Here is a 57,671-nt window from a genome sequence, read left to right as displayed (position 1 = left end):
CGTGGCCGCGGCCCGCGCGGACGCCGAGCAGAGCGAAGCGCTCTACCGTTCGGTGCAGCTTGCGCTGCAAGCCGATGTCGCGCAGAACTACTTCAGTCTGCGCGAACTCGACGCGGAACAGGCGCTCTACACGCAAACGGTGACGCTGCGCGAAGCAGCGCTCAAGCTGGTACAGCGACGCTTTGCCGAAGGCGATATCGACGAGCTGGACGTGGCGCGCGCCAAGGCCGAGCTGGCCACGGCGCAATCCGACGCGCTGGCGGTCGCGCGTCTGCGGGCAGCCTCGGAACACAGCCTCGCGATTCTGCTCGGCAAGGCGCCCGCGCAGTTCACGTTCGCGCCGTCGCCGCTCACGCCGGTCGCCGTGCACATCCCGGCGGGTCTGCCGTCTGCCTTGCTCGAACGGCGTCCGGATATCGCGGCGGCCGAACGTGCCATGGCAGCCGCCAATGCGCGCATCGGGGTGGCGAAAGCCGCGTTCTTCCCGTCGCTGTCACTGACTGGCGCGGGTGGCTTCGAAGCGGCCACGCTGGGCGACCTGTTCAACTGGTCGAGCCGTACCTTCCTGCTCGGACCGGTGGTGGGCGGACTGCTCTCGATGCCGATCTTCGATGGCGGCGCGCGCAGCGGCAATCTATCGCGGGCGCGGGCGCGCTACGAGGAAGACGTCGCGAACTATCGCCAGCAAGTCCTCGTCGCGTTCCAGGAAGTCGAGGACAACCTGTCCAACCTCCGCTTGCTTGCCGCGCAGACGCGGGCGCAGAACGAGGCGGTGACAGCGTCCAACCGTGCCGCACAACTCTCGCGCATGCAGTATCAGGAAGGCTCGATTGCCTATCTCGATGTCATCGATGCGGAACGTACGGTGCTCCAGGCGCGGCGCAGTGCGGTCCAACTCGCCGGCGCGAACGCGGTCTCGACCGTCAACCTGATCCGCGCCCTCGGCGGCGGCTGGGGTGACGCGCCAGTGGCCGATGCCCCAGCGACGTCGACAACACCGGGGGCGCCCAACGGGCCGGCCAACAGCCCGACGGCGGCGACTTCCGCTGCCAACGCCACGGTAGCCGCCCGATAGATTTCATCTGCGTCAAAGTTTCTTCCCTGCGTCCCTGCTTGCCCGGTGCCTGCCCTGCGTCAATCGACGTTCGGCATGCCCGGGCTTTTTTTACGGGCGCACACCGGATGAACGCACACGTCTCGCGTCTGCCCATCCGCCGGAAAGTGCCCCCGCTTCCCCTGCCGGCAAGGTTCACGCCTTTCGCGTCTCGTTTTCCTGATTTTGGTGCGCCGCTTCAGTGTCAACCGGTTCCTGTCCGAGATTTCGCTGCGGCGCAGCATTAAAATCTCGCGCTCATACTCTCCCAATCCATCGATATACGATATATCATGCACAAAATATCAACACGCCGCCCTAAACGGGTGCAGATGGTGGAGCGGGACGACATGGCAATGACACGACGCGACGTGAGGGATTGGCTGGCAGGTTTCCTGCCTGCCGTGGTGGCCGTTCACTGGCGCGAACGGCTTCGCGCGGGCTTTGGTGCGCTGTGCGGGATTGCACTGACCGGCGGCCTGATGCTGTGGATGCTCGGCCCCGCGACGTATATCCCCTGGCTCGTTGCGCCGATGGGCGCGTCCGCCGTGTTGCTCTTCGGGGTGCCGGCCAGTCCTCTGGCCCAGCCCTGGTCGATACTCGGCGGCAATCTGGTCGCCGCCATCGTCGGGGTGACGTGCGCAATATACATTCCGTCGCCGATCGCCGCGGCGGCCACGGCGGTCGGCGTGTCTATCGCGTTGATGTTTACGCTGCGCTGTGTGCACCCGCCGTCGGGTGCCGTGGCATTGACCGCCGTGCTCGGCGGCCCGGCTGTCCACGCCCTTGGATACGGTTTCGTCCTCGAGCCGATTGCCGTCCAGTCGGTGGTCCTGCTCAGCGCGGCCATCGGCTATCACGCGCTCACCGGCCATCGTTACCCGCACGCCATGCGTGCGCAGGCCACGGTGCGTCCGGTCAACGCGTCCGCCATACCGGTCACGACGGCCGACGCCGAGAAGGCGCTGGCTCGCCGCAGCGAACTGCTCGACATTTCCGCTGACGATCTCGCCAGCCTGCTCCGCGACACCCAGCGCGAGGCCTATGCGCGCCGCGCCCGCGAGTTGACCTGTGCCGATGTCATGACGCCGCCGCTGGCGAAGGTTCAGGCGCACGACGAAGCGCCGGCGGCGTGGCGTCTGTTGCAGCGCCACGGGCTGGAGGCCCTGCCGGTCGTCGACGGCGACGCCCGCGTCATTGGATTGATCACGCGCCACGACCTTCACACGCGCCGTGCGCGCCGTCAGCATTGGCCGCGCTTTGGCATGTCTATCGGCACGGGGCAGCGCCCGGCGGTTCGCGACGTCATGCAAGCGCAGCCACCGTCGGCGACGGCCGGCATGCCGCTCTCGGAGTTGGTGCCGCTGCTGATGACGCAACGTCACGGCACCTTGCCCGTGCTCGACGAAGCCGCCCGGCTCGTGGGCGTTGTCACGCACGCCGAAGTGCTTCGCAAGGTCATGGCCGCGTGAAACGCCAGGCGCCAGGTACTGAGCACTGAGCACTGAGCACTGAGCATCAAACGCCTGCGATGCGCATCAAGCAGCGCAGGCGTAGCTTCCTCCGCCCCACCCCGATCCGACGCCCGTCGTGGTGCTGGCGCCGCCGGCCCCCTCCTCCCTGCGTGCAATTGTCAGTCCTGAGCCGATCTGCAAGAATGGCGGCAGCGTGACGTACCGACGCCGCAGTGCTTCGTTTAACGAAGCGAAATTCGCTCAAGGGAGAGCATGGAACCGATCACGTTCAAACAATGTTTCAAGGGGGCATGGCGCGACGGCTTCAACGCGTTGCGCCAACGGCCATGGCTATGCCTGGCGATTGCCGTCGTGTTCCTCGTGACGTCTGGACTTAGCGTTTCGCTCGATCAGCTCGCACGGACCGCATCGCAAGTCGGCGAACCCGCCGTCTACCGTCTGCGCATTGCGCTCATGTCGTTCGGCGTCTTTTTCGTGAACGTGGTCGCGTTCTCCGTGCTCGTCATCCATGTCTTTCGCTACACGATTCTCGGCCCCGACGCCGCACGGCAAGGCCGGTGGTATGGGCGCGATCTCTGGCGCTATCTCTGGACATCGACCCAGGTCTTCGTCGGCTTCGCTACGGTTTGGCTGATCGTCGGCGTCGGTGCGATGCTGGCGCTGCGGGCGACGGGACACGGCAATTCGTATGCCGGGCTTGCCACGTTTTGCGTGCTGTTGATTTGTACGGTGCTCTACGTGCTGACGCGCGTATCGCTGATCTTTGCGCAGATTGGCGCGGGACGCAGCAAGCGCTGGCGCGCCGCTTGGCAGGATTCGCGCGGGCACTTCTGGACGATGTTCGGCACAACGATAGGGACGGTGTTGCCGTTGATGATTGCGGGCATTGTCGCGACGGCCCTGTTCACCGCATTGCTGCGCGTCGCGCCGGCCGCCAAGTCGGTAGCGCTCGGCACGCTAGTGCTTCAAACGGTGATGTCGGTGGCATGGATTGCGGTCTCCACGGGGAGCGCCGCATGGCTGTACCGTCGCTTCGCCAATCAACTGCTGACGCTCGACGACGCACCGGACGACGTCTGAGGCGCGCACAGCGCGCCCCAGCCGCTGCCATCCGTTGTCAGGCGGCGTTGGCGGTTGCCGCGCTGCCGTCGAGCGTGCCGAAGCGAGCGTACTCGCCAAGGCCGTCGGGCCATTGCGTGAGCACCTCGAAACCAGTCTCCGTCACGGCCACCATGTGCTCCCACTGGGCAGACAACGAACGGTCGCGCGTCACGACTGTCCAGCCATCCGCCAGTTGCTTCGTGTCCGGCTTGCCGGCATTGACCATCGGTTCGATGGTGAAGATCATCCCGGGGCGCAGCGTAAGCCCCGTACCCGGACGCCCGTAGTGCAGCACTTGGGGATCGTCGTGATAGGTCGTGCCGATGCCGTGCCCACAATAGTCGCGCACGATGCTGAAGCCTTCGCGATGCGCCACCGTCTGGATCGCGTAGCCGACGTCACCCAGCGTTGCACCCGGACGCACGGCCCGGATGCCTGCGAGCATCGCCTCGAAGGTCGTATCGACCAGACGCTTGGCAAGAATGCTCGGCTTGCCGGCGTAATACATGCGGCTCGTGTCGCCGAACCAGCCGTCCTTGATGAGGGCGACGTCGATGTTCACGATATCGCCGTCATGCAGCGTCTTTTCACCGGGAATGCCGTGACAGACGACGTGATTCACTGACGCACACACGGTCTTCGGATAGCCGTGATAGCCGATATTGGCGGGAATCGCCTTCAGTTCGTCCACGATGAAATCATGACAGAGGCGGTCGAGCGCATCGGTCGTGACGCCGGGCTTGACGTGCTCGGCAATCATCGCAAGCACCTGCGCGGCCATGTCGCCTGCGCGACGCGACAGCGCAATTTCTTCTTGGGATCGGATGACAACGCGTTCGCGCACCATTACGCCACCTTGTTGAATACGGTGACGGGGGCACCGGATGTTGGGGAAGCGGCGACCTCGACCTCACCGGTCTGGACGCCATCGGATTCGATGAGCTTGCGGCAGATGTCGCCGTAGCTCAGCGTGGGATTGAGTTCGGCGAGCATGCCGACGCGCAGCCAGTGCTCGGCTTGCGCGTTGATCGAGCGGCTGAGCGCGCCGCTGGTGTTTCGCAACGCCGCGTGCATTTGCTCCGATATCTTGACGATACCCATGTTGGGGACCTTTATATACGAAATGGCTATGAAACGTATATTACCAGACCTGTGCCCGGTTGTCGCCCGCGGCCGCAAGTGGCGATACATGAATCGCGCGGTGGCAACGAGAATCTGACACGTAACTGTCCCCTTCCCCTAGGGGATTCAAAGCGACGTTACCTGTTGGCATTGCGCCCGCCAGGCACCAATGGCGCGATGAAGTCCTGCGCCACCTGCAGATTGATTAGCGCAAGCGCTTTGAACTCGCGAGAAATCAACGGGGAATCGCTTTGCGCAACACTTGCCCAAAATGCGTTGGCTGCCTCGATCGCCCTGCCCCACACGAACGGCCTTGCGCCGATAGTGCCGACTTTCGGGGTGATCGGCAAAAGATCGGGATCCACGCCTCCCCCCAATGACGCATAACGCATTGGCAGAATGTCATACGCCGGCGCCACGCGATCGAACCTCCCGCGCTCGTCCAAAAGCACTGAAATATTCTCGAAGTGCCTATCTCCGTTCCCGATAAGTTCGCTGAACGCTGCCATGACGTGAATCGTCGATGCATCGTTCTCGGAGAGGTATCGCGCCTGCTCGCAGCGCGCCGCAAATTCCGACCATGTGTCGCGCTTCCCGAAATACTCGTCGTCGACGGCCCCTGCGGACAGCATCCCGATACGACCATGGCGCCCCACACGATCAAAGCGCCGCACCTCCAGAAAAACATAATCATCCGAAGCGATGATCGTCGACTCCGCGGCCGGCACCGAGGCGACGCGAAGCGATTGCGACGCCAGTTGCTCCAACGAAAGGAGGTCGGCCATGCGACTCCCCCGCCTGGCAAACTTAACGATCACATGCCCTGCGTCTTCGGTGAGTGCGAGAAACTTTGGCTGTTCTCCGCCAGCACTCGACCCAAACGCGGCGTCTTTGAGCTGGTTGGCCATGCCGTCGTACTGCTCTGTTTTTTGCTCGGACGGGATTGGCAGAAGCTGACGAAACTCCATCTCCTTCTGCAAGGACGTGTCCCCGTACACCAGATTCCCGGGCAGGTTCAGTCCTCGCGTAAAAAGGTAGGCGATGCGATGTTCGTCGCGCCAGTCTCTAAGGCTCTCTGGAAAGTGCATTTCCAGCGCCGCCGTCCGAGCGACTTCTCTACCGAGAAATCCCGAGGGGGAAACAAACGCCATGTATGGCGGCAAACCGTCGTACAGCGTGTTTGCGTGACCGGAGACTTCCAGGGTGGTGCCACCACTGAAGAACTCGACGCCAGCAAACGGCTCGATCGCCCCGTCGGTCAACACGCGATATACCGTTTGTCGCGGATTGAGCCCCCCTGGAAGCTGCCTTAACAGGCCATACTTTGGCGTTCTTTCACCGGAAACCCTGAAGCTCGTGAATACTTCGGAGGCTCCCCGAATCGTTCGCGATAGCGTCGGTTGGCTGATGGACAACGCCGACATGATGTCTTGCGCCGTCCGTGGCTCATGCCGCAGCAGACGACGCATCTCGTCCACACGAAGCAGCTCATCAGCCATATGCCCCCCATTTCGCGGCAAATTAAATAATTCATGAATAGTTCAAGAATAGCACAAACGCAGATTTCCGATGCTTGGCAGGGTATCCGGGGCGTCACTTGGCGGTGCTGGCTGGACTTCCCCCAGCAAGACCCGGGCAGCCCTCAAATGCCGCGCGGAAGCAGCGTTGTTGCGACGCGAGGGGCGTCGAACGCGAACCACCTCGGGATTTGACGGGACCTAAACACTTGAGCGAATGGAGCCCTCTTAAATGCCTGGGAGATTCTGATGACGACCTTCCGGGTTTGGCCAAGCGCTGTCATTCCCCACTATTTCGCTCGCTAAGCAAAGCGCAAGCGGATCAGAAAATCGACGCCCTGCACGTCCGGTCGGCTATCATGCCAGTCCTCCCTGAAGTAGCCCCTTATGATTTCCGTCCGTAATCTCACGCTGCGCCGCGGCGCCAATGTCGTACTCGACCGCGCGTCCGTCACCTTCGCCCCCGGCGAAAAAATTGGCCTCGTTGGCCGCAATGGTGCCGGCAAGTCCTCCTTCTTCGGTCTTCTCAACGGCACGCTGCATGAAGACAGCGGGGAGTTCTCGATTCCCACTACGTGGAAGATGGGCCAGGTCGCGCAGGAGATGCCGGAGACCGAGCAGGGCGCGACCGACTTCGTTGTCGAGGGTGACACCGTGCTGCTGGCCGCGCAGGCAGAAGTGGCCGCCGCCGAGGCCAGCGACGACGGCATGCGCATGGCGCACGCCTACATGAGCCTGCACGACGCCGGGGCGCACGATGCCTCCGCACGTGCCCAAGCGCTGATCCTGGGTCTGGGCTTCAGTGCGGCGCAGCTTAGCCAGCCGGTCAGCAGTTTCTCCGGCGGCTGGCGCATGCGACTGCAGTTGGCGCGCGCGCTCATGTGCCCATCCGACCTTCTGCTGCTCGACGAGCCGACCAATCACCTCGACCTCGACGCGCTGGTCTGGCTGGAAGCGTGGCTCAAGCGCTATCAGGGAACCCTTGTCGTGATCAGCCACGACCGCGAATTCCTCGATGCAGTGACGCAGGTGACGGTGCACGTCGACAACGCCAAGCTGGTGCGTTATGGCGGCAACTACAGCAAGTTCGAAGACATGCGCGCTGAGCAGCTCGTGTTGCAGCAGGCCGCGATGGCCAAGCAGGTGGAGAAGATGGCCCACCTACAGAAATTCATCGACCGTTTCAAGGCTCAGGCCTCGAAGGCGAAACAGGCGCAGAGCCGGGTCAAGGCGCTCGAACGGATGGAGAAGATCGCACCGGTGCTTGCCGATGCCGAGTTCAACTTCGAGTTCAAGGAACCTCTCAACGTCCCGAACCCGCTGTTGTCGATGCTGGACGCAAGCTTTGGCTACCCCGCGCCGACCGGCGCGCTGCCGGGCACGCCGCCCACGGTCATCGTGCGGGGCATCAACCGTTCGGTGCTGGCGGGGCAGCGCATCGGGATTCTTGGCGCCAATGGCCAAGGCAAGTCCACATTGGTGAAGACGGTGGCGCACGCGCTGGCGCCGATTGACGGAGAGATCAGCGAAGGCAAGGGCCTGAACATCGGCTACTTCGCACAGCAGGAACTCGACGTGCTGCGTCCGCTCGACACGCCGATGGAACACATGATTCGCCTTGCCAGGGACACACCGACGCACATGCGCGCCCCGGGCCAGAGCGGCACAGAACAATCGCTTCGGACCTTCCTCGGCACCTTCAACTTCAGTGGTGACATGGTCCATCAGGTGGTCAGCACGATGAGCGGCGGTGAAAAAGCGCGGCTTGTGTTGTGCATGATCGTGTGGCAGCGCCCCAACCTGCTGCTGCTGGACGAGCCGACCAACCACCTCGACTTGGCCACACGCGAAGCGCTCGCCGTGGCGCTCAACGAATTCGAGGGTACGGTGATGCTGGTCAGTCACGACCGGGCGCTCCTGCGCGCCGTGTGTGATGAGTTCTGGCTGGTCACCAAGGGCGGCGTCGAGCCCTTCGACGGCGATCTGGACGATTACCAGCAGTTCCTGCGCGACGAAGCTCGTCGCATGCGCGAGCAGGCTGCCGCGGAGCAGCCGGTCATCGCCTGAGCTCCCCGAGGTGGGCGGTGGACGTGGCAGGGGAGGCGAAGCGGGCACCAGACCCGCTACCATTTGCTCGCCAGTAACCTCAGCGGCGTTGGCACTTTCTAAGCTTCTGGTCTTGCATCGGGATTTAAGCGCGCAGAGTTCGGCAACTTTGGCGATTCGAAATCGCTTGGGGCTGGGCTTTGGGAAATGAGAATCGACTTTGGTCCGGGATACCGCGTGTATTACGGGCAAGCGGGTGAGATCACTTACCTGCTTTTGTGCGGAGGGAATAAGTCGACTCAGCCAGGCGATATCGCGCGGGCCAGGGCACTGTGGGAAACCACCACGAAGGAGTGATCGAAATGAGTAAAGCCGACATCACACGCTTTGATGCTTCCGAGTATTTGGACAGCGACGAAATGATCGCCGAATACCTCAACGCCGCGCTCGAAGAAAATGACCCGGAGATCTTTCTGTCCGCGATTGCAGACGTTGCCAAAGCGAAAGGCATGACGCAAGTCGCAACCGCGGCAGGGCTCGGCAGAGAGAGTCTCTACAAGGCACTCGCCCCAAACGCACAGCCGCGTTTCTCCACGATACTGCGCGTCATGCATGCGCTGGGCATCAAGCTGTCGACGATGCCAGATCGAGCTATTCACGCCTGATACGAGCGAGGACTCCCAGCCCCCGCTCCGCCTTATTCAGCGAGCGTTTGCGAGATTTTCCGGGAAGAAGTGAGACCTACGTAACCGATGCCAAAACGGGGAGTTGGTGCGAGGAAGGGGACTCGAACCCCTACACCCTTGCGGGCGTCAGGACCTAAACCTGGTGCGTCTACCAATTTCGCCATCCTCGCAGCCCGTGGGCGTCGGTCGCCCTGGTCAGGCACGACACCCCAGCATCGGGTCGACGGCATGCGTCCTGTCGGACATGAAAAAGGGCGACTCGTCGCCGCCCCGCTCGCATGCGTCAAAGCAGGCGAGAATTCTACACGAAGTGATATTCACCGGCAATCTCATGCCGCATCAACGCCGCCCCGCCCTTTCCGCGCCAACGCCACCGGCACCGCCAACCCCTCAATGCTAGAATTCGCCCCAATTCATGGCATCTGCCCCACGGGCGCGCCCGCGCACCGGCACCCGGGCACCTGACCCAACCGATACCCCATTCGCATGCAACCCCACGAGACCGCCGACGATACTTCCGGCACCCCCGCCAGCCCCGCGCAGGCCAACGCATATTGCCGCCAGAAAGCCGGCCCTCCCGGCTCCGCCCTCTATTACGCACTACTCCAGCTACCGCCGTCCCAACGCGACGCCGCTTACGCCGCCCACGCGTTCTGTCAGGAAATCGCCGATATCCACGCCGCCGTGCATGACCCCGGCGTCGCCCACGCAAAGCTCGACTGGTGGCGCCAGGAACTCGCGCGACTCTTCTCCGGCTCCCCGGCGCACCCCGTCTCCCGAGCGCTTGCTCCCGTCGTCCAACAGCGCGGCCTCGCCCACGCCACGTTCGACGCCGTCCTGCATGGCGCGGAGATGGATCTCGCCCAAATGCGCTATCTCGACTTCGCAGGCCTCTCCCACTATTGCGACGCCGCCGGCGGTGCGCCCGCCGTACTCGCGGCCCATGTCTATGGCTTCGACGACTCGCAAACGCCAGCCAGCGCCCACGCGCTCGGCCACGCGATCACGCTCGGTCGACGTATCACCGACGCCGGCGTCGATGCCCGTGCCGGTTACGTCTACTTCCCCATCAACGAGCTACAGCAATTCGGTGTGACCGCCGCCGATCTCCAGAACGGCAAGTACTCCCCCGCGTTCGTCGAACTCATGAAGTTTCAGCACGCGCGCGCGCGCGTTGCCATCAGCGAGGCGGCAGCGGCCATGCCCGCACGGGATCGTCGCCAACAACGGCCGCTCCTCGCCCTCGCCGCACTGCAATTGGCCCTGATGGACGAAGTCGCCGCCAGCGACTACCAAGTGCTGCATCAACGCATCGATCTCACCCCGCTGCGCAAATTCTGGCGTGCCTGGCGCGCACGCTGACGCACGCCGGCGGATATCCCTCCCCGGCTCACAACGTCGCGTCGCCCCCCGGCAGCGGCACAGCGATACAGCGATATAGCGACAAAACGAATCAGTCACATAGCCACGCAGCCACTCAAGTCCGCCAACCTCTGCGCATCATGCCCGCAACACGTCCAGCGGCTTGAACGGGCCACCCAGCACCGGCTGCGGGTCAAGCCCCCACCAGCGCTGCAGCACCGTCGCATATACCTCGCGGAAATCGACGGCGAAGGGCAGGTTGCCGTTGCCGTCGAGCCGGTCCAAACGCGGCACGTCGCCGTACAGCCCCCCTCGCACGCGACCGCCTGCGATGAAGTGCGGCGCCACCGTGCCGTGATCCGTCCCCTGACTCTGGTTCTGTCGCGCGCGCCGACCAAATTCCGCATACGTGACAATCATCGTCGACTCCCAGCGGTTCAGCTCGATCAACCCGGCCCGCAACGCCATCATCCCCTGCGCCAACTGACGCAACAGATTCGCCTGTTGTCCCGGCTGATTCTGATGAGTATCAAACCCGGTAAGCGTCAAACGCACCACCGCTACCCCACGCCCCGCCTGCGGCACGCCCGCCGACGAATCGGCCGCCGCGACCACCTGCAGCGCCGTTTTCACCCCATTGCCGAACGCCCCCGCCGGCATCGGCGTGCGCAACACATACTGGCCCTGGCGCGGACGCAACCCGTTCGCCGCCCTGACAATATCGTTCTCCACCCGCAATACATGCGCCAGCGCAGGATTGCTCACCTGTGCCGCATTCGCCGACACAAGATTGGACTCCCGCAGGAATTGCGCCGGATTGGTCAGCGTCACCGCACGCGCGCCGCCGCCCAACGGCCCTAGCTCGGCGCTGCCCACGATCACGCCATCGGCATCGAATCCTGCGGGCACTGCCCGTTGCGCGAAGGCACGTGACAACCAGCCGTCGCGCAAATACTCGTCCGAACGCGACGCCGTATTCCATATCTCGATTGACCGGAAATGCGACAGGTTCGGCTGCGGATACCCCACCCCCTGCACGATCGCCAACTCGTTCGCCCGCCACATCGGCAACAACACCCCCATCGCCGGATGCAAACCGCTTCGCTCATCAAGTTGCACGACGTGATCGCGTGCAATCCCGATGCTGGGGCGCAAAGCGGCATAAAGCGGATCGGCATATGGAACGACCGTGTTCAACCCGTCGTTTCCGCCTTTGAGTTCGACAAGGATCAGCAGATTGCCGTAGTTACCGCCGGTGCCCGTCCGTGTCCCGGACAAGTTAGGTGCAGCGCCCAACACGGGCATCGGCGCCAGCCACGCCGCACCAAGCCCCCCTGCAAAAGTCAGAAAATTGCGTCGACGCATCTCACACCTCTCTCGGCCCACTTCTCGTCCCGCCACTCGTCACGGCTCTCCTCACGCCACTCGGCCCACTTCGCAACCCTGCGGAGCGGTCGTTGAGTGACGCGCCTGCCCTACCACGCGCTATCACGTCATCACTTCAACTGATACGCGGGGTCCATCAACAACCCCTGCAAGTAGGCCGTGCTGTTCACGCCGGCGGGTTGCAGCGCCGCAGGCTTGAGGGGCAGCACGGCCCGCTGCAACGCCTCGCGCGACGCCGCGCCTGGAACGTCGACCGGCTCCAGCGCGTAAGGTTGCAACCAGCGCGACAGATCGAAGCGCACCCCCGCTACCGTTCTCGGCATCGATGGCACCGCTCCCAACGCCATGCGCTGTACACCCGTTCGCGCAGAGATCGACACGGTCGGCGACACCATCGACGCCCCTCCCGCATTCGCGTTCTCCGTCGCGCGGAACATGCGCTCGACAAACTGTTTGCGCGCAAGCAACGTGGTGCTGTCAATCCACGCGTCGCCGCCCGGCCATCCCTTCACATTGGGAGGACGGAACAGGTCCTGCCCGAGAACACGCATCTGTCGCGCCAGCAGCAGCGGATCGTCGTAGCCGATGTCGAACTCGCGCACCGTATCGGTCACGAATTCAGCCGGCGATTTGACCAACGTCCCGCGGGTTCGGGCGTCCCAGAAGGCGGGGGTCAGCAACAACGCACGCAATGTCACGCGAATGTCGTAGCCGCTCGCGCGAAAGCGGTTCGCGATACGCGCCACCTGCACCGGATCCGGAGTCGGTGACACGAATTCGCGCCACAACTTGCCAGTGATGAACGTCGCCGTCTCCGGACGCGCCAGCAGGATGTCGAGCATCTGGTCGCCATCGAAGTCGCCGGTCTGGTTCAGCACCGTCTTCGTGCCCGCATCGTGAAGTTTGGGGCGCCAGACATACGTCATCGTCGCCCGATCGATGCCCCAGCCGGTGTAGGCGCGCGCCGCCTCGCGCACATCCTGCTCCGTGTAATGTCCTTCGCCGAGCGTAAACAACTCCATGACTTCACGCGCGAAGTTCTCGTTCGGCCGCCCCTTCCGACTGCCCGCGCCATCGAGATAAACCAGCATGGCCGGATCCTTCGACACGGCATGCAGCAGCGTCCCGAAGTTGCCGAGCGCGTTCGCGCGCAGCAAGACGTTCTGCCGATAAAGCATGACGGGCTCACGCACCTTGTCGTCGCTCGACACGAAGTGGTTGTGCCAGAACATCGTCATGCGCTCCGTGAGCGGTGACGGCGTCGTGGCCATCTCCTGTGCCCACCATGCCGCCAGCGACGCCGCCATACGGTTGCGTCGCTGGTTCAGCTCGCGACGCTGCTCGGCCGTCATGGACTTGACCGGCGCGCCATACAGCGGCGGATCTTCAACCCAGGCGGGCGGCGGCGTCACGGCCATGCGGCGCGCTCGCGACAACAGAAGATCGACGGCTTGCGCACGCGTGCGTCCAACGAACGGGGCGAGTTCGCGCGCGTCAGGCGAGTAGCCGGTGCGCGTGAGCAAGTAGCGCGCGTCGCCGGCGGTGAGCGGGCGCGTCGCGCGATCGGCAAATGCATCGGCAGTACCGGCGGCCCCGGTTGCGCGTGGCGCCGTCGCACTCGCCGCATGCGCCGCGCCGGCAGGCCGCGTCGACAACGCGTGACCTACGAGCGGCCACGCCAGCCACAGGATGGCAAGCACACCAGACGTCAGCCGCCCAGGCATCCACGACATTGACGACGGCAGGCGACGCAGCACGGCGATCATCGCCGTGACACCGTTCGTCGCCTCAATGCCCTTTCGGCAGGCGCAAAAAAAGCCGGCGTCGACGCAGGCTGGCAAGTTTGGGGTGGGCTTCATGGGACGCTCGCGTCATCGTGACATCATTGGCGTTTTTGGGAAGCGTTTGGCGACGCTGCGGTGCCCTCTTGATCCATGAACCATCAGCCATGAGCGCGCGCGTCTTTATCGTTAGTGAGTGTACAACTCGCGCACGGCGTCCTGAATATGTTGCCGTAGCAGGCGCCGGTCTTCCGGCGACATATGACCATTGGGACGGCGGCCCGGCGGCGCGGGGGGAAATTCGTCGTTGCGGCGCGCAGCACCGGAATCGTTCTGCGACGGCTCACGCTTCGTCGGATTGCGGGGCGACGGCGCAGGCCCCGCGTGGTGCAAGCGCGGGGCGCTCACCCGATGCAGCTGCGCACTGAAATGCGCGACAGGACGGGCATACGTCACGCCCAGGTGTCCCCAGAGCATGATTCCCCCGATCAGTAGCGTCCACTCAGCAGCCCATCTCATCTTGTGCGTATGTCCTTCATGCCGTGCGGCAGGTTTTCCCCCTGGCAGGGGTGCAAGTGTACCCACAGCCTATGGTCAGCGCGCAAGCTGTAGGGTAAATTGTGTAACCCTTTGTAACCCGCTTTGGCGGCCCCATCAGTTCGTAACATTTCGGGCTAAGATACGTGGCATGGAAAACAAAAACTCTCCCAAAATTCTGGTTGTCGACGACGATCCGCGACTGCGCGACCTGCTTCGTCGTTACCTCGGGGAACAGGGTTTCAATGTCTTCGTGGCGGAAAATGCAACGGCCATGAACAAGCTTTGGGTGCGCGAGCGTTTCGATCTGCTCGTGCTCGATCTGATGCTCCCCGGTGAAGACGGTCTGTCGATTTGTCGCCGCCTGCGTGGCGCCAACGACCGCACGCCGATCATCATGTTAACGGCCAAAGGCGAGGATGTCGACCGTATCGTCGGCCTCGAGATGGGCGCAGACGATTACCTGCCCAAGCCCTTCAATCCGCGCGAACTCGTCGCGCGCATTCACGCCGTGCTGCGCCGTCAGGCACCGCCCGAACTCCCCGGCGCGCCCAGTGAAACCATGGAAACGTTCGAGTTCGGCGACTTCTCCCTGAACCTCGCCACGCGCACGCTCACGAAGAACGGCCAGGAGATCGCGCTCACGACGGGCGAGTTCTCGGTGCTCAAGGTATTCGCGCGTCATCCGCGCCAGCCGCTGTCGCGCGAAAAGCTGATGGAGTTGGCACGCGGGCGCGAATACGAAGTGTTCGATCGCAGCCTCGACGTGCAGATCTCGCGTCTGCGCAAGCTGATCGAACCGGATCCGGGCAGCCCACGTTTTATCCAGACCGTGTGGGGCCTCGGCTACGTGTTCATTCCGGACGGCGGCGCGTGATCCTCCGCCATTGCGTCTCAAGCAGCAAAACAACGCCGGTCGCGACACGCTCGCCCACCGGCGTTGCGTCGCGTCTCACGCCGCATCCAACGGCGTACCGCGTCTCTCGTCCGGACACTCGCCATCCAGCACGTCGGGTCTGCCGACTCGCGCAAGTCACGCTTTAGACGGAGCAACCCCATGCATCCGATCCGGATGGTACGCGGGCTGTTCGGCGGTCTGTTCTGGCGTACCTTCTTCCTCATTGCCCTGCTCATCGGCGTCAGCCTGGCCGCCTGGTACCAGAGCTTTCGCGTGATCGAGCGTGAGCCGCGCGCGCAACGTGTCGCGCAGCAGCTCGTATCGATCGTCAAGCTGACGCGCACCGCGCTGCTCTACTCGGAGCCCGATCTGCGTCGCGCCCTACTGCAGGATCTCGAGAGCAACGAAGGGATTCGCGTGTACCCACGCGAGCCGGTTGACAAGATCGAGAAACAGCCGGGCGGCGTGGTCCAGGACCTGATCGTGCGCGACGTGCAGCGCCGGCTGGGGACAGACACCGTCATCGCTGCCTCGGTCAACGAGATTCCAGCCATGTGGATCAGCTTCAAGATCGATGAAGACGACTATTGGGTCGCCATCGAACAGGACCGGATCGACACGGCCACCGGCCTTCAACTCTTCAGTTGGGGAACGTTCGCGCTGGCCCTCTCGCTCATCGGCGCCGCGTTCATCACCGCGCTCGTCAACCGACCCTTCGCCCGGCTTGCCCACGCAGCCCGCGCCATCGGCGAAGGACAACGCCCCGACCCGCTCCCCGAGCGCGGTATGGGCGAGGCCGCCGAGGCCAACCGCAGCTTCAATCAGATGGTGGAGGAACTCGAACGCCTCGACGCCGACCGGGCGCTGATGCTCGCGGGCATCTCGCACGATCTGCGCACGCCGCTGGCACGGCTGCGACTGGAAACGGAGATGAGTCCGTCCGACGAATCGGTCAAGCGCGACATGATCAGCGACATCGAACAGATGGACGACATCATCGGCCGATTCCTCGATTACGCCCGGCCGGCATCGCGAACGATGCAGTCGCTCGATCTGTCGGACATCGTCCGCGACACGGCACTCGCCTTCGAGGGCCGCGAAGACCTGCACCTGAGCACCGAACTCGCCGACGCCGCCCCGGTACTTGCCGAACGCACCGACCTCAAGCGTCTGCTCACGAACCTGATCGAGAACGCGCGTAAATATGGCCGCGACGCCGACACCAATGTCGCCAACGTCCACATCACGACGCGCATTCTCGGCGAACGCGTTGAGATGCGCGTGCGCGACACCGGCCCGGGCATTCCCGAGGACCAACTCACTCTGGTCTTCCGCCCCTTCTATCGGGTGGACACCGCCCGCACGAAGGCAGACGGCACCGGCCTCGGCATGGCGATCGTTCAGCGCATCGCCACACGCTACAAAGGTCACGCCTCGCTGCACAATGTACGGCCGGGTCCCGGCCTTGAAATCACCGTGTCATTTCCGCTTGCTAAATAACGGTTTGCGGAATTTTGTCTATGCTCAAGGCTTGCCTGCCCAATGTTGAGCACGATCCTATCGACGGGATTTGTTTTAACTATCCCCAAAATAAAAATAAACTATTGCTGTCGATTATTCGATAGCGTATGATGCATAGGTTGATCGGGATCAGCAGATTTCGGTCAGTTGCTGGTTGCGATGTCCCAGCGACATCTCGACTTAAACCGCACTAATTTAGGAGTCAATCGATGAAGACTGTCGGCGACAAACTCGAAGCATTCTCGGTAGAAGCTGCCAAGCCTGGCTTCAACAACCACGAAGAAAACGGCGTCTCGGCTTTCGAAACGATCACCGAAGCCTCGTTCCCCGGCAAGTGGAAGATCATTTACTTCTACCCGAAGGACTTCACCTTCGTGTGCCCGACCGAAATCGTTGAGTTCGGCAAGCTGGCCAACGACTTCGCAGAGCGTGACGCTGTCCTGCTCGGCGGTTCGGGCGACAACGAATTCGTGAAGCTGGCATGGCGTCGTGAGCACAAGGACCTGAACAAGCTGAATCACTACTCGTTCGGCGACACGACCGGTGCCCTGATCGACCAACTCGGCGTGCGCGACAAGGCCGCCGGCGTGGCCCTGCGTGCCACGTTCATCGTTGACCCGGACAACGTCATCCAGCACGTTTCGGTGAACAACCTGAACGTCGGTCGCAACCCGGAAGAAGTGCTGCGTATTCTGGACGGTCTGCAAACGGACGAACTCTGCCCGTGCAACCGCGCTGTTGGCGGTGCAACGCTGTAAGCGTCGTCTTGTGAAGCCCGCGAAAGCGGGCTTTTTCAGCCCAAAGCAATAGGAGAAATTTATGGAATTCATCACCGCGATTAAGGCGCAAATCCCTGACTATGCCAAGGACATCCGCCTGAACCTCGACGGCACCATCGCCCGCTCCTCGCTGGAAGGCAACGATGCCGTTGGTGTGGCCCTCGCCGCCGCCTTTGCAGCCAAGAGCCAGCCGATCATCAAGGCGATTCGCGAATCGGGCGTACTCGCTCCCGAAGAGCTTGAAGGCGCGTTGACCGCTGCCGCGCTCATGGGCATGAACAACACGTGGTATCCGTATCTCGAGATGGCCGACAACGCCGAACTGAAGAACGAGAAGGCCCAGCTTCGCATGAACGGCTACGCCACGCGCGGGGGCGTCGATCAACGTCGTTTCGAGATGTATGCACTGGCGGCATCCATCATCGGCAAGTGCCACTTCTGTGTGAAGTCGCACGCCCACCTGCTCGCCGCCGAACACGGGATGAGTACCGCGCAACTGCGTGACGTCGGCCGTATCGCCGCCGTCGTCAATGCCGCCGCCCAAGTCATCGCCGCCGAGGCTGCCTGAGTCCGCAAGCGCTGAAGCTCCCATGCGCCGAGGCCGGCGCAAACCGCCAAAGCGACAACGGCGCTACCGGTTCAACCGGTAGCGCCGTTGTGCGTGATGGATTGTGCTGCCCGCGCGTCACCGCGTTGCGTGCAGCGCCGCTATCGCCTCAGCCGGCCACGAGCAGGGCTGCCGCCTGCGCTTCAATCCCTTCCTGACGGCCGAGATAGCCCAGCTTTTCGTTCGTCTTCGCCTTCACGTTCACCTGACCGACGGTGACGCCCAGCGCGTCGGCAATCGACTGCGTCATCGCGCCGATATGGGGCGCGAGCTTCGGCGCCTGCGCAATCACCGTGCAGTCGACGTTGACGACCTCGTAGCCCTGCTCACGCACGCGCCGCATGGCTTCCTGGAGCAAAACCACGCTGTTCGCGCCCTTGAACGTGGGATCGGTGTCGGGAAAGTGGCGTCCGATGTCGCCCAGCGCCGCCGCGCCGAGCACGGCATCGGTGATGGCGTGCAGGAGCACGTCGGCGTCGGAATGGCCGAGCAGGCCGCGATCGAACGGGATGGTCACGCCCCCCATCACGAGCGGGCGCCCCGGCACGAGGGCATGCACGTCGTAGCCCTGGCCGATGCGCAGCTTCGACAACATCGCGAGCGGGGAATGAGAAACAGCTTGTTCAGTCATGGAGAGTCGCCAAATGCGAAAGAATGCGGGGTGTCGTTTCGGAGCTGCGGCGCATGCCGAGCCCTCACACGGACTTGGCAGCGCCGAGGAAGGCCTCGGCGAGCGCGAAATCTTCGGGATAGGTCACCTTGAAGTTGCGCAGGCTGCCGCGAACGAGCTTCGGCGCGTGGCCGATCCGTTCGATGGCGCTGGCTTCGTCGGTCACTTCGGCCCCCGAGGCGAGCGCGTCTTCCAGCGCGTGACGCAGCATGCCGACGCGAAACATCTGCGGGGTCTGCGCCTGCCAAAGGCCGTCGCGCGACTCGGTCGCCAGCACGGCCGCCAACCCACCCTTCGCCGTCGGCGCCTGCTCGCGCTTGAGCGTATCGGCCACGGGCAAGGCCAGGATGCCGCCGACCGGATCGTCGCGCAGCGCCTCGACCAGCGCGCGAATCAGCGCCGGCGTAATGCCGGGACGCGCCGCATCGTGCACCAGCACCCAGTCGCTGTCCTGCGCCCCGAACTCGGTGAGCGCCTGCAGCCCGCCAAGCACCGACGCATGCCGCGACGGCCCGCCGCAACGTCGCACCGCAAAACGCAGCGGACCGAAGCGCCTGCCGTCGAAATGATTGTCGTCGGGCGCCAGCACCAGCACGGTCTGAGCAAACTCGGAGCAGGCGTCGAACGCGGCGAGCGCATAGTGCAGCATGGCGCGTCCGCCCACGCTTCGGTATTGCTTGGGCACATCGGCCCCGGCGCGTACGCCCGCCCCGGCACACGGGATGACGGCAAAAAGTCGGTCGCTCACAATAAAACGCAGGTAAGAGGAAAGCAGGGATTTTATAATAGACGCTGACTGTCACGGGGCCCCATGCGAAAGGAGCCCCGTGCTTTGCCATTTCTGCAACGTTCCTCTATGTCCGCCGCCAACGCTCTATCCCGTAATACCGCGCCTGTGCCGCTCGTGAAAGCGGGACAGCGTTACGCCTTTGCAGGCTCGCACGCGTCGAGCGACGCCCTGCTCATCGCCCGCTATTTCAACGACAACCGCGAGCGCCTGCCGTTGCTCGCCGTCGTGTGCGCCCAGGCCACCGATGCCCTGCGCCTGCAGCAGGAACTCACGTGGTACGCGCCCGACGCCCGAGTACGGCTGCTGCCCGACTGGGAAACGCTGCCGTACGACACGTTCTCGCCACATCAGGATCTCGTCTCCGAACGGCTCGCCACCCTGCACGACCTCGGGGAGAAGCGCTGCGACATCGTTCTGGTGCCCGCCACCACTGCGCTCTACCGCATGGCCCCCGCGAGCTTCATGGCGGCCTACACGTTCTTCTTCACGCAGGGCGAGCGGCTCGACGAAGCACGCCTGAAGTCGCAACTGACGCTGGCAGGCTACGAGCATGTGAGCCAAGTGATGCGGCCCGGTGAGTATTGTGTGCGCGGCGGACTGATCGACCTGTACCCGATGGGCTCCGCCCTGCCGTATCGTCTCGATCTGTTCGATGACACCGTCGACAGCATTCGCGCATTCGACCCCGACACGCAGCGCAGCCTGTATCCGGTCAAGGAAGTCCGCCTGCTGCCCGGGCGCGAATTCCCGTTCGACGACGCTGCCCGCACCGCCTTTCGCGGGCGCTGGCGCGAAGTGTTCGAAGGCGACCCGACCCGCAGCCCGATCTACAAGGACATCGGCAGCGGCGTGCCGTCGGCCGGCATCGAGTATTCCCTGCCGCTGTTCTTCGACGAAACCGCCACCCTGTTCCACTATCTGCCTGCCGACGCCCAACTGGTGTTCGTGGGCGATCTCGACGCGGCCATCCACCGTTTCTGGAACGACACGCGTCAACGCTACAACTTCCTGTCGCACGATCGCGAGCGGCCGGTGCTGCCGCCCGAGCAACTGTTCCTGCTCGATCAGGACTTCTTCACGCTCGCCAAGCCGTTCGCCCGCCTGACGCTGCCTACGCCGAGCGACGGCAGTTGGGCCATCCCGTTGCCGGCACTGGCCATCAACCGTCGTGCCGACGACCCGCTGGCCGCCCTGCGCGCCTACCTCGCCCGCACACCAGCCCGCGTGCTGCTGTGCGCCGACTCGGCCGGCCGGCGCGAGACGCTGCTGCAACTGCTGCATGACCATGACCTGCGCCCATCGTCCGTCGAGTCGTTCGAAGACTTCCTGACATCAGACGCTCGCTTTGCCATCGGCATCGCCCCGCTGGCCGCAGGCTTCCTGCTGCCGACGGAAGATCTCGCCTTCATCACGGAGAACGAGCTTTACGAAGGCCTCGCACGCCGCGCCGGCAAGCGCCGCCAGGAGCAGGCAACGTCGGTCGACTCGATGGTGCGAGATCTGGCCGAACTCAAGGTGGGCGACCCGGTCGTTCACAGCCAGCACGGCATCGGTCGCTATCAGGGCCTGGTCAGCATGGATCTCGGCGAAGGCGAGACCGAATTCCTGCATCTCGAATACTCGGGCGACAGCAAGCTGTACGTGCCCGTTTCGCAGTTGCATCTGATCTCGCGCTACAGCGGCGCCGATCCCGATACCGCACCGCTGCACTCGCTGGGCTCGGGCCAATGGGAAAAGGCGAAGCGCAAGGCGGCGCAGCAGATTCGCGATACCGCGGCCGAACTGCTCAACCTGTACGCCCGTCGTGCCGCGCGTTCCGGTTACGCGTTCGAACTGTCGCCGCGCGACTACGAGAAGTTCGCCGATAGCTTCGGCTTCGAGGAAACGCCGGATCAGGCGGCCGCCATTGCGGCCGTGATGAGCGACATGACGAGCGGCCGTCCGATGGACCGCCTCGTGTGCGGCGACGTCGGCTTCGGCAAGACCGAAGTGGCCTTGCGCGCCGCCTTCATTGCCGTGCTCGACGGCAAGCAGGTCGCCTTGCTGGCCCCGACCACGCTGCTCGCCGAACAGCACGCGCAAACCTTCTCCGATCGTTTTGCCGACTGGCCGGTACGCATCGCCGAACTCTCGCGCTTCAAGACGACCAAGGAAGTGAACGCGAGCGTGAAGGCCATCAACGAGGGACAAGTCGATATCGTGATCGGCACGCACAAGCTGCTGTCGAACGACATCCAGTTCCAACGTCTGGGCCTCGTCATCATCGACGAAGAACATCGTTTCGGCGTGCGGCAGAAGGAAGCCCTCAAGGCGCTGCGTGCCGAGGTGGACGTGCTCACCCTGACCGCCACCCCGATTCCCCGTACGCTCGGCATGTCGCTCGAAGGCCTGCGCGACTTCTCGGTCATCGCGACCGCACCGCAGAAGCGTCTGGCGATCAAGACCTTCGTGCGCCGCGAAGAGGATGGCGTCATCCGCGAAGCCATGCTGCGCGAACTCAAGCGCGGCGGACAGGTGTACTTCCTGCACAACGAAGTCGAAACCATCGAGAACCGCAAGGCACAGTTGGAAGCCCTGGTGCCCGAGGCCCGTATCGTCGTGGCGCACGGACAAATGCACGAACGCGATCTCGAACGCGTGATGCGCGACTTCGTCTCGCAGCGCGCCAACGTGCTGCTGTGTACCACCATCATCGAGACCGGCATCGACGTGCCGACCGCCAACACGATTCTGATGCATCGCGCGGACAAGTTCGGTCTGGCGCAATTGCACCAGTTGCGCGGGCGCGTCGGGCGCTCGCACCACCAGGCCTATGCCTATCTGCTCGTCCACGATCCGAAGGCGCTGACCAAGCAGGCACAGCGGCGTCTCGAAGCGATTCAGCAGATGGAAGAACTCGGCGCGGGCTTCTATCTCGCGATGCACGACCTGGAGATTCGCGGCGCGGGTGAAGTGCTGGGCGACAAGCAATCGGGCGAAATTCACGACATCGGGTTCCAGCTCTACACCGACATGCTGGCCGACGCCGTGAGCGCACTGAAAGCCGGACGCGAACCGGATCTCACCGCGCCGCTCTCGGCGACCACCGAGATCAATCTGCATGTCCCGGCCATCTTGCCGAGCGACTTCTGCGGCGACGTACAGGAGCGCCTCTCGCTGTACAAGCGCCTGGCCAACGGCACCCACGCCGACGCCATCGACACGATCCAGGAAGAACTCGTCGATCGCTTCGGCAAGCTGCCGCAGCAGGCGCAGGCGCTGATCGAGACGCACCGCCTGCGACTGCTCGCCAAGCCACTGGGTATCGTCAAGATCGACGCGAGCGAAGACGCCATCGCCCTGCAATTCGAGCCGACACCGCCCGTCGATCCGATGCGCATCATCGCGCTGGTGCAGACGCATCGCCATATCAAGCTCGCGGGACAGGACAAGCTGCGCATCGAAGCAAAGCACGTGCAACTGACCGATCGCGTCCGCGCGATCAAGGAGACACTGCGCGCGCTCGGCACGCCGAACGCCAAAGCGGCCTGACGCTCGCATGCCCCGGGGCAACCCAAGCCCGGCGCGTCTTTTCCCACAAGGCGGGAATGGTTGTTCACTCAACCTTTTACGTCTAAATTGTTTTTGAGTAATATTTCCCCAGTGCCGGTACGTAGCGACGTATGACTGGAGATTCCCGGAGATTCGAATGACAAGCGCTTCCCCCCAAGCCATCGCCCCGCAGGTTGCCAACGAGGCCCAGCCGGCATCGCTCGACTGGATCACGAAGCTGGTCAGCATCGACACCACCAGCCGCGAATCGAACCTCGGCCTGATCGAGACGGTGCGCGACAGCCTCAAGCACGCTGGCGTCGAGCCGTGGTTGTCTTACGACGCCACCCAGCGCAAGGCCAATCTGTTCGTGACGCTGCCGGCCGCGGATGGCAACACCCAGGGCGGTATCGTGCTCTCGGGCCACACCGACGTGGTGCCGGTCGACGGTCAGCCATGGGACACCGATCCGTTCAAGCCAGTGGTGCGCGACGGCAACCTGTACGGCCGCGGCACGTGCGACATGAAGGGCTTCATCGGCTCGGTCATGACGCTGCTACCGGAAATGCGCGACGCCAAACTCAAGACGCCGTTCCATTTCGCGTTCTCCTACGACGAGGAAATCGGTTGCGTGGGCGCGCCGGTCATGCTCGCCGCATTGCGTGAGCGCGGTATTCGCCCGGACGGCTGTATCGTCGGCGAGCCGACGAGCATGCGCGTGATCGTCGCTCACAAGGGCATCAACGCCTACCAGTGCTGTGTGCGCGGTCATGCGGCGCACTCGTCGCTCACGCCGAAGGGCTCGAACGCGATCGAATACGCCGCGCGCCTGATCTGCTACATCCGCGATCTGGCCGATCACTTCAAGCAGAACGGTCCGTTCGACGAGTTGTTCGACGTGCCGTTCACCACGGCGCAGACGGGCACGATCTCGGGCGGTATCGCCCTCAACACGATTCCGGCGCTGTGCGAGTTCGTCTTCGAATACCGCAACCTGCCGGGCGTGGATGCCGACGGGATCTTCCAGCGCATTCAGCAATACGCCACGGACGAGTTGATCCCGAAGATGCAGAAAGAGCACCCGAACGCGGGTATCGAGTTCAAGCGGATTGCCGCGGCCCCGGCACTGGACGCTTCGGAGCAGGACGCGATCACGCAACTCGTGCGCGCGCTGACCAAGGACACCGACAAGCGCAAGGTCGCTTATGGCACCGAAGCCGGTCAGTTCCAACGCGCAGGCGTGCCGTCGATTGTGTGCGGCCCTGGCAATATCGAACAAGCCCACAAGCCCAACGAGTTCGTGTCGCTCGAACAGATCGCGCAGTGCGAATCGTTCCTGCGCAAGTTGATCCACAGCAACACCGTCGGCGTCTGAACCCACGCCCGACTCGCGCAGGCCGGCGCGTCGACGAACGTTTGACGGGGCCGTATTCCGACTGCCGGATGCGGCCCGTTGCCTTGCAACATGCCTTACGCAGTAGCAGACGCCTATCGCAAGGGCGCACAGGACATTCCTCCGCAAGATAACAATCACGTACGCCAGACAGGTATTGGAGATCTCGCCCATGAGCGCAAGCGCAGCCCCCAACGCGACGGCCCCGGCCGCCCGCACTTCCCCGCACGCGTGGCGTGTGATCGTATCGGCCTCGATCGGTAATGCGCTCGAGTGGTTCGATCTCGTGGTGTACGGCTTTTTCGCCGTGACCATCGCCAAACTGTTCTTCCCGACCGGCAACGACACGGTATCGCTGCTGCTCACCCTCGGTACGTTCGGCGTGTCGTTCTTCATGCGGCCGCTGGGCGCCATTGTGATCGGCGCCTATGCCGACCGCGCCGGTCGCAAGGCGGCCCTCACCCTGTCGATTCTGATGATGATGGTCGGCACGCTGCTCATCGCGCTCATGCCCACGTACGCCACCATCGGCGTGCTGGCACCGGTCGGCATCGTCATCGCCCGCATGGTGCAGGGCTTCTCGGCGGGCGGCGAATTCGGCAGCGCCACTGCGTTTCTCGCCGAGCACGCACCGAAACGCCGCGGCTTCTTCTCGAGCTGGCAGGTCGCCTCGCAAGGGCTGACCACGCTGCTCGCCGCGGGGTTCGGCGCGCTGCTGACCGGTAATCTGTCGCCGGAGGCCATGATGTCGTGGGGCTGGCGCGTGCCGTTCTTCTTCGGCCTGCTGATCGGCCCGGTCGCGTATTACATTCGCCGCCGTCTGGACGAGACGCCCGAGTTCCTCGACATCGAGCCCACGCAAAGCCCGCTGCGCGACACGTTCGCGAGTCAGAAGGAACGGCTGCTGCTCGCCATTGGCGTGGTTGTGATGGCCACCGTGGCGACGTACCTGGTGCTCTACATGCCCACGTATGCCGTGAAGCAACTGGGCCTGCCGTCGTCGGCCGCGTTCTCGGCGGTACTGCTCACCGGCGTGGTGCAACTGATCGTGGCGCCCATCGTCGGCCACTGGTCGGATACGCATGGCCGGATCAAACCGATGCTCACGGCCGCCGTGGCATTGCTGGTACTGGTCTACCCGATGTTCAGCCTGCTCGATGCGCACCCGACGTTCGGCGCGCTGATGGTGTTCCAGATCGTGCTCGGCCTGCTGATGACAACGTACTTCGGCGCCCTGCCCGCCCTGCTCACGGAATTGTTTCCGGTGCAGGTGCGCACCACCGGCCTCTCGCTCGGGTATAACATCGCAGCAACGGTGTTCGGCGGTTTCGCCCCGTTCATCATCACGTGGCTCATCGGCGCTACCGGCAACAAGCTCGCGCCGAGCTTTTATCTGATTTTCGCTGCCCTTATCAGCATTACCGCGCTGCTGCGCACCCGTAAGCTCGGCCTGCGCTGATTTCAGCGACGGCCCAGCGCCCCCCGGGCGCCGAGGCGCACATGCGTTCACCGGTGTGCGCCCGTCCCCGGGGATTCCACGACTACGGAGACCCTGTCCAAGTGACGCAACTGACCCCTGCCCCGCACGCCGAAACCATCGACACGCAACCCGTTCCGACCCGGGACGCCATTGCCGAACTCCACGAAAAGCTGCGCCCCTATGTGCGAACCACGCCAGTGTTCACGCGCAACGACTTTCCGACGCTGGGCGACACGCGGGTGACGTTCAAGTACGAGCTGCTGCAGGCGTCGGGGACGTTCAAGGCGCGCGGCGCGTTCTCGAACCTGCTCTCGCTCGACGAAGCGCAGCGCGAAGCGGGCGTGACGTGCGTATCCGCCGGCAATCATGCCGTGGCGGTCGCCTATGCCGCGCGCGCGATGGGTGTCGGGGCCAAGACGGTCATGCTCAAGACCGCCAGCCCGGCACGCTCGTCCCTGTGCCGCGAATACGGCGCGGATCTGATGTTGGCGGAGAACGTGCATGAAGCGTTCGAGGTGGTCAAGCGCGTGGAGCAGGAGGAAGGCCGTTACTTCGTGCATCCTTTCAACGGTTACCGCACCGTGCTGGGCACGGCCACGCTCGGTTACGAGTGGGCGCAGCAAGCCCCCGACCTCGACGCCGTGATCGTGCCCATCGGTGGCGGCGGGCTGATTGCCGGGGTGGCGACAGCGTTCAAGCTGTTCGCCCCGCACGTGCAGGTGTATGGCGTGGAGCCGGCGGGTGCCGATGCGATGGCTCAGAGCTTCGCCGCAGGCGGTCCGGTCAAGATGGGGCCGATGAGCGGCATTGCCGACAGCCTGATGGCGCCGCACACCGAGCTGTACAGCTACACGCTGTGCCGACGCCATATCGACGAACTGGTCACCGTCACCGACGACGAGATGCGCGCGGGCATGCTCACGCTGTTCCGCCAACTGAAGCTCGCCGTGGAGCCGGCATGTGCCGCTGCCACCGCCGCATTGATGGGGCCCCTGCGCGAAAAGCTCATGGGCAAACGCGTGGGCGTCCTGCTGTGCGGCACCAATACCGACACGGCAACGTTCAACCGGCACATCGAAGCCGCCCTCGCGGCGGAAGCGAACGGCTGAGCGGCGTCGCGCTGCCTTCGCACGGCATCACGCCGCAGCCGCACCCCGACGCGACCCGACGGTCGCGTCGTCGCTTGGCCTGCGGCTGCTTCCGGCATTTTCCAGCAACGTCACCAGGATTTCGCATGTCCGCCACCTCCCCCACGCCGCCTGTCTTGCTGCTCGACGCCACGCAAATCGCCGCGCTCATGCCCGTGGCCGACGCGATTCCCGTCATGTCCGATATGTTCGGCGCGCTGGCCCGCAAGCAGATTCCCCTGCCGTTGCGTCAGATCATTCGCCCACCGGAAGCGCTCGGGGCCAAGGGCATGCTCGGTATGATGCCTGCGTTCCTGGGTGGCACGGCGTCCGGCATACCAGTCTACGGCGCGAAGGTCGGCACCTTCTTTCCCGGCAATAGCGCCCAAGGCAAAGATCCACATCAAGGGTGCGTGCTGTTGATGAGCGGGCTGACGGGGGAACTCCTCGCGGTCATGAACGCGGCGGAGATCACGGGCATTCGCACTGCCGCCGTGACGGGGCTCGCGACACGTCGGCTCGCCCGCCACAACGCCAGCCGTCTCGCGCTGATCGGCGCCGGTCATCAGGCCCACTGGCATCTCGCGGCACTCGCCGCGGCGCGCGAGCTGCAGCACGTGCGCGTGGCGAGCCGCTCGCTCGCCACCGCACAGGCGTTTGTCGACAAGGAGCAGCCGAACTATGATTTTCGCCTCGAAGCCGCGCAGAGCGTCGAAGCAGCCGTGCGAGACGCCGACATCGTGGTCACGGTGACCAACGCCACGGAACCGGTGCTGCAAGCGGACTGGATCGCGCCGGGCACGCACGTCAATCTGGTGGGCAGCAGCACGCCGCGTCACCGCGAGGCCGACACGGCGCTCATGGCGCGCGCGCAACTGTTCGTCGACCGGCGCGAGTCGACGATCAACGAATCCGGCGACTATCTCGCCGCCGCTGCCGCGGGCAGCATCGGACCGGCCGATCTGCTCGCGGAACTCGGCGAGCTGGTCATTGGCCATCATCCCGGGCGCACCGATGCCGAAGCCGTCACAGTCTTCAAGTCGCTTGGCATGGGCGCGCAGGACGTTGCCCTTGCCGCCGCCCTCTATCAACGCGCGCAAGCCGCAGGCATTGGCACCAGCGCCGCGATCTGAAGGTCCGACGCGCCGCTGACAACGTCAGCCCACGAGGGCGACGGGGCCGCCAAACACAATGTCCGGATCGGTCCGGTTCCGGTCTGGAGGCGGCCTGTCGAGGCGTCAGGGGACGCCGTAAGATGGTGCCATCGGTTCCCACCTCACGGAGAGTCCCTCATGTCGCAAAGCCAAGCTGCCCACACCGCCCGTACCGCCCTGCTCGTCATCGACGCCCAGGAGTCGTTTCGCCAACGCCCGTACTGGCGTGAAGACGATCTCGCCACGTATTTCGACCGTCAGCAGGCCCTCGTCGACGGTGCCGTGGCGCGCGGCGTGCCGATCGTGCAGGTCTTCCACATCGGGTCGGGCGCGTTCTCGCGCGATTCCGGCTTCGTTCGCACGCTCGAAGAACTCCATATCGCCCCGGCGTTAACGGTGGACAAGGTCAAGCATAGTGCCCTGGCCGGCTCCACGCTCGGCGCGTGGCTCGTCGAGCATGGCATCACGCGCCTGATCGTCTCCGGCATCCGTACCGAGCAATGCTGCGAGACAACCACGCGCGCGGCGTCCGACGCGGGTTACGCCGTGGACTTCGTCACCGAAGCCACCCTCACGTTCCCGATGCAGCACCCGCGCACCGGGCGTGAGCTGTCGGTGGCCGAGCTGAAGGAGCGCACGGAAACGGTGCTCGTCGATCGCTTCGCACGCATCGTGACGGTTGAGGAAGCGCTCGCCGCGGTGTAATGTCGTGATCAACCCGCCTTGCCCCCGCTGTCCGAATCTGACCTGAACGCCTGCCGCCATGCCGCGACTGCAACCCGTCTACCTGCTGGTCATGCCCGACGCGCTGCTGCTCGACGTGGCGGCCCCCGCCGAAGCCTTGCGCATGGCCAATCACCAGCAGGACGACGTGCGCTTCGTGTTGCACTACGTCGGCACGCAGCGCTCAGTCGCCACCTCGATCGGCTTGTACGTCTCGCCGCTCGACATCTTGCCGGACAACGTGCCCGACGACGCCTGGCTGGTCGTCACGGGAACGGTCGAGAAGCCACTGCCGGTATGGGCGGCGGACGGCGGCACGACACCTGACCATTCCGCGGCGCCCACCGAAGACGCCGAACCCCTTGCCATCGCGTGGCTTCGGCGGGTCGTGCGCCCCACGCATCAATTGGCCTGCATCTGCACGGGCGCCTTGCTGGCCGCGCGCGCAGGACTGCTCGACGCCCGCGCCTGCACCACGCACCACGGCAGTTGCGACGCCCTGCGCGCGCTGGCCCCCAGCGCCCGGGTGGCCGACAATCGACTTTACGTGCATGACGCAAACGTGTGGACGAGTGCCGGTGTCACGACCGGCCTGGATCTGATGTTGACGCTCATCGCCGACGCCACCGGCCCGTTGTGTGCGGCGGCCGTCGCGCGGCAGATGGTCGTCTACGCCCGGCGCGCGGGCGCCGACCCGCAGTTGTCGCCGTGGCTGGAAGGCCGCAACCATTTGCACCCAGCGTTGCATCGCGTGCAGGATGCCATCGCCGCCGATCCCGCGCACGACTGGACACTCGCCTCGATGGCGGACATCGCCTGCGCCAGCGAACGGCACGTGACGCGACTCTTTCGCGAGCACGCCGGCGTCGCGCCCATCGATTACCTGCATCGGCTGCGCATCGCGCTCGCGCGCGAGATGCTCGGCAACAGCCAGCTCGACCTGGAACATATCGCCGAGCGCACCGGCTTTGGTTCGAGCCGACATCTGCGACGCGTCTGGCACAAGTTCGATGCACTCCCGCCGAGCCACGCACGCCGTATCGCGCACGACGGCTGAAGCAAGGCATCCGGGAGATGCGCGAAGCCCGATATGGCGGGACATCGTGGGGAGACGTCGGGAAACCAGCGTCGGCTCGCCGCAACCCGGTAGAATGTCGATCGCACGCAAAACGCAAGACTCTCGACTTCAAGATGGCCAACGATCTCGTCATTCTGGGCGGCACCCCGCCCACTACGTCCACTACGCCCACCGCACCCGCCACGACCTTCCCGCCGCATCTGCAGGCGGCCGTCGGCGCCTTCGTACCCGGCGCCAACGTCACGTTCACGCCAGGCGCGGCGCGTATTGCCGATGTCGTCGACACGCCCGCCCTGCGCGCGGCGATGGGGGCGTTCGCACAGCAGCACGAAGTCGACACCGTGCTCGTCGACAGCCACCGACGCCTCACAGACTTCAAGCTCGTGGCCATGGACATGGACTCGACGCTCATCACCATCGAGTGCATCGACGAAATTGCCGACTACTGTGGGCTGAAGGCGGAAGTCTCGGCCATCACGGAAGCCGCCATGCGCGGCGAGATCAAGGACTTCAACGAGAGCCTCACGCGGCGCGTGGCGCTGCTCAAGGGACTTGACGCGAGCGCCCTGGAAAAGGTCTTCGACGAGCGCCTGCAACTCTCGCCCGGCGCCGAAACCATGTTGCGCGGCGTTCAGGCACTCGGCATCCGCACGCTGCTGGTGTCCGGCGGCTTCACGTTCTTCACGGAGCGACTGAAGGCGCGTCTGAACCTGGATGTCGCCCGCGCCAATACGCTGGAGATCGTCGACGGCAAGCTCACGGGCCGAGTGCTCGGCGAGATCGTCAACGCCGAGGTCAAGGCGCGCACCGTGACCGAAGTGGCGACACAGCTCGGTGTCAGCGCTGCTCAGGCAATCGTCATGGGCGATGGCTCGAACGACCTGCAGATGATGGCCATCGCCGGGCTGTCGGTGGCGTTTCGCGCGAAACCGGTGGTGCGGGAGAAGGCGTCTGTCGCGTTGAATTACGCAGGTCTGGACGCCCTGCTCTCGCTGTTCCGCAAGGACTGACATCGCCGGCGCGATGCGCCGACGATGCAGCGCCCTTCGTGGGCGCGCGTTCCCTTCCTCAGGCGCCGAGGTGCGCCGTCAGACTGGCTTCGATATCGGCCTGTAAATCGCGCACGTCTTCGAGACCGACATAGAAGCGCACCAGCGCGCCCTTATGCGGCCACGGCGTTGCCGAGCGCATGGACGGCACGCGATAGGGCACCACCAGGCTGTGCGCGCCCCCCCAACTGAAACCGATCTTGAACAAGCGAAGCGCTTCGATGAATGCGTCGATTTGCGCCGGCGTGTAGCGCTCGTCGAACACCACGGAGAACAGACCACCCGCGCCCGTGAAGTCGCGATGGAAATGCGCATGGCCGGGGCAATCCTCGAATGCCGGATGCAGCACGGCCGCGATTTCATGACGGGTGCCCAGCCACGTCGCCAGCGTCATCGCGGCACGATCGTGCGCCTCGAAACGTAGCTGCATATTCGGCAGACTGCGCAACACGAGGCTGCAATCGTCGGCTGACACGCCCACGCCCATGCGCATGCGCGCCTGCTTCAGACGGTGGTGCACGTTATCGTCGACGGTCACGACCGAGCCCATCAGCACGTCGCTACCGCCCGATTGGTACTTGGTGAGGGCCTGCACCGAGATGTCCACCCCGTGGTCGAACGGACGGAATGCCAGGCCGGCGGAATATGTATTGTCAATGGCCGTGAGTACGCCCCGCTCGCGCGCCACGCGCGCGATGGCCGGCACGTCGGGGACTTCCATCGTCACCGAGCCCGGGGCCTCGAGCCAGATCACCTTCGTGTTGGACTGAATCAGCGCGCCGATACCGTCACCGATCATCGGATCGTAGTAGCGCACGGTGATGCCGAACGACTCGGCGAGCCAGTCACCGTGCTCTCGGTTCGGACCGTAGGCGTTGTCTGGAATAAGGACATCGTCACCGCTCTTGACGAGGCCAAAGTACACATTGGAGATCGCGGCAAGTCCCGACGGGAACAGCAGGCAGTGTTTGCCGCCTTCGAGCGCCGCCAAGCGCCGCATCAACTCCATCGATGTGGGCGTGGCATGCAGACCGTAGCGCCACTGGCTGTCGTTCTTCCAGTCGAGCGAGCGCATGGCGGCCAGATCGGGGAAGATCACCGTCGATGCGCGGGCCACCGGCACCGGCATCGCGGCGAAACCGGCCGGCACGTGGGTGTCCGTATGCAGAATATTGGTTTGCCAATGCCAGCCATTGGCTTCCGGCGTGTCGAGGGGCTTACGGTTGTCTTGCGTCATTACGGCTCCGGAAAGACTCGGGCCGGCAACGACACCGGCCCCCGGGAGTAACTTACACGCGCTCGAACACGGCGGCAATGCCCTGGCCGCCGCCGATGCACATCGTCACCAGTGCATAGCGCCCGCCGATACGCTGCAACTCGTGCAACGCCTTGACCGTGATCAGGGCACCAGTCGCGCCGATCGGGTGGCCCAGCGAAATGCCGGAACCGTTCGGATTCACCTTGGCCGGATCGAACCCGAGGTCGCGCGTGACCGCGCACGCCTGCGCGGCGAATGCTTCGTTGGCTTCCACCACATCGATGTCGCCAACCTTGAGCCCGGCGCGCTCCAACGCCTTGCGCGACGCTGGCACCGGACCAATGCCCATATAGTTCGGATCGACCCCGGCGTGGGCGTAGCTGACCAGGCGCGCGAGCGGCTTGGCGCCGCGACGCTCGGCTTCGGCGCGTTCCATCAGAATCAGCGCGGCGGCCGCATCGTTAAGCCCCGAGGCGTTCCCGGCCGTGACGGTGCCGTCCTTCTCGAACACGGGGCGCAGCTTCGCCATGTCGGCCAGCGTCACTTCCGCACGCACATGTTCGTCGGCGGTGAACGACACCTCGCCCTTCTTCGACTTGATCGCGATAGGGACGATCTGGTCGTTGAAATAGCCCGCAGCCATGGCGCGCGCGGCGCGTTGATGCGATTCGACCGCGAGACGATCCTGATCGTCGCGCGTGATACCCCATTTCTTCGCGATGTTCTCTGCCGTCACGCCCATATGAATATTGGCGAAGGGATCGTGCAACGCGCCGAGCATCATGTCGACCAGACGCGATTCGCCCATGCGCGTGCCCCAGCGGGCACCCGGCATCACGTACGGCGCGCGGCTCATGCTCTCCGCGCCGCCCGCCATCGCCACGTCAGTGTCGCCCAGCAGAATCGACTGCGCGGCAGAAACGACCGCCTGCAGACCGGAGCCGCACAGGCGATTGACGGTCATCGCGGGCGCATGCTGGCTAACGCCCGCCTCGATGGACGCCACGCGAGCCAGATACATGTCCTTGGGTTCGGTATGAATGACGTTGCCGAACACCACGTGGCCGACGTCGTCACCGCCCACCTGGGCGCGCGCCATGGCCTCGCGGGCGACGATGGCACCGAGCTGCGTCGGCGCGAAATCCTTCAGGCTGCCGCCAAAATCTCCAATCGCGGTGCGCACACCGCTGACGATCACGACTTCTCGTTGCATGTCTCTTCTCCGGGTGAATTTCAGTTGGCAATGAGTATAGCGCCGCAGGGGTTACCGCGATGGCAGACGCAGTGGAGGGAAACTTCGATGAGCGAGCTTGCGGGGGCGGCGGCCGTGTCGGGTGCCACGCATTGCGCTGCGGCGGGACGCGGCGGGAAGTGGCGGGAAGTGGCGCAAGCGACGGAAGTCGGGGGAAAGCGAAGCGAGGGGAAACCGGAGCATCGACGTGCCCCGGTAGGTCAAGCATTGATGCGGATCAGCCCGCCAGTGTCTGGAGCACCTGCTCGGCGCGCGGTACGGGCGCGACTGCGCCGTAACCGGTTGTCGACAACGCTGCGCAGACGTTGGCGTAGCGCGCCGCCGCGAACGGATCGTCGCCCAGCGCCAGACGGGCCACGAAAGCGCCGCCAAAGCAATCGCCGGCCCCGGTGGCGTCAACGGCCTTTACCGGATATGGCGCGACGATACGACGCTCGTCCGGCGTGGCGACATAGCAACCCTCGCGACCCAGCTTGAGCGCCACGACCTTCACGCCATACGAGAGCAGTGCGTCAAGGATCGCATCGCGATCGTCCAGCCCAGTGACCGCCGTCACGTCGTCCCAGCTCGGCAGGCAGACGTCGGTCAGGCTGAAGGCTTCGCGCATGGTGGCGCGGGCGCGGGCCAACGGCCACAGCTTGAGGCGCAGATTCGTATCGAACGACACCTTGCCGCCGGCGGCGCGAATCGTCGACATCGCCTCGAAAGCGGCGTCGCAAGCGCTCGCGCTGATCGCCAGGCTGATCCCCGACAGGTGCAGGAAAGATGCGCTCGCCAACGCTTCGCGCGGCAGATCCTGGGGCCGGTAACGGCTCGCGGCGGAGCCCGCGCGCAGATAGTCGAAATGGTGCCCGCTCGCGTCGTGGGACACGAAATAGACGCCGGTCGGAGCCTGCGCATCGACGCGAACGGCGTCCGTATCGACGGCTTCCTCACGCCACAAATCGAGCAGCATGCGACCGAAGCGGTCGTCGCCGAGCGCGCTCACGAAGCCCGTGTTGACGCCTTGGCGACGCGCAGCGATGGCGAAGTTGGACGTGTCGCCGCCGAAGCCCTGCAAATACTGGCGGGGGTCGTCGGGCGACTGGTTGAACTCGACCATGGCTTCGCCCATGGCCAGCACTTGCGGACCTGTTGACGTATGCGTGAGCGCCATCAGACCACCTCGCCCCACAGATCGTGGCCGTCGGCGCCAGTCACCGTCACGTTCACGAACTCGCCGACCTTCAGGCGCTTGGCCGCCGTGGGCGTGGGCTCGATGTACACGAGGCCGTCGATTTCGGGGGCGTCGGCCGCCGAGCGCGCCACCCCACCGTCCTGATTGATCTCGTCGACGATGACCTGAATCGTCGTGCCGACCTTGCGCTGCTGGCGCTGCGCCGAGATCTCTTCGGCCACTTCCATGAAGCGCGCGCGGCGCTCCTCGCGCACTTCGTCTGGCAAGGCACCCGGCAATTCGTTGGCCTTGGCCCCCTCGACCGGCGAATAGGCGAAACAACCCACGCGGTCCAGTTCGGCCTCGCGAAGGAAGTCCAGCAGATACGCGAACTCGGCCTCGGTTTCACCCGGGAAACCTGCGATGAAGGTGCTGCGGATCGTCAGATCCGGGCACAGCTTGCGCCACGCCTGAATGCGCTCGAGATTCTTCTCCCCCGAGGCCGGGCGCTTCATGCGCTTGAGCACATCCGGATGGGCGTGTTGCAGCGGCACGTCGAGATACGGAAGGATGTGGCCTTCGGCCATCAGCGGAATGATCTCGTCGACGTGCGGGTACGGGTAGACGTAATGCAACCGCACCCAGGCGCCGTACTGCTTGGCCAGTTCGCCCAGCGCCGTGACCAGTTCGGTCATGCGAGTCTTGAGCGGACGCCCCGCCCAAAAACCGGTGCGGTACTTCACGTCGACACCATAGGCGCTGGTGTCCTGCGAGATCACCAACAGCTCCTTCACACCGGCCTTGAAAAGGTTCTCGGCCTCGAGCATCACTTCGGCCACCGGGCGCGAATCGAGATCGCCGCGCATCGACGGGATGATGCAGAACGTGCAGCGATGGTTGCAGCCTTCGGAGATCTTCAGATACGCGTAATGACGCGGCGTAAGCTTGATGCCGGCGGGCGGCACAAGATCGGAGAAGGGGTCGTGCGGCTTCGGCAGATGCGTATGCACCGCGCTCATCACTTCGCCCAGGGCGTGGGGACCGGTGACGGCCAGCACCTTCGGGTGCACGGCCGTTACGATGTCCTGACCGGCGGCGTCCTTTTTGGCGCCCAGGCAACCGGTGACGATCACCTTACCGTTTTCGGCCAGCGCCTCGCCGATGGCGTCGAGGCTTTCCTGAACGGCGTCGTCGATGAAGCCGCAAGTATTGACCACCACGAGATCGGCACCGTCATAGGTACCGGCGATGTCGTAACCTTCGGCACGCAGTTGCGTCAGGATTTGCTCGGAGTCGACCAGCGCCTTGGGGCATCCGAGCGAAACGAAGCCGACCTTGGGGGTGCCGGCGGGCGATGGGCGGGACATGGGGCGAAATCCTGATCTAGAAAATACGGGGAACGATCGACCGGCGAAGCAGCGACCTCAGCCACTCCTGGCGCATCCCCCACAATGCCGAAACACCGCGCGAGACGCAGATCCTGCCTGCCGCCGAAACCGCCGCAAGAAGTCCCTCGCGGCGAACAACCGCGTATTTTACCCTGTTCGCCCGTGGGGCGTTCCAACTATGTTGCCGATCGCGACGTTGCGCGCCCCGTGCCCCATCGCAACGTCGGCCAAACCGTCAGGGCTTCTTGTTCGGGTCGCCCGGAGCGCCCGGCGCTCCCGGGAACGGGAACGTATTGAACATCGACTTCGCCTGGGTCTGCATCTGCTCTTGCATCTGCACGAACAGGTTCTTCGACTGCTCGATGTAGTTGGTCATCATGCCCTGCATCATCGGCGCCTGCATGTTCATGAATTGCGCCCAGACGTCCGGGTTGAAGGACGCGCCTTCGTAGATGCCCTTCGACTGATCGGCCAGCTTGTTCTGAATTTCGATGAACGTCTGGATATTCTTCTCGAGATACGTGCCCATCATGCCCTGCAGCGCATGCCCATAGAAACGAATGATCTGCGACAGCATGGCGCTCGAGAACATCGGCACGCCACCGGTTTCTTCTTCCAGAATGATCTGCAGCAGAATGCTGCGCGTCAGATCCTCACCCGACTTGGCATCGACGACCTTGAACTCCTCGGTCTCGAGTACCAATTGCTTCACATCGGCAAGGGTGATGTACGTGCTGGTCTGGGTATCGTACAGACGCCGGTTCGGATACTTTTTGATCAGGCGTTCGTCAGTCTTCTTGCTCGCGGCCATGCGGTGGGTTTCCTGCTTTTATGAAGGACTTCCCCGACCGGCGGTCGGGGTTAGTCACATATTATCGATTCTAGGACGTTTGCTGCTATGCGGCAAAGCCCTAACCCGCAACGGGGCGCGCGGCGCGGGTGTCGCCCGTCGCGCCCCCTACGCCCCGATCCCGCTTAGCCCATGTGCAGGCCACCGTTGAGCGAGAAATCCGCCCCCGTCGAGAAGCCGGAGTCTTCCGATGCCAACCACGCCACGATGGACCCGATCTCACCCGGTTCGCCCAGGCGCTTGACCGGAATCGTGGCCACGATCTTGTCCAGCACGTCCTGACGAATCGAGCGCACCATGTCCGTCCCGATATACCCCGGGGACACCGTGTTGACCGTGACGCCCTTGGTCGCCACTTCCTGTGCCAGCGACATCGTGAAGCCGTGGATACCGGCCTTGGCCGTCGAGTAGTTGGTCTGACCGAACTGCCCCTTTTGCCCGTTGACCGACGAAATGTTGATGATGCGGCCCCAACCACGCTCGCACATGCCCTCGATGACCTGCTTGGTCACGTTGAACAGGCTCGTGAGGTTGGTGTCGATAACGGCATCCCAGTCCTCGCGGGTCATCTTGCGGAAGACGACATCGCGCGTGATGCCCGCGTTGTTCACCAGCACGTCGACCTCGCCGACCTCGGCCTTGACCTTGTTGAACGCGGCCGTCGTGGATTCCCAGTCGCCAACGTTACCTTCGGACGCGATGAAGTCGAACCCCATCGCCTTCTGGTCTTCCAGCCACTTCACGCGGCGCGGCGAATTCGGCCCGCAACCCGCCACCACCTTGAAGCCATCCTTGTGCAGCCGCTGGCAAATGGACGTACCAATACCGCCCATCCCACCTGTCACATATGCAATGCGTTGAGTCATGGAAAGCTTCCCCCAAAATAGCGGCATCTCTGCCGCCTGTTGCGACTGCCAATTGACTGACGCACAAGCCGCGCGTTCCCGCGCGCGCCTTTCGTCTCCTGCCGACTTCAGCGTGCGCCCGTGCGCACTGCACGCACGGACGATACCGATTCGATTTTTTTCGAACGCTCGCCGATGCGCGTCAGACGCGCTCGAGCGCCAACGCGACGCCCATGCCACCGCCGATGCACAGCGATGCCAGGCCGCGACGCGCATCCCGGCGCGCCATCTCGTGCAGCAACGTCACGAGAATACGGCAGCCCGACGCCCCGATCGGGTGTCCGATGGCGATCGCACCACCGTTCACGTTGATCTTGGAAGTATCCCAACCCATCTGCTGGTTCACGGCCAGTGCCTGCGCCGCGAAGGCTTCGTTGATTTCCATCAGGTCCAGATCGCTGGCCTTCCACCCCGCACGCGCGAGGCAACGCTGCGATGCCGGAACCGGGCCGATGCCCATCACCTTCGGATCCACGCCCGCGTTCGCGTACGCGACAATGCGCGCGAGCGGCGTAAGCCCCAGTTGCTCGGCGCGCTTGGCCGACATCACGACGACAGCGGCCGCGCCGTCGTTGATCCCCGACGCATTCGCCGCGGTCACCGTGCCGTCTTTCGCGAACGCTGGCTTCAGACCCGCGAGCGACTCGGCCGTCACGCCATGGCGAACGAATTCGTCGGTGTTGAACACCAGCGGATCGCCCTTGCGCTGCGGAATCAGGACCGGCACGATCTCGGCGTCGAAACGGCCCGCCTTTTGCGCGGCCTCGGCCTTGTTCTGCGAAGCGGCGGCGAATGCGTCCTGCATTTCGCGGGTGATGCCGTATTCCTTCGCGACGTTCTCCGCCGTGATGCCCATGTGGAACTGGTTGTACACGTCCCACAGGCCGTCGACGATCATCGTGTCGATCAGCTTGGCGTCGCCCATGCGGAAGCCGTCACGCGAGCCCGGCAGCACATGCGGCGCGGCGCTCATGTTCTCCTGCCCCCCCGCCACGACGATATCGGCCTCGCCCGCGGTGATCGCGTTCGCGGCGAGCATCACGGCCTTCAGGCCCGAGCCGCACACCTTGTTGATGGTCATGGCCGGCACCATCGCAGGCAGACCCGCCTTGATGGAAGCCTGTCGCGCCACGTTCTGACCCGAGCCGGCCGTGAGTACCTGACCCATGATGACTTCGCTCACGTCCTCGCCCTTGAGCTTGGCGCGCTTGAGCACCTCGTCGATCACGATGGCGCCCAGATCCGGCGCCGCCACCTTGGCGAGCGAGCCGCCAAATTTACCGACTGCGGTACGCGCAGCCGACACAATCACGATATCCGTCATGTCTCTTTCCTCGTTTCCAAATGAGTCGAACCCGCGGGGGATGCCCGTGGGTGCCGCCCGTTCAGGCCTTGGCCTTCACGTAGCGACCGGGCGCCGGTTCGATAGGGGCATAAACAACATTACCATACGCTTTTGGCGCCTTGACGCGTTTTCCTGCGTAGCCTGCAAGCCACTCGCTCCAGTCGCTCCACCAACTGCCGGGGTGCTCCGTCGCGCCGGCCAGCCAGTCGTTGGCATCGGTACCCACGTCGTCGTTGCGCCAGTAGCTGCGCTTTTTCTTGGCCGGCGGATTGACCACGCCCGCGATGTGACCAGAAGCGCCCAGCACGAAGCGTCGCTCGCCGCCCAACAACGGCAGCGAACGGAACGCCGACGTCCACGGCACGATGTGATCCTCGCGTGAGCCGAACACATAGGCCGGCGCGTCGATGGCGCCCAGATCCAAGGGCACGCCGCACGTTCGCACCGCACCCGGGCGCTTCAGTTCGTTTTGCAAATAGAGATGGCGCAGATACCAGCAGAACATCGGCCCCGGCAGATTGGTGCCGTCACCGTTCCAGTAAAGCAGGTCGAACGGCTGGGGCGCATTGCCCTTCAGGTAGCTGTCGACCACATAATTCCAGACCAGATCGTTCGGGCGCAGGAACGAGAACGTATTCGCCAGCTCCACGCCACGCATGAGGCCCGGCGGATGCCCGGCGCCGCCGCCGATCGTCTGCTCGCGGAATTGCACATGCGGCTCGTCGATGAAGACGTCGAGCACGCCGGTATCGGAAAAGTCCAGCAGCGTGGTCAGCAAGGTCACGCTGGCGACCGGCGACTTGGCACCCTTCTGGCCGTTCGCGGCCAGCACGGCGAGCGCGGCGGAGAGCAGCGTGCCACCCACGCAGAAGCCGAGCGCATTGATCTGCGGTTGCCCGCTGATCTCACGCACCACGTCGATCGCGGCGATCGGCCCTTCGCCTACGTAGTCGTCCCAGGTCTTGTGAGCGAGCGATGCGTCGGGATTGCGCCAAGACACGACAAACACGGTATTGCCCTGCTCGATCGCATAGCGGATCAACGAGTTCTCCGGCTGCAGATCGAGGATGTAGTACTTGTTGATGCAAGGCGGCACGACGAGTAGCGGCCGCTGATGCACCGTTGGCGTGAGCGGCTTGTACTGGATGAGCTGGATCAGGTCGTTCTCGAAGACCACGGCGCCTTCGGTCGTCGCCACGTTGCGACCGACTTCGAACGCGGCCTCATCGGTTTGCGACACCTTGCCCTTGCCCATGTCGGCAAGCAGGTGCTGCATGCCGGTGAGCAGGCTGTCGCCTTTCGTTTGCACGAGGCGCTGCTGCGCGTCCGGATTGGTCGCGATGAAGTTGGCCGGCGAACTGGCCGCCACCCATTGCTCTACCGCAAACCGAATCCGCTCGCGCGTTTTCGCGTCGGCGTCGACCAGTTCGGCCATGCGCAGCAAGAAGCGTCCATTGAGCAAATACAGCGCCGCGGGCATCGCGTAGAACGGATTACGCCAACCGTCGCCCGCGAAGCGCCGGTCTCCCAAGGCCGGCGCCGTGTCCAGTCCGGGCTGCGTGAAGCTGGCAACAAGTTCGGAAAATTCGCGCGCATATTCCGTCTGAAGGGCATTCAGACGCGCCGGATCGACGTGCGGTGACGTCGGCGGCGGCAGGCTGCCGGCCTTGCCGATGAGATCGAAAAGCCCGGCGAACGGGTTTGCGGCGGACGGTGTCCCAGGGGCACCGGAGAATGACGAGCCGGCAGCCCCCGGCAGCGCCCCGAACAGTTGTTGGGCAGCCGTGAACCACTGCGACATGTCCTGAGCGGAGAGCGAAGCGGAGGGAAACTGCTTGGCGAACGAGGCGGCCAACGAGGCCGGATCGAAGTTGGCACTGGCGCGATTCATGATAGCCTGAGTGTCACGTTCGTTGCGTTCACGGGCCAGCGCCCGAAACGCGGCGGCACGCAGCGCTTGCTTAGCGATACGCCCCACCTGCGAAGCATTCTTGCGTGCGCGCGCAAGTGTGTCAATGCTTGCAGCGTCCGTCTTGCGTGCATTTTTCCGTCGCCCCACCTATTTTTGCCTGCGCGTTTGCCCCAATGCTGATCGTCATTCTTGGCTGGCTTTATGTCATTGCGATGGTCGCCATCACCGCGCCGTCCGTCGCACTGGGTATCGTCATCTTTGTCTGCGGTGGCCTCGCGCCGACGATGCTCTGTTTGTACATCGCAGGCGCCCGCCTCCGGCGTGCCCGCCCGCCGCGAACCGATGACGCCGTCGCGCAAGTCCCTTCATCGTCGGATCGCGACGCCTCACCGCGCTCGCCGCCCACGCCGTTGCCGTGACAGAACCCCGGACGGACTCGCTTGCGCGGTAATCGGCGTCAGGCCGTGCGCCACACGAGTGCCGCCATGCGACCCGTCGTCCGGTCGCGCCGGTAGGAATAAAATCGCGCCGAATCGCCGACCGTACACCATTGCCCGCCCGAGACCTGCGTCACGCCCTCACGGGCCAGTCGCAACCGTGCGAGCGCACACAAATCCGCCAACGACTTCCCCGCATCGGGATCGCCGTGCGGGACGAACGCAGACTGCGTCGCTTCACGCTCGTCCGGCGTTGCCGCGGCAAGAAACGCCTCACTCACCTCCCGGCCGACTTCGAACGCTTGGGGCCCAATGCAAGGGCCGAGCCACGCCAAGACCGGCGCATCGGCGTCGCCCTTCGGCAAGCGGGCTCGCAATGCCTGCACTGTCTGCTCGATCACCCCGGCGCAAAGTCCGCGCCAGCCGGCATGCGCAGCGGCCACCGCACGCCCTTGCGCGTCGCACAGAAGCACCGGCAGGCAATCCGCCACCATGACGGTGCTCGCAAGGCCAATCTCGCTCGTCGCGCTGGCATCAGCCTGCAGCGGGTCGCCGGCATCGGCCGCCTCGAGCGCCGCGCGCGCATCGACCACACGCGGGCCGTGGATCTGCGCCACCCATGCCGACGGTACGCCCGTGCGCGACGCGAGCAACGCACGATTGATCCGCACGGCGGCCGGCTCGTCGTCCGCCTTGGTCCCCAGGTTGAACGTGGCTTGCGGCCCTTGACTCACGCCGCCCGCGCGCGTCGTGAAGACGGCGCGAACGTTGGCCGGAGCGGGCCAGTCGGGGACGATCCAGTCCGCGGGCATCAGGTCTGACTCAGGCAGGGAAGAAGTCATCGAGCGAATCGGGGAGCGTTGAAAAATCGAACTCGAGCCCGAGCGCGGCCACGAGCGCACGCAGGTCATCCGGCAAAGGTGCCTGCCAGTGCACGAGACGGCCATCCTCGGGATGAATCAACCCCAATCGCCAGGCGTGCAGCGCCTGACGCGCAAAATCGCCCGGCAACACCGGTCGTTTGTGACGGGGTTTGTAGAGGGGATCGCCCAACAGCGCATGGCCGAGGTGCGAGAGATGAACGCGGATCTGGTGTGTGCGCCCCGTATCGAGCGAGCAAAGCACGAGCGACACCGGGGAACCTTCCCATTCTGCGCTGGCGACCGTCACGACGCGCGTGCGCGCCGGCTTACCGCCCTGCCCGGGCACGACCGCCATGCGAGTGCGCTCACGCGGGTCGCGACCGATGGGAGCGTCCACGACCGTGCGCTGCGGCGGGCGTCCCCACACCAGCGCGGCGTAATGGCGTTTGACGGTGCGGGCCTGCAACTGGCGCACCAGATCGGTTTGCGCCACCAGTGTGCGCGCCACGACCATCAGGCCCGACGTCTCCTTGTCGAGCCGGTGAACGATACCGGCGCGCGGCAGATCGGCGGCCGCTTGGCCATAGCGATACAACAGACCGTTGAGCAAGGTGCCGGACCAGTTACCCGCCGCCGGATGCACGACCAGGCCCGCCGGCTTGTTGAATACGGCCAGTGTTGCGTCTTCGTAGACGGCGTCGAGCGGCACCGGCTCGGGGGCAAACGCGAGTTGATCGGGCAGTGGTGCCGGCGTGATGACGACGGCCTCGCCGCCCGCCACTTTCTGGCGCACCTTGGCGGCCTCGCCGTCGAGCGTGACGCGGCCGTCTTCGACCCACGCCTGCAACCGGCTACGGGAGTATTCGGGAAAACATTGCGCGAGCGCCTTGTCCAGTCGCTCCCCGGCCAGCGACTCGGGTAAGGTGGCGCCAAGCGGCGCGCTGACGCCAGCCCCGCCCGACAAGGCGGAACCGGATAAGGGAGCACCGGGAGGGGCGCCGTCGGCTGCCGTTGGAAAAGCCTCAGAAAGCGAATCGAGGTCGTCGTCAGACGAATCCTCTGCATTTTCCGTGGCAAATGAGGCGGTTACGCTATAATCCGGCAGAATTGAATGGGTCATCGAGAAGTGAAGCTAACGAGCATGCAAGCCCTGAAACTTGTCAAACACCTGACGCTGGCCGCAATCGTGGTCGGCAGCCTTGCCGCCTGCGGCATTCTGCCGGAGAAGGTCGACGAAACGGCCGGCTGGTCGACGAACAAATTATACTCGGAAGCCAAGGACAGCTTCGATAGCGGCGACTACACGAAGGCCGCCAAGTACTACGAGCTGCTCGAAGGGCGCGATCCGTTCGGCCCGCATGCGCAGCAAGCGCAGATCAACACGGCCTACTCCTATTACAAGGACAACGAGCCGGCGCAGGCCCTCACCGCCATCGACCGCTTCATCCGCCTGCATCCGGACAGCCCGTCGATCGATTACGCCTATTACCTCAAGGGTCTGATCAACTTCAATGACGACCTGGGCCTGTTCGGCCGCTTCTCGGGACAGGATCTCAGCGAGCGCGATCCGAAGGCACTGCGCGCGGCTTACGACAGCTTCAAATACCTGGTCGAGCATTATCCGAGCAGCAAGTACGCCAACGACGCCGCGCTGCGCATGCGCTACGCCGTCAACGCCATGGCCGCCCACGAAGTGCATGCCGCCGAGTACTACTATCGTCGCGGTGCGTACCTGGCTGCCGTGAATCGTGCACAAAGCGCGCTGAAGGACTACGATCAGGCACCGGCGCTCGAAGACGCACTGGGCATCATGATCAAGTCGTACGATAAACTCGGCATGACCGAACTGCGTGACGACGCTCGCCGCGTGATGGAAAAAACCTATCCGAAGAGCGGTTATCTGACAGTCGGCCATCGCACCGACACCAGCGGCGACAAGAAGTCCTGGTGGCAGCTCTGGCGGTGAACGTCGCTTCGGTCTGCCCCATCGAAAAGCCCTCGCTCGCGCGAGGGCTTTTTTGTTTTGGTGCGTGATGCGCCAGGTCGAGTCCGGCGAAGGCCGCAGCAATGCATCGGTGTGTCAGTCACCCGCGTCGGCGGCGATCTCATCGAAGAAGCCGCGCACAATGGGTAGCTCGCGCGTGCGCTTGAACGGCGGCAGGCTCTGCCAGATCCGGCGGCCGTACGGCTTGTCGACCAGACGCGGATCGCAAATCATCAACACACCACGATCGAGTTCAGAACGAATCAACCGCCCCGCGCCCTGTTTGAGCGTGATGACCGCCTGCGGCAACTGATGCACGGCGAACGGGCTGAGCCCCTTCTTCGTGAGCGCGTCGAGCCGCGCGGCCAGCACCGGATCATCCGGCGGCGCGAACGGCAATTTGTCGATGATGACAAGCGAGAGCGCCTCGCCGCGCACGTCGACCCCTTCCCAGAAACTCTGACTGCCGATGAGCACGGCGTTGCCGAGCGCGCGAAACCGATCGAGCAGTTCGGTGCGGCTCGCCTCGCCCTGCACGAGCAGCGGATACGGCCAGCCACGGCGGTCGAACTCCTCACGCAGACGTTCCGCGGCGCGGTTGACCGCGCGCAACGTCGTACACAGGACAAACGCCCGGCCACCACTCACTTCGAGCACCGGCAAGGCGGCGTCGAGCACGGCGTCGGTGAAGCCCGGCGCTGACGGCTGTGGCAATCCGCGTGGCACGTACAGCAGACTCTGATTCGGATAATCGAAGGGGCTAGCGAGCGTGAGCGACTTGCCCGCATCGAGCCCCAACTGCGCCGCATAGTGCATGAAATTGCCCTTCACCGACAACGTAGCTGACGTGAAGATCCAGGCCCGCGGCGCTCCGGCACGCTGTTTCGAGAAGATCGGCGCAATCGAAAGCGGCGTCTGATGCAACTGAACCGCCTGAGAGAACACCTCGATCCAGCGTACCGTCTCCGGGGGCGTGTAGTTTTTTTCCGCCGCCCCCTCGTCCGTCGAAGTGCCCGATGCCTTCGCGTCGGCCGCCAGCCGCGCAGCTTCCGCCTCGCGCGCCTTGGCCGCCTTTTCGCGTTTGCCGTCGGTGACACGCGGTGCATCCGGATCCAGCAGCGGCAGCGGCGACTCGCCTGGCACGGGCGGCGTTGCCCCGGTCTGCCAACGTTCCAACTGCTGATGCAACTCCAGCGCGCGACGCAAGCAAGTCCCCAAGGCTTCGGCTCGCTCGGACTGGTGCTGGAGCGTCTCGATCATGTCTTGCAATGCGACGTCCACGCTATCGAGCGCGCCGAACAACTCGTGATCGTCGGCCAATTGTGCGACCGACATCCGCGTATTGTCCTGCCCGAAGGTCAAACGCACATCGCGCGCCGCCCGCTCGAGGTTCGCACCGAGTTTGACCCAGTCTGCCGCATCGCGCGCATGAATCAGCCCCTCAGCCACGCAGTCGCGCGCCAGTTCGAGCATCTGCCCGGTCGAGACCGTCTCACCGAAGAACAGCGTGGCGGTCTCGGGCAACTGATGCGCTTCGTCGAAGATGACCGTGTTCGCGCTCGGCAGCAGCTCGGCCATCCCCGTGTCGCGCAACATCACGTCCGCAAAAAAGAGGTGATGATTGACGACCACGAGATCCGCCTGCTGCGCTTCCTTGCGCGCCTGCATCACGAAGCAATCCTTGTAGCGCGGGCATTCCTGACCCAGACAGTTGTCGCGGGTGGACGTGACTTGCGCCCAGATGGGCGCATTCTCCGGCACCGAGGCCAGTTCCGCCTTGTCGCCACTGTGCGTGATTTGCGCGAACGTCGTGATCTCGCGCAACTGGGCCGCTTCATGACGTGACGCGAAGCGTCCTTCCTGCTGGGCGCGCTCGAGATAGTAATGACAGAGGTAATTCGCGCGCCCTTTGAGCATGGCCACCGTCACCGGCACCGCGAGCGCCTTGCGCACCGTGGGAATGTCGCGCGCGAAAATCTGATCCTGCAAGTGCTTGGTGCCGGTCGAGATGATTGTCTTGCCGCCCCACAGCATGGCGGGCACGAGATACGCGTAGGTCTTGCCGGTGCCGGTACCGGCCTCGGCAATCAGCGTGTCGTGCGTGTCCATTGCGGCGGCCACGGCGCGCGCCATCTCGGTCTGCGGTTCACGCGAGCGATAACCGTCGATCGTGCGCGCCAGCATCCCGCCGTCGCCGAAGATCTCTTGCAACTCGCGCTCGCGCTTGGCGGCAAGCGGCTTGAGTCCATAGAACGTGGGCGTCTCGGCGGGGCTCGGGGAGATGTCAGGGAAATCGCTGGAGGCGGCGGAATCGGTCAAAACGGCAGGAAAACTCAAAGGTGCCGCGCATCGCATCGAGTGGATTCGCGACGCCGGCAATGAAAAAAGCAATCGCGCCGACGGTCGGACGCGTGTCGCAAACGTTGCGTGGGACGCCCGCTCAGGCGGGCTGGTCCGGCATTTGCTGCACTTGCAGCAGGGTGATCGTGTCCTTGATTTTCAAACGGCGCTTCTTGAGCCGTGTGACCCGGAGTTCGTCGTACGCCGGTTCCGTCAGCAACTTGTCGATCAGGAAGTCGAGATCGCGGTGTTCGATCTGCAACTCGATGATGCGGCGCCCGACGGAGTGAAGATCCTGCTGCATCGTGCTCACTCTCCTGCGACTCTCAAAAGATTCCGGGGCTGGCGTTCACTGCCCCGGCAACGGCTTCTGTGCCGGCGAACTGCCCGATTGCGACTCGTTGCGGCGCGCATCCGACTTCTTCTGGCGCTCGATGGCGTCCTGCTGCTTCTGATTGAACTTGCGCACGTTGTCTTCGCGCTCAGCCGCTTTTTGCGCTGCCGTCGCCTTCGCGTCGTCGAGCTTCTGCTGCTGCCCGGACTGCTTGGCATTGTACTGCTCGGCGTTGGCGGCACGCTGCGGCGCCTGTCCTGTGCGCTCGGTCACACGCTGCTGATACTCGGCCTGCTTGGTCTGGTAATTGGATACGTTCTGCGCACGCTCCGCCGCGCGCTGCGGCGCTTCGGCCGCCGTTTGCGCCCGCTTCTCCGCCAGACGCTCGTCACGCTCCTGCGCCCGCGCCTTGCGCTCCTGGTCTTCCAGCACCAGCCGTTGGCTGCGAACGGCCTTGAGGGCCGCGCGTTGATCGTCACGCGCGTTGTCGATGCAGTAATTCACGAAGAACTTCGACGCACACTCGTACTTCGCCTGTTCGAAGCGATAGTCGATCCAGGCGCGCTGCCGATCGAGCACCGCACGGCGGCCGGCGAAGTCGTCATCAGCGGGGTGCAGATCGAGCGCGTCGTCGTACGCGACCGGCTTGTCATCTTCGGCGATGGCGGCACTCGCCGCACTGGCCGGCGACGGTGTGCGATCGGCCGTGGCATCGAACGGCACCTTCGGCACGCGAAGCTGTTCGGTCGTGCGTCCTGCGGCCTCGGTCGCCGAGAGCCCCTGCGCGAACGACGTGCCAGGCACGACGGCGGCCGCCGTCACGATGCCGAACGCGCCCACCGCGGCATGGCGACACAAAGACTGGCGCGAAAACAATTTTGCGAAGGAAATCATGAGGTTGAGCAGAGTGATGCCAAATTTTAACATTGCCTGCCCGGACGCGCCCGCGGTTTATGGCAAAATGCCCCGCTCCTGGCACTTGGGTAACTCGCAACACTCATGACGCAAAACGTAGCCCTTCAGATCGTTCAACGCATCGCCGACGAACTCAACGTGCAGCCGCGTCAGGTGGCCGCCGCCGTGCAACTGCTCGACGAAGGCGCCACCGTGCCCTTCATCGCTCGCTACCGCAAGGAAGTCACCGATAACCTCGATGACACGCAGTTGCGTACGCTCGAAGAACGCCTGCTTTATCTTCGCGAGCTGGAAGAGCGCCGCGCGGCGATCCTCGCGAACATCGACGAGCAAGGCAAGCTGACCGACGAGCTGCGCACCGCCATCGAGGCGGCCGACACGAAGCAGACGCTCGAAGACCTCTATCTCCCGTACAAGCAAAAGCGGCGCACGCGCGCGCAAATCGCCCGCGAAGCCGGCCTCGAACCGCTCGCGCAGGCCTTGCTTGCCGACCCGACACTCGACCCGCAGGCCGAGGCGGCAAAGTTCGTCGATGCCGAAAAAGGCGTGGCGGACGTCAAGGCTGCGCTCGACGGCGCCCGCGACATCCTGTCAGAACAATTCGGCGAAACGGCCGAGTTGCTCGGCAAGCTGCGCGACTATCTGTGGCATCAGGGCGTCGTGTCGTCGAAGGTCGTCGAGGGCAAGGAAAGCGAGGAAGGCGAGAAATTCCGCGACTATTACGACTACGCCGAGCCGATCGCCGCCGTGCCGTCACATCGCGCACTGGCCCTCTTCCGCGGCCGTAACCTCGGCATTCTGATGGTCAAGCTGGGCCTTGGCGAGGAACTCGACACGCAAATCCCGCATCCGTGCGAAGGCGTGATTGCCGGGCACTTCGGCATTCGCCAGCAGAACCGCTCCGCCGACAAGTGGCTAGGCGATGTCTGCCGTTGGTGCTGGCGCGTAAAGGTGCAGCCGCATCTCGAATCGGAACTGCTCACGCAAATTCGCGAGAGTGCCGAGAGCGAAGCCATTCGCGTGTTCGCTCGCAACCTCAAGGCGCTGTTGCTCGCCGCGCCGGCCGGTCAGAAGGGCGTGATCGGTCTGGACCCGGGCCTGCGGACCGGCGTGAAGGTGGCCGTGGTCGATCGCACCGGCAAGGTGCTGGGCACCGACACCATCTACCCGCACGAACCGCGCCGCGATTGGGACGGCTCGCTCTCGCGACTCGCCAAGATCGCCGCTGCCACCGGGGCGGAACTCGTGAGTATCGGCAACGGTACGGCCTCGCGCGAGACGGACAAGCTTGCGCTGGAGTTGATCAAGCGCCATCCCGAGCTCAAGCTTCAGAAAATCGTGGTCTCGGAAGCCGGGGCCTCGGTGTACTCGGCGTCGGAATTCGCTGCGAAGGAATTCCCCGACCTCGACGTGTCGCTGCGCGGCGCGGTGTCGATCGCCCGCCGCTTGCAAGATCCGCTGGCCGAACTCGTCAAGATCGAGCCGAAGGCCATCGGCGTGGGCCAGTATCAGCATGACGTGAACCAGCGCGAGCTGGCGCGCATGCTCGACGCCGTGGTCGAAGACTGTGTGAACGCCGTGGGCGTGGACGTCAATACCGCTTCGGCACCGCTGCTCGCACGCGTCTCGGGCCTGAACGGCACGCTTGCAAAGAACATCGTGGACTTCCGCGACAGCAACGGCCCGTTCCCGAATCGCGAAGCGCTCAAGAAAGTGCCGCGCCTGGGCGACAAGACCTTCGAGCAGGCCGCCGGCTTCCTGCGCGTGACCGGCGGCGACAATCCGCTGGATCGGTCGTCGGTCCACCCGGAAGCGTATCCGGTCGTCGAACGCATTCTGGCGAAGATCAAGAAGAGCATTGGCGACGTGATGGGCAACGGCTCGATCGTGCGCAGTGTCTCGGCGACCGAATTCGTCGACGAGCGTTTCGGTCTGCCAACCGTCAAGGATATCCTGACCGAACTCGAGAAGCCGGGCCGCGATCCGCGACCGGAGTTCAAGACGGCGACGTTCCAGGAGGGGGTCGAAAAGCTCACCGACCTCAAGCCGGGCATGCAGCTCGAAGGCGTGGTGACAAACGTGGCGGCCTTCGGTGCGTTCATCGACATTGGCGTGCATCAGGACGGCCTGGTGCACGTCTCGGCGATGTCGACGAAGTTCATCAAGGATCCGCACGAGGTCGTGAAGGCCGGCGACATCGTGAAGGTGAAAGTGCTCGAAGTCGATCCGCGCCGCCAGCGCATCTCGCTCACGATGCGCCTGAACGACGACCTGCCGGTGGCGGGGGCGACCGATCGTCCGAGCAGTAGCGGCGGTGGCGCACGCAGCGGCAACGGTGGCAATGGCGGCGGCCAACGTGGCGGCGGCGGTCAACGTCAGCGTGAACCGGAGACGGTGAACGCCATGGCAGCCGCGTTCGCCAAGCTCAAGCGCTAAGTCGAGCCCCAGCGCTCACGAGTCCGACGCACGCGCAAGCGTTACCTCGCGCCGCGTCCCGTCTCGTTGCGACCGGCCCGCCCTCTCCGGAAGGCGGGCTTTTTTTCGGTCCGCCAAAACGCCAAACCCCCAAGGGCTGGCGGCCTCGCCAATCCTTGGGGGTTCGTTGCATCGAGTTCACGCACGGCCATGTCAAACGGCGCAGCGTGCCCGGCCCCTCAGGGCACGGGACTCGCCGTCAGATTTCGATCTTGGTCCCCAGTTCGACCACGCGGTTCGCGGGAATGCTGAAGAAGTCGGTCGGCTTGGCGGCGTTCTGGTGCATCCATGCGAACAGACGTTCGCGCCAGATCGACATGCCCGGCAACTTGGTCGGCACCACCGTCTCGCGCGCGAGGAAGAACGACGTGTCCATCAGCTCGAAGTGCATGTCCGTCTTGCCCTCGAGCAAATTCAGGACTTCCTTGACGTCGGGCGTCTCGTTGAAACCGAACGTTGCGACTACGCTGAACAAGCCGCCGGAGTGATCCTGGACCTCGATGCGATTGAGATCTTCGACATACGGCACATCGACCGTGCGGAAGGTAAGGAAGATCGTGCGCTCGTGCAGGATGCGGTTGTGCTTGAGGTTGTGCAGCAAGCTCACCGGCACTTGCGTGTTGCCGCCCGTCAGGTAGATGGCGGTGCCCGCCACGCGATGCGGCGGATGCGCGAGCAACCCCTGCAAGAACGGCGCGAGCGGAATCCCGTCGGCGGCCGTGCGCTCACGCAGCAATTGGCGCCCCTTGTGCCAGGTCATCAGCATGAAGAACAGGAAAGCCCCCAGCGCTAGCGGCAGCCATCCGCCCTCTTCCACCTTGATCAGGTTCGCGCCGAAGAAGGCGAAGTCAACCACGAGGAAGCCGGTGATGATCAACGCCACCAGGAACTTGTTCCAGTTCCAGACCTTGACCATGACGACGCACGCCAGAATGGTCGTGATGACCATCGTCGTGGTCACGGCAATACCGTACGCGGCCGCGAGATTGCTCGACGACTTGAAGGCCAGCACGATCCAGATGATCACCAGCAACAGCGCCCAGTTGATCACCGGCATGTAGATCTGGCCGATTTCGCGATCTGACGTATGCAGGATCTTCATACGCGGGACATAGCCGAGCTGAATGGCCTGACTGGTCAGCGAGAATGCGCCGGAAATCACCGCCTGCGAAGCGATCACGGTCGCCGCCGTTGCCACCATCACCAACGGCACCAGCGCCCAGTCCGGGGCCATCAGGAAGAACGGGTTTTCGATGGCCTTTGGCGTCGTCAGCAGCAATGCCCCCTGGCCGAAGTAATTCAGTGTCAACGCCGGGAACACGAGGAGCGACCACGCAAATCGGATGGGCCGAATGCCGAAATGCCCCATGTCCGCATAGAGCGCCTCGGCCCCGGTCAACACCAGGAACACCGAGCCGAGCACGATATAGGCTTGCAGGGCGTGCGTATGGATGAAGCGGATGCCGTAATACGGGTTGATCGCCTGAACGATCTCGGGCGCGGCGATGATGTTGTACACGCCGAGCACGCCGAGAATCACAAACCAGATGACCATGACCGGGCCGAAAAGGCGTCCGACCTTGGCCGTGCCTGACTTCTGCATCCAGAACAGAACGATCAGGATGACGATGGTGATCGGCAGCACGAAGCGCGCGAGCGACGGGGCGGCAATCTCTAGCCCCTCGACCGCCGACAGCACGGAAATGGCCGGCGTGATGACCGCATCGCCATAGAACATACAGGCGCCGAACATGCCCAGCATCATCAGCACCGCCGCCCATCGGCTGCCGCTCCGCACGCTGCGCAGGCTGAGCGCCATGAGCGCGAGCACGCCGCCCTCGCCGCGGTTGTCCGCGCGCATCACGAACAGCACATACTTCAAGGAAACGACAATCACCAGGGCCCAGAACAGCAGCGAGATGATGCCGAACACAGCTTGCTGGGTAAACGGAATGCCGTGTTGCGGATCGAAACATTCCTTGAGCGCATAGAGCGGACTGGTGCCGATATCGCCGAAGACCACGCCGATGGCCGCCACCATGAGCGCGGGCAAAGCCTGAGGGCGCTGCCCGTGTCGTATGTTTTGCGTCATAAGGTTTGGGTAATCGCTTTATTGCGCTGCACAAAATGGGCGCTATTCTAACTGGGCGCCGGTTCCCTCGCCAGTCCGGACAGGTGCTGAGTGCCGGACGTCTGACATGGCAGGCTACGCTAGGATAATTCGAGCCGTGCGCCGTGACCAGTGCGGCGCGACAAGGGTTTTGCCACCCCGGCGCACCCTGGGATTGGGCGAGCGGCGCCGCGTTTCGAGTTGCAAATGCGCGACATATGCCCGGCATGCGCATTCACGAGTCGACAGCCCCGCCAATTGCGTGTACCGGTGCACCACGCACGACACCGCCGCCGGCGGCGAAGCGCTGGCGCGGCGGCCCATAAAAAAACCGCCCGAAGGCGGTTTTCCCAGCATTTGAGCCGTCGACCGAACGATGTCCGGCAGGTCATCGCCTTAACGATGACGCGTTGCCTTGCCGCGATGGGCGGGGCTCTTGACCGAGCGCACGAGGCTCGAATCGGCACTGTTCTGCTCGGCTTCAAGCGAGCGGATCTGGCCTTGCAGGTCGTTCAGGCGCAGACGCGCTGCGGTACGTTCGGTTTCCAGTGCCGAGGCCTGTTCGCGCACTGCCTGCTGGTTCTCGGCCAGCGCCTGTTCCTGCTGGCGTTGAATCGTCAGGTCGTTCTGCACCGCGTTCAGGCGCGCTTCACTCGCGGCGAGCTGGCGCTCCATCAGCGCCTTTTGCGCTTCGAGCTTGATGCGACGGATTTCGACGTCGGCGAGCACCTGCGTCTGGCGCACGAAGTCGCCATAAAGTGCTTCCGCCTTCTTCTCGTTGCCGAGCTTCACGACGCGCCAGAACTGGCCCTCATGGAACAGTGCGACGTAATAGCCCAGCGTCTGCGGATAGAACAACAGGCTCGCGCCATAGCGGCCGTTGTAAGTTGTGCGAAGTTCGGAGACTTCCTTGTTCTGAATGCGATCGCGCAGTTCCTGGATCGTCCCCGAGGCCGCCGCCGGCGCGTTGGCCGACTGCGCAGGCACTGTCGGCGCCGCAAGTTGGGCAGGCGATGCGCCCGTCACGTCCTTCACTGCGTCCGCCGCCCCCGCTGGCGTTCCCCAGGCTGCCAGGCATGCCACCCCCACGCCCAACCAATACCGCCCCCGGCAATCACTGATTTTCATCTGATCTGTTTTCCTCTTATCGACCGGACCGTTTCACGATCCTTGTTCGCCGCATTCGTTCGCCCCTCCGGACTCCGCCCCGAGGATCTGAGACCTGCGTATTTGTGGAATGATAACCGCACGCCCGCAATAGCCGCCAATTCTATCCATTGACGCGCCCGCTTCCAAGCGCCGAATGCGTTATTGTGCCCGCCTGAATTCATCTGTTGATACCGCGCAACTCCACACACCGTGCGAGTTCTCCTGGACGGAACTTCGATGTCAGACAAATCCCGTCATTTAGGGACGAATCGAGGAATTGCCCACGCAACACGCGGCGATATCGGGGCACGATCCCATGGCGAGGGGCGGATGGCATCTCTCGGACCGCCGCTGGCTTTTCAGTCGTTTCCTTCGGTTTGCCAACCAGGCGCGCCGAATGCCGTCCGGTCACGGCGCACTAGCGATCGCTACCGGTGCCCGCCTCGAACTCGCCGGCCAGTTCCGAATCGTTGCCAACGATCTGATACTTGCGCATTTTTTCCCACAGCACCTTGCGGCTGATGCCCAGGGCATTGGCGGTGTCCTGGCGTCGCCAGCCGTTGGCGTCGAGCGACGCGACGATGCGTGCGCGTTCGGTGGCATCCCAACGGGCGCGATCGGTGAGCACCGCGCCTCGTGCGCCGTCATCACTGCGTGAGGGGGTGCCCATGGAAAGCGCGTCGAAAATCGGGCGGATGCGCCGCTCGTCCCAGCCCCCCAATTGCCGATAGATGATGCCGACACGCTCGGCGATGTTGCGCATTTCACGCACGTTGCCGGGAAACACCCCGCCCTCGACCAGTTCGCGCAGCCACGGCGGCACTTGCGCGCCGACCTCGCTGTCGCCGACGACCTTGCCGAGATAGGCCGTGAAAACGGCGAGCTTGTCGACGGGGCCGCGCTCCTCGAGACTCGGGATATGCAACTCGATCACGGCGAGACGGTAGAACAGGTCGGCACGGAACAGTTCGTCGCGCACCATCGTCTTGAGGTGCTTATTGGTCGCCGCCACGAGCCGAAAGTCGAGCTTCACGGGTTGCGCCGACCCCAGACGCGTCACCGCGCTGTCCTCCAGCACCCGCAACAGCTTGACCTGCTGATACAACGGCAGATCGCCGATTTCGTCGAGGGAGAGCGTGCCGTCGTTGGCCTGCTCGAAATAGCCTTTGTGCGAATAGAGCGCCCCCGTAAACGCACCTTTGGCGTGGCCGAAGAAATGCGACTCGAACAGGCCATCGGGAATCGCACCGCAGTTCACGGCCACGAAGGGGCCTTGCCCGTAATGACTTTGCTTGTCGTGCAGCAGGCGCGCGATGCGCTCTTTGCCCACCCCGGTCTCGCCGTGAATGAGCACGTTCGAATCACAATCGGCGAAGGCGTCGACCTCCGCGAGCAAGCCCAGCATGGCGCTCGACTGCGCAACCAGCGGGTCCACCGGCGCGGGGGCGCGGTCGGCTTCCGCGATGGCGCCCGAGAGTTTGAAGATGAGCGTGCGCAATTCCGCGCCGGAGAAGTCGAGCGTGAGGATATTGCTGTACTCGGGCGGATAGACGCGCGGATCGTTCTCGCGCGGCGTGGTCGCGACCCAGATGACAGGCATGCCGTGGCCCAACTGCCACTCCTGGGCATTGGTCGATGCGCCTTCGATCACCGACACGCTGACCACGGCGATGGATGGACGCGCCTTGGTGCGCTCGCGCGAGAGGTCGACGCCGTCGGCACGAATGACTTCCATGTCGAAGCTCGCGAGGCAATGCGCGACGCGGTCGGCAATGTCCGACTTGCCCTCCCACACGTACACATCGAGATCTTCACGTACTGGCTTGCTTTTCATGCTTGTCCGCTGGTTGCCGGTCGCGCCAGGCGCCCGTCATGGTGAATTTCAGTCCTGATATCCGTCGCCCGCTGTGGGGCCTCGCTGTTCCGCTCCTGTTCCGGTTCGCTTGCGCGATCGTGCCGCTTCGCTAATAGACGAGTTGGACGAGTCCGTTCTGGCAGTTGATGCTGTCGACTGTCACCGTGGTGGTACCGAGCGTGATGCCGAGCGACGTGAGTAACGTGTTGAGTAGCGTGCTCAGTGGCCCTAGCAGCGGATTGAGCAAGGTATAGACCACACTGCCGAGCACGGGCGAGACGTCGGCGCTACCGATCGACCCCGACACGGCATTGACGCGGCACTGATTTGCCCCGCTGCCCGACAGATTGCACACCAGATCCGAAAAGCCGCCCAGCAAACCGTTCACGATTGAGCCAAGCGTATTGACCAGCCCAGTGATGAGGCCGTCCACGCCACCGACCACTTGGGGCAGGTTGAGGGTGGCGACGCCACCCAACGTGGTGCCGAGCGCATTGGTCGTGGTGGTGAGCCCTGCGGCGGCAGTACTGAGAAACAGGTTGACCGTCGAGACGGTGGCGCCCACGGCCGCTGTTGGCACGCTGCCAACGAGACCCGTACCGATCGTATTGGATGACGCCGCCCCAGACGCACTCACGTCGAGCGACAGGCCAGTGACCAACGCGCTGACGATCTGGCTCAGATTCACGCTCGAGCCGACCGGCCCGACGGTTTGTGGAAACGGTCCGGTAAACGTCAGCGGCGCGGGCGAATTGGTCACGAGCGAAAGGTTGACGTTTCCACCCACGTTAATCAATCCCAGCAACGTCGCAATGTTCGTGCGCTGCGTCATGAGGGTGGTGCAGCTCGCTGCATCGTTTGCGATGTTCACGCCGCTGGCCGTGCCACCCACACAGGCATTCACCAGCCCGGAATTGATTTGGAGAGTCGCGGAAGGGGTCGCACCGCATTGCAAGGCCGTCACTGTCGCTGTCGACTGTGCCGCCTCCAGCACGAGCGGCAAATTCAACTGCGTCCCCAGCCCATTGAGCAGCCCACCCAGCGTACCTGCAGACGAGTTCACGGTCACGAACAGCCGCAATTGCGCGGTCGTCGCTGTCGCCCCGACACCGCCCACGCCAACCTGTGGCGGCGAAATGACCCGAGCCACGACCGACACCGTACCGCCCAGAATCGGTAGCGACGGAATCGCCACGGCGTTGCTGCCGTTAGCGCCGACGACGGCTGCGGAAATCAGATCGGCGACACCGATATTGGCCGTGAGCGCGTTCGCTGCGCTCACCCCCGCCGCGTCGATGTTGGCGATGAGGCCGGGCGTCGTCGCCGTGCCCAGCAAGTTGATCGGCAGATTCAGCACCGGGCTGCCCGCGAACACATTGATGAGATTGTTCATCGCCGTGACCGACGCCGACAGCGCACCGTTCTGCGTTGCCAGCGCGATATTCGTCGCACTCAGCAATTGCCCGACGGTCAGGTTCTTCACCGCGGCCACGCCCGAAAGCGACGCCACGCTGACATCGCCGGTCACCGGAACCCCAAGCGCCTGCAACAATCCCTGCGGCGTGATATTGACGCCGACTAGCTGCTGTGCTGCGGCGACGTAGAGCGTTGGCGAGATGCCGACCGACTGAAGCAGCGGCGCGAGCACCGAGTTGCTCGTATTAAGCGCCAGCAGTCCCGAGTCGACCGTGAACGTCACCACCGCTGGCGCCTTGCGTGCAATCGCGGTGGCGGTGATCGTTCGGGTGCCGGCGAGCTGGAAGAAGGACGGCACCCCCAACGACAACTTCACCGACACTGCATTTCCACTCGCCGCATTGCCGGCATTGGTCGCGACGAACGTGCCCGGCCCGGTCGCCGAGGCCGACGGCGATGTCCAGATGCCGCACGACGTCGTCACCTGCAAGCCGGTGACGCTGCTGCCCATGTTCGATGTCACGTTGGCCTGTGCGACGCTCGCATACGACGTGGCGTTGGCGCATCCCGGCAGCGTCTGCGCACCGGCGAGCGCGGCCATGTCGGCCGCGCGCTGCAGATCGCGTCGTTGCATGAACGCATAGCCCACATCGATGGCGAACGCCAGAATCAGCGCCACGATCACGAAGACGAAGGCAAGAATCGGAACCGATCCCCGCTGCGCCCCACGTGACGAGGCCATACGATTCGTTCGGCGCAAACGCGCACGCACAGTCATGACACGTTACTGGCTCGCGCCAGCCCCCGCTGTGGCAGGCGCA

The 57,671-nt window shown here is 64.2% G+C and carries 46 protein-coding genes, 1 tRNA gene and 1 pseudogene (1 of these 48 running past the window's edge); 22 read left to right on the top strand and 26 right to left on the bottom strand.

What is annotated here, in order from left to right:
• The 3 genes from A985_RS0114340 to A985_RS0114330 all read left to right on the top strand — a co-directional run.
• A protein-coding gene (locus A985_RS0114340; RefSeq protein ID WP_017234096.1) for an efflux transporter outer membrane subunit crosses the window boundary here: on the top strand, positions 1-1,075 show its 3' portion. It extends 506 nt beyond the left edge of the window; the window shows 1,075 of its 1,581 coding nt (coding positions 507-1,581); its start codon lies off the left edge, out of view; it ends in the stop codon at positions 1,073-1,075.
• Positions 1,076-1,449: 374 nt separating this feature from the next.
• Entirely contained in the window at positions 1,450-2,565 is a 1,116-nt protein-coding gene (locus tag A985_RS0114335) for an HPP family protein (RefSeq protein WP_026131977.1), read from the top strand.
• Between the two features lie 255 nt (positions 2,566-2,820).
• A complete protein-coding gene (locus tag A985_RS0114330; RefSeq protein WP_017234094.1) occupies positions 2,821-3,648 on the top strand; it encodes a hypothetical protein in 828 nt (275 codons plus the stop codon).
• Between the two features lie 37 nt (positions 3,649-3,685).
• Here the strand turns inward: A985_RS0114330 and map are convergent, their stop codons facing one another.
• From map to A985_RS0114315, 3 genes are all read right to left on the bottom strand, one after another.
• Complete coding sequence (map, locus tag A985_RS0114325; protein ID WP_017234093.1) at positions 3,686-4,516, bottom strand: type I methionyl aminopeptidase; 831 nt, start codon at positions 4,514-4,516, stop codon at positions 3,686-3,688.
• Positions 4,516-4,770, bottom strand: a complete 255-nt coding sequence (locus A985_RS0114320; RefSeq protein WP_026131976.1) for a ParD-like family protein — start codon at positions 4,768-4,770, stop codon at positions 4,516-4,518. The genes map and A985_RS0114320 overlap by 1 nt, the downstream gene beginning before the upstream one ends.
• A gap of 158 nt (positions 4,771-4,928) precedes the next feature.
• Positions 4,929-6,290 carry a HipA domain-containing protein gene (locus A985_RS0114315; RefSeq protein WP_017234091.1) on the bottom strand — a complete coding sequence of 454 codons (1,362 nt, stop codon included), beginning with the start codon at positions 6,288-6,290 and terminating at the stop codon, positions 4,929-4,931.
• Positions 6,291-6,695: 405 nt separating this feature from the next.
• Here A985_RS0114315 and A985_RS0114310 point away from each other — a divergent pair, with 405 nt between their 5' ends.
• The 3 genes and pseudogenes from A985_RS0114310 (at position 6,696) to A985_RS0114300 (ending at position 9,019) form a co-directional block, all read left to right on the top strand.
• On the top strand, positions 6,696-8,375 hold the full coding sequence (locus tag A985_RS0114310) for an ABC-F family ATP-binding cassette domain-containing protein (RefSeq protein ID WP_017234090.1): 1,680 nt from the start codon (positions 6,696-6,698) through the stop codon (positions 8,373-8,375).
• A gap of 135 nt (positions 8,376-8,510) precedes the next feature.
• Positions 8,511-8,711, top strand: a pseudogene (locus tag A985_RS27585) (type II toxin-antitoxin system RelE/ParE family toxin); the annotation flags it as partial.
• Between the two features lie 5 nt (positions 8,712-8,716).
• Positions 8,717-9,019, top strand: a complete 303-nt coding sequence (locus tag A985_RS0114300; protein ID WP_017234088.1) for an addiction module antidote protein — start codon at positions 8,717-8,719, stop codon at positions 9,017-9,019.
• Between the two features lie 104 nt (positions 9,020-9,123).
• Here the strand turns inward: A985_RS0114300 and A985_RS0114295 are convergent.
• Positions 9,124-9,210 (bottom strand) — tRNA-Leu (locus tag A985_RS0114295).
• Positions 9,211-9,526: 316 nt separating this feature from the next.
• On the opposite strand from A985_RS0114295, the gene A985_RS25550 reads away from it, so the two are divergent.
• On the top strand, positions 9,527-10,402 hold the full coding sequence (locus tag A985_RS25550) for a squalene/phytoene synthase family protein (protein WP_051060192.1): 876 nt from the start codon (positions 9,527-9,529) through the stop codon (positions 10,400-10,402).
• A 138-nt stretch (positions 10,403-10,540) separates the two neighbouring features.
• On the opposite strand, the gene A985_RS0114285 is transcribed toward A985_RS25550, so the two are convergent.
• The 3 genes from A985_RS0114285 to A985_RS25545 all read right to left on the bottom strand — a co-directional run bounded on the left by A985_RS0114285 (position 10,541) and on the right by A985_RS25545 (position 14,088).
• Complete coding sequence (locus tag A985_RS0114285; RefSeq protein ID WP_017234085.1) at positions 10,541-11,767, bottom strand: DUF1501 domain-containing protein; 1,227 nt, start codon at positions 11,765-11,767, stop codon at positions 10,541-10,543.
• Positions 11,768-11,898: 131 nt separating this feature from the next.
• Positions 11,899-13,647 (bottom strand): DUF1800 family protein, encoded by a 1,749-nt coding sequence (locus A985_RS0114280; RefSeq protein WP_017234084.1) that lies wholly within the window; start codon positions 13,645-13,647, stop codon positions 11,899-11,901.
• 111 nt (positions 13,648-13,758) lie between these two features.
• A complete protein-coding gene (locus tag A985_RS25545) occupies positions 13,759-14,088 on the bottom strand; it encodes a hypothetical protein (RefSeq protein ID WP_039830366.1) in 330 nt (109 codons plus the stop codon).
• Between the two features lie 169 nt (positions 14,089-14,257).
• On the opposite strand from A985_RS25545, the gene ompR reads away from it, so the two are divergent.
• From ompR to A985_RS0114255, 4 genes are all read left to right on the top strand, one after another.
• Positions 14,258-14,983: a two-component system response regulator OmpR gene (gene ompR, locus A985_RS0114270; RefSeq protein ID WP_017234082.1), complete on the top strand. Its 726-nt coding sequence runs from the start codon at positions 14,258-14,260 to the stop codon at positions 14,981-14,983.
• A gap of 180 nt (positions 14,984-15,163) precedes the next feature.
• Entirely contained in the window at positions 15,164-16,504 is a 1,341-nt protein-coding gene (locus A985_RS0114265; protein WP_017234081.1) for a HAMP domain-containing histidine kinase, read from the top strand.
• A gap of 230 nt (positions 16,505-16,734) precedes the next feature.
• Positions 16,735-17,283, top strand: a complete 549-nt coding sequence (locus tag A985_RS0114260) for a peroxiredoxin (RefSeq protein ID WP_017234080.1) — start codon at positions 16,735-16,737, stop codon at positions 17,281-17,283.
• Between the two features lie 61 nt (positions 17,284-17,344).
• Positions 17,345-17,872 (top strand): carboxymuconolactone decarboxylase family protein, encoded by a 528-nt coding sequence (locus A985_RS0114255; RefSeq protein WP_017234079.1) that lies wholly within the window; start codon positions 17,345-17,347, stop codon positions 17,870-17,872.
• 148 nt (positions 17,873-18,020) lie between these two features.
• Here the strand turns inward: A985_RS0114255 and ispF are convergent, their stop codons facing one another.
• Complete coding sequence (ispF, locus tag A985_RS0114250) at positions 18,021-18,542, bottom strand: 2-C-methyl-D-erythritol 2,4-cyclodiphosphate synthase (RefSeq protein WP_304412212.1); 522 nt, start codon at positions 18,540-18,542, stop codon at positions 18,021-18,023.
• A gap of 64 nt (positions 18,543-18,606) precedes the next feature.
• Positions 18,607-19,329, bottom strand: a complete 723-nt coding sequence (ispD, locus tag A985_RS0114245) for a 2-C-methyl-D-erythritol 4-phosphate cytidylyltransferase (protein WP_017234077.1) — start codon at positions 19,327-19,329, stop codon at positions 18,607-18,609.
• 108 nt (positions 19,330-19,437) lie between these two features.
• On the opposite strand from ispD, the gene mfd reads away from it, so the two are divergent.
• The 8 genes from mfd to serB all read left to right on the top strand — a co-directional run bounded on the left by mfd (position 19,438) and on the right by serB (position 30,867).
• Complete coding sequence (mfd, locus tag A985_RS0114240; protein ID WP_017234076.1) at positions 19,438-22,902, top strand: transcription-repair coupling factor; 3,465 nt, start codon at positions 19,438-19,440, stop codon at positions 22,900-22,902.
• A 157-nt stretch (positions 22,903-23,059) separates the two neighbouring features.
• Entirely contained in the window at positions 23,060-24,277 is a 1,218-nt protein-coding gene (argE, locus tag A985_RS0114235) for an acetylornithine deacetylase (RefSeq protein WP_017234075.1), read from the top strand.
• A gap of 190 nt (positions 24,278-24,467) precedes the next feature.
• Positions 24,468-25,754, top strand: coding sequence for an MFS transporter (locus A985_RS0114230; RefSeq protein ID WP_017234074.1), 1,287 nt, complete (start codon positions 24,468-24,470; stop codon positions 25,752-25,754).
• 101 nt (positions 25,755-25,855) lie between these two features.
• The gene (locus tag A985_RS0114225) at positions 25,856-26,884 is read left to right on the top strand and encodes a threonine/serine dehydratase (protein ID WP_017234073.1); all 1,029 of its coding nucleotides are present in this window, start codon (positions 25,856-25,858) and stop codon (positions 26,882-26,884) included.
• Between the two features lie 125 nt (positions 26,885-27,009).
• Entirely contained in the window at positions 27,010-28,035 is a 1,026-nt protein-coding gene (locus A985_RS0114220; RefSeq protein WP_017234072.1) for an ornithine cyclodeaminase family protein, read from the top strand.
• Positions 28,036-28,194: 159 nt separating this feature from the next.
• Complete coding sequence (locus tag A985_RS0114215) at positions 28,195-28,761, top strand: cysteine hydrolase family protein (RefSeq protein WP_017234071.1); 567 nt, start codon at positions 28,195-28,197, stop codon at positions 28,759-28,761.
• A gap of 58 nt (positions 28,762-28,819) precedes the next feature.
• Entirely contained in the window at positions 28,820-29,836 is a 1,017-nt protein-coding gene (locus tag A985_RS0114210) for a GlxA family transcriptional regulator (RefSeq protein WP_017234070.1), read from the top strand.
• 134 nt (positions 29,837-29,970) lie between these two features.
• Entirely contained in the window at positions 29,971-30,867 is an 897-nt protein-coding gene (serB, locus tag A985_RS0114205; RefSeq protein ID WP_017234069.1) for a phosphoserine phosphatase SerB, read from the top strand.
• 58 nt (positions 30,868-30,925) lie between these two features.
• On the opposite strand, the gene A985_RS0114200 is transcribed toward serB, so the two are convergent.
• The 8 genes from A985_RS0114200 to phaC form a co-directional block, all read right to left on the bottom strand.
• A complete protein-coding gene (locus A985_RS0114200) occupies positions 30,926-32,143 on the bottom strand; it encodes a cystathionine beta-lyase (RefSeq protein WP_017234068.1) in 1,218 nt (405 codons plus the stop codon).
• A 52-nt stretch (positions 32,144-32,195) separates the two neighbouring features.
• Positions 32,196-33,377 (bottom strand): beta-ketothiolase BktB, encoded by a 1,182-nt coding sequence (gene bktB, locus A985_RS0114195; protein ID WP_017234067.1) that lies wholly within the window; start codon positions 33,375-33,377, stop codon positions 32,196-32,198.
• 256 nt (positions 33,378-33,633) lie between these two features.
• Entirely contained in the window at positions 33,634-34,572 is a 939-nt protein-coding gene (locus tag A985_RS0114190) for a sugar kinase (RefSeq protein ID WP_017234066.1), read from the bottom strand.
• Positions 34,572-35,939 carry a 30S ribosomal protein S12 methylthiotransferase RimO gene (gene rimO, locus A985_RS0114185; RefSeq protein ID WP_017234065.1) on the bottom strand — a complete coding sequence of 456 codons (1,368 nt, stop codon included), beginning with the start codon at positions 35,937-35,939 and terminating at the stop codon, positions 34,572-34,574. The genes A985_RS0114190 and rimO overlap by 1 nt, the downstream gene beginning before the upstream one ends.
• Positions 35,940-36,195: 256 nt before the next feature.
• On the bottom strand, positions 36,196-36,771 hold the full coding sequence (phaR, locus tag A985_RS0114180; protein ID WP_017234064.1) for a polyhydroxyalkanoate synthesis repressor PhaR: 576 nt from the start codon (positions 36,769-36,771) through the stop codon (positions 36,196-36,198).
• A 164-nt stretch (positions 36,772-36,935) separates the two neighbouring features.
• A complete protein-coding gene (locus A985_RS0114175; RefSeq protein ID WP_026131972.1) occupies positions 36,936-37,676 on the bottom strand; it encodes a 3-ketoacyl-ACP reductase in 741 nt (246 codons plus the stop codon).
• Between the two features lie 181 nt (positions 37,677-37,857).
• On the bottom strand, positions 37,858-39,039 hold the full coding sequence (locus A985_RS0114170) for an acetyl-CoA C-acetyltransferase (RefSeq protein WP_017234062.1): 1,182 nt from the start codon (positions 39,037-39,039) through the stop codon (positions 37,858-37,860).
• 61 nt (positions 39,040-39,100) lie between these two features.
• Positions 39,101-40,951 (bottom strand): class I poly(R)-hydroxyalkanoic acid synthase, encoded by a 1,851-nt coding sequence (gene phaC, locus A985_RS0114165; RefSeq protein WP_232424621.1) that lies wholly within the window; start codon positions 40,949-40,951, stop codon positions 39,101-39,103.
• A gap of 194 nt (positions 40,952-41,145) precedes the next feature.
• On the opposite strand from phaC, the gene A985_RS25540 reads away from it, so the two are divergent.
• Positions 41,146-41,391 carry a hypothetical protein gene (locus A985_RS25540; RefSeq protein WP_017234060.1) on the top strand — a complete coding sequence of 82 codons (246 nt, stop codon included), beginning with the start codon at positions 41,146-41,148 and terminating at the stop codon, positions 41,389-41,391.
• A 38-nt stretch (positions 41,392-41,429) separates the two neighbouring features.
• Here A985_RS25540 and pgeF read toward each other — a convergent pair whose 3' ends face one another.
• Together pgeF and A985_RS25535 are read right to left on the bottom strand one after the other, a co-directional pair.
• Positions 41,430-42,251 carry a peptidoglycan editing factor PgeF gene (gene pgeF / locus A985_RS0114155; protein ID WP_157211472.1) on the bottom strand — a complete coding sequence of 274 codons (822 nt, stop codon included), beginning with the start codon at positions 42,249-42,251 and terminating at the stop codon, positions 41,430-41,432.
• Positions 42,232-43,392: an RluA family pseudouridine synthase gene (locus A985_RS25535; protein WP_083902310.1), complete on the bottom strand. Its 1,161-nt coding sequence runs from the start codon at positions 43,390-43,392 to the stop codon at positions 42,232-42,234. Before A985_RS25535 ends, pgeF begins: the two co-directional genes overlap by 20 nt.
• Before the next feature lie 21 nt (positions 43,393-43,413).
• Here A985_RS25535 and A985_RS0114145 point away from each other — a divergent pair, with 21 nt between their 5' ends.
• On the top strand, positions 43,414-44,238 hold the full coding sequence (locus A985_RS0114145; protein ID WP_017234057.1) for an outer membrane protein assembly factor BamD: 825 nt from the start codon (positions 43,414-43,416) through the stop codon (positions 44,236-44,238).
• Between the two features lie 114 nt (positions 44,239-44,352).
• Here A985_RS0114145 and A985_RS0114140 read toward each other — a convergent pair whose 3' ends face one another.
• The 3 genes from A985_RS0114140 to A985_RS27065 form a co-directional block, all read right to left on the bottom strand.
• A complete protein-coding gene (locus tag A985_RS0114140; RefSeq protein ID WP_039830365.1) occupies positions 44,353-46,611 on the bottom strand; it encodes an ATP-dependent DNA helicase in 2,259 nt (752 codons plus the stop codon).
• Between the two features lie 85 nt (positions 46,612-46,696).
• The gene (locus tag A985_RS0114135) at positions 46,697-46,900 is read right to left on the bottom strand and encodes a YdcH family protein (RefSeq protein WP_017234055.1); all 204 of its coding nucleotides are present in this window, start codon (positions 46,898-46,900) and stop codon (positions 46,697-46,699) included.
• A gap of 45 nt (positions 46,901-46,945) precedes the next feature.
• A complete protein-coding gene (locus A985_RS27065; RefSeq protein ID WP_157211471.1) occupies positions 46,946-47,788 on the bottom strand; it encodes a hypothetical protein in 843 nt (280 codons plus the stop codon).
• A gap of 141 nt (positions 47,789-47,929) precedes the next feature.
• Here A985_RS27065 and A985_RS0114125 point away from each other — a divergent pair, with 141 nt between their 5' ends.
• Positions 47,930-50,281 carry a Tex family protein gene (locus tag A985_RS0114125; protein ID WP_017234053.1) on the top strand — a complete coding sequence of 784 codons (2,352 nt, stop codon included), beginning with the start codon at positions 47,930-47,932 and terminating at the stop codon, positions 50,279-50,281.
• Between the two features lie 238 nt (positions 50,282-50,519).
• Here A985_RS0114125 and A985_RS0114120 read toward each other — a convergent pair whose 3' ends face one another.
• From A985_RS0114120 to A985_RS0114105, 4 genes are all read right to left on the bottom strand, one after another.
• Positions 50,520-52,412, bottom strand: coding sequence for a potassium transporter Kup (locus A985_RS0114120; RefSeq protein WP_039830364.1), 1,893 nt, complete (start codon positions 52,410-52,412; stop codon positions 50,520-50,522).
• A gap of 414 nt (positions 52,413-52,826) precedes the next feature.
• Positions 52,827-53,558, bottom strand: a complete 732-nt coding sequence (locus tag A985_RS25525) for a DUF2968 domain-containing protein (protein ID WP_083902309.1) — start codon at positions 53,556-53,558, stop codon at positions 52,827-52,829.
• A gap of 439 nt (positions 53,559-53,997) precedes the next feature.
• Entirely contained in the window at positions 53,998-55,413 is a 1,416-nt protein-coding gene (locus A985_RS0114110) for a sigma 54-interacting transcriptional regulator (protein WP_017234050.1), read from the bottom strand.
• A gap of 130 nt (positions 55,414-55,543) precedes the next feature.
• Positions 55,544-57,592, bottom strand: a complete 2,049-nt coding sequence (locus tag A985_RS0114105) for a pilus assembly protein TadG-related protein (RefSeq protein ID WP_017234049.1) — start codon at positions 57,590-57,592, stop codon at positions 55,544-55,546.
• Between the last annotated feature and the right edge of the window lie 79 nt (positions 57,593-57,671).

Origin of the sequence: Pandoraea sp. B-6 (assembly GCF_000282835.1) — a bacterium.
In the GTDB taxonomy this organism is placed as follows: Bacteria; Pseudomonadota; Gammaproteobacteria; order Burkholderiales; family Burkholderiaceae; genus Pandoraea; species Pandoraea cepalis.
This window is presented reverse-complemented; position numbering and strand designations above follow the sequence as displayed.

Coding starts and splice junctions, on each gene's coding strand:
- A985_RS25540 (WP_017234060.1), top strand. CDS start 41,146: ATGCTGATCGTCATTCTTGGCTGGCTTTATGTCATTGCGATGGTCGCC.
- A985_RS0114125 (WP_017234053.1), top strand. CDS start 47,930: ATGACGCAAAACGTAGCCCTTCAGATCGTTCAACGCATCGCCGACGAA.
- argE (WP_017234075.1), top strand. CDS start 23,060: ATGACAAGCGCTTCCCCCCAAGCCATCGCCCCGCAGGTTGCCAACGAG.
- ompR (WP_017234082.1), top strand. CDS start 14,258: ATGGAAAACAAAAACTCTCCCAAAATTCTGGTTGTCGACGACGATCCG.
- A985_RS0114145 (WP_017234057.1), top strand. CDS start 43,414: ATGCAAGCCCTGAAACTTGTCAAACACCTGACGCTGGCCGCAATCGTG.
- A985_RS0114285 (WP_017234085.1), bottom strand. CDS start 11,767: ATGCGTCGACGCAATTTTCTGACTTTTGCAGGGGGGCTTGGTGCGGCG.
- mfd (WP_017234076.1), top strand. CDS start 19,438: ATGTCCGCCGCCAACGCTCTATCCCGTAATACCGCGCCTGTGCCGCTC.
- A985_RS0114220 (WP_017234072.1), top strand. CDS start 27,010: ATGTCCGCCACCTCCCCCACGCCGCCTGTCTTGCTGCTCGACGCCACG.
- A985_RS0114210 (WP_017234070.1), top strand. CDS start 28,820: ATGCCGCGACTGCAACCCGTCTACCTGCTGGTCATGCCCGACGCGCTG.
- serB (WP_017234069.1), top strand. CDS start 29,971: ATGGCCAACGATCTCGTCATTCTGGGCGGCACCCCGCCCACTACGTCC.
- ispF (WP_304412212.1), bottom strand. CDS start 18,542: ATGACTGAACAAGCTGTTTCTCATTCCCCGCTCGCGATGTTGTCGAAG.
- A985_RS0114230 (WP_017234074.1), top strand. CDS start 24,468: ATGAGCGCAAGCGCAGCCCCCAACGCGACGGCCCCGGCCGCCCGCACT.
- A985_RS0114105 (WP_017234049.1), bottom strand. CDS start 57,592: ATGGCCTCGTCACGTGGGGCGCAGCGGGGATCGGTTCCGATTCTTGCC.
- bktB (WP_017234067.1), bottom strand. CDS start 33,377: ATGCAACGAGAAGTCGTGATCGTCAGCGGTGTGCGCACCGCGATTGGA.
- A985_RS25535 (WP_083902310.1), bottom strand. CDS start 43,392: ATGACCCATTCAATTCTGCCGGATTATAGCGTAACCGCCTCATTTGCC.
- A985_RS0114265 (WP_017234081.1), top strand. CDS start 15,164: ATGCATCCGATCCGGATGGTACGCGGGCTGTTCGGCGGTCTGTTCTGG.
- A985_RS0114335 (WP_026131977.1), top strand. CDS start 1,450: ATGACACGACGCGACGTGAGGGATTGGCTGGCAGGTTTCCTGCCTGCC.
- A985_RS0114170 (WP_017234062.1), bottom strand. CDS start 39,039: ATGACGGATATCGTGATTGTGTCGGCTGCGCGTACCGCAGTCGGTAAA.
- A985_RS0114175 (WP_026131972.1), bottom strand. CDS start 37,676: ATGACTCAACGCATTGCATATGTGACAGGTGGGATGGGCGGTATTGGT.
- A985_RS0114200 (WP_017234068.1), bottom strand. CDS start 32,143: ATGACGCAAGACAACCGTAAGCCCCTCGACACGCCGGAAGCCAATGGC.
- A985_RS25525 (WP_083902309.1), bottom strand. CDS start 53,558: ATGAAAATCAGTGATTGCCGGGGGCGGTATTGGTTGGGCGTGGGGGTG.
- A985_RS0114110 (WP_017234050.1), bottom strand. CDS start 55,413: ATGAAAAGCAAGCCAGTACGTGAAGATCTCGATGTGTACGTGTGGGAG.
- A985_RS0114315 (WP_017234091.1), bottom strand. CDS start 6,290: ATGGCTGATGAGCTGCTTCGTGTGGACGAGATGCGTCGTCTGCTGCGG.
- rimO (WP_017234065.1), bottom strand. CDS start 35,939: ATGTCCCGCCCATCGCCCGCCGGCACCCCCAAGGTCGGCTTCGTTTCG.
- phaC (WP_232424621.1), bottom strand. CDS start 40,951: ATGAATCGCGCCAGTGCCAACTTCGATCCGGCCTCGTTGGCCGCCTCG.
- map (WP_017234093.1), bottom strand. CDS start 4,516: ATGGTGCGCGAACGCGTTGTCATCCGATCCCAAGAAGAAATTGCGCTG.
- A985_RS0114330 (WP_017234094.1), top strand. CDS start 2,821: ATGGAACCGATCACGTTCAAACAATGTTTCAAGGGGGCATGGCGCGAC.
- A985_RS0114310 (WP_017234090.1), top strand. CDS start 6,696: ATGATTTCCGTCCGTAATCTCACGCTGCGCCGCGGCGCCAATGTCGTA.
- A985_RS0114190 (WP_017234066.1), bottom strand. CDS start 34,572: ATGGCGCTCACGCATACGTCAACAGGTCCGCAAGTGCTGGCCATGGGC.
- A985_RS0114280 (WP_017234084.1), bottom strand. CDS start 13,647: ATGAAGCCCACCCCAAACTTGCCAGCCTGCGTCGACGCCGGCTTTTTT.
- A985_RS0114255 (WP_017234079.1), top strand. CDS start 17,345: ATGGAATTCATCACCGCGATTAAGGCGCAAATCCCTGACTATGCCAAG.
- A985_RS0114135 (WP_017234055.1), bottom strand. CDS start 46,900: ATGCAGCAGGATCTTCACTCCGTCGGGCGCCGCATCATCGAGTTGCAG.
- pgeF (WP_157211472.1), bottom strand. CDS start 42,251: ATGACTTCTTCCCTGCCTGAGTCAGACCTGATGCCCGCGGACTGGATC.
- phaR (WP_017234064.1), bottom strand. CDS start 36,771: ATGGCCGCGAGCAAGAAGACTGACGAACGCCTGATCAAAAAGTATCCG.
- A985_RS0114300 (WP_017234088.1), top strand. CDS start 8,717: ATGAGTAAAGCCGACATCACACGCTTTGATGCTTCCGAGTATTTGGAC.
- A985_RS0114320 (WP_026131976.1), bottom strand. CDS start 4,770: ATGGGTATCGTCAAGATATCGGAGCAAATGCACGCGGCGTTGCGAAAC.
- A985_RS0114215 (WP_017234071.1), top strand. CDS start 28,195: ATGTCGCAAAGCCAAGCTGCCCACACCGCCCGTACCGCCCTGCTCGTC.
- A985_RS25550 (WP_051060192.1), top strand. CDS start 9,527: ATGCAACCCCACGAGACCGCCGACGATACTTCCGGCACCCCCGCCAGC.
- A985_RS0114260 (WP_017234080.1), top strand. CDS start 16,735: ATGAAGACTGTCGGCGACAAACTCGAAGCATTCTCGGTAGAAGCTGCC.
- A985_RS25545 (WP_039830366.1), bottom strand. CDS start 14,088: ATGAGATGGGCTGCTGAGTGGACGCTACTGATCGGGGGAATCATGCTC.
- A985_RS0114120 (WP_039830364.1), bottom strand. CDS start 52,412: ATGACGCAAAACATACGACACGGGCAGCGCCCTCAGGCTTTGCCCGCG.
- A985_RS0114140 (WP_039830365.1), bottom strand. CDS start 46,611: ATGCGATGCGCGGCACCTTTGAGTTTTCCTGCCGTTTTGACCGATTCC.